Genomic DNA, 56074 nt, shown 5'->3' on the forward strand with positions numbered 1-56074 from the left:
GCACGAACTGCTGGAAATCGCCCGGCGGCAGCTGTTTCCGCTCTACGCCGCACTGGCGACTCCGGTCTGGATGCGCTTGCTGGGCGCCCGCATCGGCCGTGGCGTCGAACTGTCCACTGTGCTCAGCCTGCCGTCGCTGCTTCGGGTGCGAGACGGTGCTTTCCTCGCCGACGACGTCCTCGCCGCACCGTACGAATTGGACCGCGGCTGGGTCCGGCTGGGCGTTTCCGAAGTCGGGGAACGCGCTTTCGTGGGCAACTCCGCAGTCGTCGGCCCGGATCGGACGCTCGGCTCGGCCTCCCTGGTCGGCGTCCTGTCCGACACCCCGGCAGACGTCCCCGACGGCACGTCGTGGCTTGGCCGACCCGCGTTGGAGCTGCGCCGGACCGCCGACACCGTCGACCCCGCCCGCACCTTCGCGCCGCCGCGCCGGTTGAAGCTTGCCCGGGCGTTGGTCGAGTCGTGCCGGATCGCGCCGCTGCTGATCGCGGGCCTGCTCGCACTCGCCGTGAGCGCGGTATTGACCGGAGTGGACATCGCGGACGGCTTCTGGATCGCCGCCGCCCTCGCGCCCGCGGTGTTCGTCTCGGCTGGTCTCTTCGCCGCGTTGCTGACGACGCTGATGAAATGGACGCTGGTCGGCCGATTCCGCCCCGGGCGGCATCCACTGTGGAGCGCGTTCGTGTGGCGGAACGAGCTTTACGACACCTTCGTCGAGACGCTCGCGGTGCCGTGGTTCGCCGGTTCGTTCCTCGGCACGCCGGTGCTGAACTGGTGGCTGCGCACCCTCGGCGCCCGCATCGGCCGCGGCGTTTGGTGCGAGAGCTACTGGCTGCCGGAAACGGACCTCGTCCACCTCGGCGACGACGCTGTGGTGAACCGCGGCTGCGTGCTGCAAACGCACCTGTTCCACGACCGCGTCATGCGGCTGGACCCGGTCCGCCTCGGCTCCGGCGCGACCCTCGGGCCGCGCGCGTTCCAGCTGCCGGGCAGCGGGATTTCCGACGGCGCGACGGTGGGGTCGGGGTCGCTGGTGATGGCGGGGGAGACGGTCCCGCCGCGCACTCGGTGGCGGGGCACGCCGGTCCGGCCCTGGCGGTGAGCGGTCGTGAGTGTTTATCCCGGTTCTAACCGGGATAAACACTCACGAGCCACCTACGCGCGCCCGCCATATGCCACCCCCTTCGCCAGCGCCCTCTCCACCTCCTCGCGCGACAACCCCGCCGCCGCCAGCACTTCCCGGGTATCCGCCCCCGGCGGCCGAGGCGATTCCGCCGCACAACCGGGTGTGCGCCCCAGCTTCACCGGCACCCCGACCCCGCGATACCCGTCCCGTTCGACGACCATTCCCCGGTGCCGCACCTGCGGAGCGTTCATCGCCTCCGCGATATCGTGCACCGGAGACGCCGGAACTCCCTTAGCCAGCAACAACTCAGCCAATGAGTCCCGCTTGTACTGTCCGATCAGAACACTCAGCTCAGCCCGCAGCTCACCCACATTGCTGACCCGGTCGGCATTGGAGGCAAACCGCGGATCGGAAGCCAGCCCGGGCGCGCCGAGCACGTCGACCAGCGCCGCGAACTGCCGGTTGTTCCCCGCTCCGACAAAGAAAGGCCCGTCCGCCGTCGAAAAGGTCTCATACGGCGCGATCGACGGATGCGCCGAACCAGTTCGCCGCGGCACCGCACCATCGGCGAGCCAAGCCGCGGAATGCGGATGCAGCAAGCTGATCACGGTGTCCAGCAACGAACAATCCACCAGCTGCCCGAGCCCGGACCGCGCCCGCTCGTGCAGCGCCAGCAGGATCCCGGAGAACCCGAGCACCCCGGTCACCACGTCGACCACTGGCACGCCGATCCGCAGCGGCGGCCCGTCAGCCTCGCCGTTCACGCTCATCAGCCCGCCGTACGCCTGCAACACCGCGTCGTACCCGGGCAGCCCGCCGAGCGGTCCGTCGGCGCCGAACCCGGTGATGCGGCAATGGATCAGCGCCGGATACTCCGCCCGGATCGTCTCGTCCGGCCAGCCCCAGCGCGCGAGCGTGCCCGCCTTGAAGTTCTCCACCACGACGTCCGCGCCCGCGAGCAGGGTGCCGAGCAGGCAACGACCGTCCGGACCGGACAGATCGAGCACGATGTTCTTCTTGCCCCGGTTGAGGTTCGCGTAGTACGCGCTGGTCCCTTCGGACAGGAACGGCGGACCCCAGCCCCGCGTCTCGTCCCCGGCGGGCGATTCGACCTTGATCACCTCGGCGCCGTGGTCGGCCAGCATCTGCGTGCAGTACGGCCCGGCCAGCACCCGCGACAGGTCCAGCACCCGCAGCCCGTCGAGCGCGCCCATCAGTAGGACCTCGGCAGCCCGAGCACGTGCTGGGACACGTAGTTCAGCACCATTTCCTGGCTGATCGGCGCGAGCCGCAGCAGCCGCGCCTCCCGGAAATAGCGCTCGACGTGGTACTCCCGCGCGTAGCCCATTCCGCCGTGGGTCTGGATCGCCTGGTCGGCGGCTTGGAACCCGGCGTCCGCGCACAGCCATTTCGCCATGTTCGCCTCCTTGCCCGCCGGCAGGCCGTTGTCGTAGCGCCAGGCGGCGTTGCGCGCCATCAGCTCCGCCGCGTCGAGCCGGGTCGCGGCCTCGGCCAGCGGGAACGCCAGCCCCTGGTTCTGCCCGATCGGACGGCCGAACACCTGCCGTTCCCCGGCGTAGCGGACCGCGCGGCGCAGGGCGGCCCGGCCGATGCCGAGCGCCTCGTGCGCGAGCAGGATGCGTTCCGGGTTGAGCCCGTCGAGCAGGTACCGGAAGCCCTTGCCCTCCTCGCCGACGCGCGCCGATTCCGGCACCCGCAGGCCGTCGATCAGCACCTCGTAGGACGACACCGCGTTGCGGCCGAGCTTCGGGATCGCGCGCAGCTGCACCGCGTCGGACTCGATGTCCACCACGAACAGGGACATGCCGTCGGTCGGCTTCTCCACCTCTTCGCGCGGCGTGGTGCGGGCGATCAGCACCATCTTCTGCGACTGGCCGGCCTTCGTGATCCAGACCTTCCGGCCGTGCACGACGTAGGAATCGCCGTCGCGACGCGCGAAGGTGGAGATGCGCGTGGTGTCGGTGCCCGCGTCCGGTTCGGTCACGCCGAAGCAGACGTGCAGCGAACCGTCGACCGCGCCGGGCAGGATCTCCTGGCGCATTTCTTCGCTGCCGTGCTTGACGATGGTGTTCAGCCCGAAGATCGTCAGGTGCATCGTGCTGCACCCGTTCATCCCGGCCCCGGACGCGGCCACTTCTTCCAGCAGCAGCGCGGCTTCGAGGATGCCGAGCCCGCCGCCGCCGTACTGTTCCGGGATCGCCATGCCGAGCCAGCCCGCGGTGGCGAACGCGTCGTAGAACTCGCGCGGGAACTCGGCCCGTTCGTCGCGTTCGGCCCAGTATTCGTCGGGGAACCGGGCGGCCAGCTCGCGCACGGCGCGCCGGATGTCCTCCTGGTCTTGGCTCAGCTGGAAGTCCACAGTGCTGCTCTCCATCGTGCGTATATGAGAACGCGAAGTTCGGATATACGTCCAACGTAAGGCGACGCGCGGCTCGGGTCAAGCGCCGCGGCGGGTGGTTGCCGCGATAGGGTTCGTATGTACGAACGCAGGGGAGGCTGCCATGACCGAATCGACGGCCAAGGCCCACCGGACGGTCGGCCGCGTCACGAGCATCCTCGAGTGCGTCGCGCGGCAGCCCGGGATGCGGCTGCACGAGCTGTCAGTCGCCCTCGACGCGCCGAAATCCTCGGTGTTCGGCCTGGTCAAAGGCTTGGTGTCGACCGGCTACCTGGTCGAGGCCGACGGAGCCTACCGGCTCGGCCCGGCGCTGGGGAACCTGCTCACCGGCGGCCTGCCCGGCATCGCGACCGCCGCCCGGCCCGCCCTGGAGGAGCTCCGCCGCCGGTTCGGCGAGACGGTGATGCTCGGCGCCGCGGTCGGGGATTCGCTGATCTACGTGGACGCGGTCGAGTCCGAGCAGCCGATCCGCTACTCGGCGCCGCTGCGCACCCGGCGGCCGCTGTACCCGCCGAGCGCGGGCAAGATTTTCCTCGCGTACTGGTCGGCTCGCCGGCGCGAGGCGTACCTGAAGTCGGTGCTCCCGGACGCCGAGCGCGTGCAGGCCGCGATGAACGAACTCGACACCGTCCGCGCCGAGGGTGTCGCGCTCAACCGCGGCGAAACCCTGCCCGACGTGAGCGCGGCGGCGCGGCCGATCCTGGTCGACGGAGAGGTCGTCGCGGCCATCGCGGTCGCGGGCCCGACCACGCGGATTTCCGGACGGCTGCCGGAGATCGGGGAGGCGCTGGCCGGCATCACGGCGGCGGTCGTGAAGCGGTGGGAAGCCGCGCGGCAGGGCTGAGCCGGAGTTCCTGGAGGCTCGTGTGGTTGTTGGTCGTGATCTCGGGTTCGACCGCGTGGTTTCCGAGCGTTCGTTGGTGATCGGTGACGTCGCGGCGGTGGTCGTGAGGCGCCGGGTGGCCGCACGCCGGGATTGAGCCGGAGTTCCCGCGGGCCCGTGCGGTCGCCGATCGCGGTCGCGGGCCCGGCCGCGCGGATTCCCGGACGTCCGCAGGAGATCCGGCGACTCCTCAGCTGCGTCACGGCGGCCGTCGTGAAGCGGTGGGAAGCCGCGCGGCAGGGCTGAGCCCGAATTCCCGAAGACCCTTGACCGGTGTGTTCGCGGTCTCTTAGCATCCGGATATACGCATCAAGCGTTCCCAAATACGCACGCAACGGCGCGCGCCGGCTGGCTTCCGCTCGCCTGTGCCCCAGTTCCGGAGAGCAGGACCATGCCCAGTGTTGTGGACGACAGCGTCGGAACGACCCGGAAAGCCCCGCGCGGAGTCGGGGTGGCGGTGGTCGTCGGCTCCGCGCTCGAGTGGTTCGATTTCTACCTCTACGCGTCGATGGCCGCGCTGGTGTTCGGCCACGTCTTCTTCCCGCCGGGCAACGACGCGGCCGCGACCATGGCCTCGGTCGCGACCTTCGCGGTCGGCTTCCTGGCCCGGCCGATCGGCGGCATCGTGTTCGGCGCGCTCGGCGACCGGATCGGCCGCAAGAAGGTGCTGTCGTGGACATTCGTGCTGATGGGCGTTTCCTCGGCGGGCATTGGCTTGCTGCCGAGTTACGCGAGTGCCGGGCTTCTCTCGCCGGTGCTGCTCGTGGTGCTGCGGCTGTTGCAAGGACTCGGCGCCGGGGCGGAGTTCGGCGGCGCGATCGCGGTCGCCTACGAGCACGCTGACCCGCGCAAACGCGGGCGGCAGGGTTCGTGGCCCGCGCTGGGCGTGAACGTCGGCTTGCTCGTCTCCTCGCTCGCCGTCGCCGGACTGACCACTTTGGACAAAGAGTTCCTGCACGGTTTCGGCTGGCGGATCCCGTTCCTGGCCAGCTTCCTGCTCGTCGGCGTCGGACTGTGGGTGCGCCGCCGGGTCCCGGAAACGCCGGAATTCGAGAACCTGGTGCGCAGCAGGAAAAACCGGCCGCGCGGCTGGGCGAACCGGCCGCTGGTGAAGCTGTTCCGCAGCGACTGGCGCGCGCTCGCGGTGGTCATGGTGATCACCATCGGCTACAACGGCGTCAGCTATGTGTTCAAGACGTTCTCGCTCGCTTACCTGACGAATTTCCGCGGTGTACCGGCGAATATCGGCGCGCTGGGGATCAGCATCGCGAGCGGGACGGCGATCGTGACGGTGCCGATCGCGGGCTGGATCAGCGACCGGATCGGCGCGAAGAAGGTCGTGGTCGCGGGTGCGGTCGCGACGGGATTGCTGGCCTTTCCGTTCTTCTGGCTGCTCGACACCGGCACCAGCTGGTTCATCTGGCTGGGCCTCGTGCTGGCGACCGGCATCGTGGTTCCGGCGATGCTGTCGGCGCAAGGAGCGTTCCTGGCCAAGCAGTTCCCGGCGGAGGTCCGCTCGACCGGCCTCGGCACCGGCCGCGAAGTCGGGGGAGCGGTCTCCGGCGGGCTCGCTCCGCTGGCCGCGCTGGCGATCGTGGAAGCCTCCGCGACGCACGCGACCTGGGGTGTCTCGCTGCTGTTCGTCGCGGGCGCGTTGTGCATCGGGCTCGGTGCGCTCGCCGATCAAAGCCGCAACGCGCTCAACTGAGCCGCGGCCACCGGGTGCGGGTCTTGGGCAGTTCCGGGCCGTACACGGCTTCGGCGACCGACCGTTTCAGATTCGCGCAGTGATGCAGGACGTGCGCCGGGAAACCGTTGCCGGAAGGGCGTTCCGGCGGTTTCTCGGCACCGGCGGCCACGAGTGTCCATCCGGAACCGAGTTCGATCAGGCTTCGGTGTTTCGTGGTGTAGTACTCGGGCGAAACGTCGATCGCCACCCCGGTCGCGCCCGCGGCGGCGGCGACCAGGTGCAGGTGGAAGCGGCTGGAGAGCCAGGTCTGTCCCGGCGCGAGCGGGAGACCGCGCTGCCACACGTCGCGGAACGGGTGGAATTCCGCGCCGGGCAGTTCGTGTTCCAGCAACGCGAAAACCTCGCGGTCGACGCGAGGAATCCCTTCCACCACAGCGAGTTCGCCCGGCGGCAACCGCCACGCGCGCACGAGGTCGAGCACCTGCGCGGCGAGTGCGGACGGTCGCTCGGCGCCGATGTCCGACTGCACGCACAGGACGAACTCGCGTGTCGTGGGCGTTGTCGGCGGATGCGGGTCGAGGAAGACGTCGTCGCAAGACCGCTCGACGCCTGCGACACCGTGCAGGAGTTCGGCGGACGGATCGTCGCGGACGTCGACGACGTCGAATCGCTCAGCAAGCGCGCGCAACAGTACGGCGGCGCCCGGCGGGCAGGGGACGAAGCCCTGCCCGGTCATCGCGGAGCGGGCTCCGGAACGCTGCGCGGCCGCTGCGGCCCCGGCGACCAGTCCGAGGTGCCGGGGCCACAGTGCGTTGACGTAGCCGCCGCCGATCAAATGCACGACATCGAGCCCGCCGAGCAATTCGATCCCCGCGTCCCAGCGCGGTGCACGACCGGGGTCGTGCACCGCGGATCGCACCCAGGACGCGACTTCCCACGGATCGTCCGACGGCGCTTCGCCGCACAGCCGCCACAAAGTGTCCGTACAGCGCAAACGCGGGTGCAGGTCGCCGAACAAATGCTGCGCCGGACCCGGCGAATGCGTGTCGAGCCAGACTTCTGCGTCCGGTTCGGTGCGGGCCAAGCGGCGGATCCACGCGGCGGCGATCAGCTCGTCGCCGAAGTTCGGATAGCCGCTCGGCCCGACCAGGTAATGCCGGCGGGGGGACGGGGCACGAGTCACGAAGCGACGCTGAGCTGCGTGTCCAACGCCTGGTCGCCTTGTGCCTTCTCGCTGCCGCTCGGCTCGGCCTGGATGCGGTCCTTGGCCACGCCGTCGCCCTCGAGCGCGGTCGAGATCGCCTGCGCGCGCTCCTCGGACAGCTTCTTCGCCTTGTCCGCGTCCGGGTAGCCGGCGTGGGTTTCGACCTTCAGCTTCACATCGTTGCCCTGCATGGCTTTCGCGATCGCGGCGAGGCCTTCCTTGGCCTGGCCGGTCAACTCCGCCTTCTCCGGCTCGAACTTGATCGGCGAGGCCTGCGAGGCCTGCTGGATCGCGGCGGTGACCGCCTGCGCGGCCGGGCCGCCGTTCTGCCCGGGGGCTCCGTTCTGGCCGGAAGCGCCGTTCTGCCCGGCGTCGCCGGACTGGTTGGCGCCGCTGGGCTGTGCGGCTCCGCTGGACTGGGCGGTGTTCTGCCCGGACGCTCCGGACCCGGACGAGTCGTTCGATCCGCCCGACCCGCACGCGCTGACCAGCGCGACGACGGCTGCGGCCCCGACGACCGCCTTGACGAGTGCCCTCTGCATGGGAATTGCGCTCCTTCGGCTGGGTTCGCCGGGATCTGAACACGGGGCCACAGCAGCGGCAACCGGGGCGCGCCCGGCGAACGCGCCGAGCCACCGCGCGGTTTCGCCCCGTCAGCAGGGCGGGGGCGGCGGCTCGCGGCCTCGCCCGCCGAAACTGACATCCACCCGGGTGAGGGACCCGGAAAGTCCACAAAGGACAGTAAGATCAGCGCGCGCCAGTCGCTGTATAACGTCCTATTCGCCTCACGTTAGGGCGATTTGCCCGGCTGTGCCGGCGGCGAACCGGAGGCGCGCGTCCGATCCGATCCGGCTTCGGAAGACCCCGGGGGCGGCCGCGGATTCCAGGGGTGCATCTCAGGGTGTTCCCCGATGCCGGGCCGTCACAGCCGCCAGCATGCTGATCGATGTGACCCTCATAACGCGGAAGGCCAAGGCGACAGCGCCCGCGATCGCTGCCGGCGCGTTGGCTTTTTCGCTGGTGCCGATTCTCCTGTTGCACCTGGTGGCGGCGGGCGCGATCGACCCGGTCCGCGATGTCATCAGCGACTACGTTTTCCCGCCCGGCGGGGCAGTGCTGCTGGCGGCGGCTTCGCTCGGGCTGGCCGGCGCTTCGCTCCTGGTCCGGCACGCACTGCTCGAACAGGGGTTGCCGAAACGCAGCCCGGAGTCGGTGCTGATCGCGTTGTGGGCGGCCGGATTGGTCATCGCGACGTTCTTCCCGACTGACCCGACCGGCGTGGAGACGTCGTTTTCCGGTGCGGTGCACCGGTATGCCGGCGCGGCGATGTTCGTGTGCCTGCCGCTGGCGGGCTGGTTGCTGGCGCGTCGTCAGCCGGAGGCGAAGGCGGAGGCGAAGGCGGTGCGCTGGCTTTCGCTGGCGTCCGGTGCCGCCTCGCTCGCGTTTCTGCTGGCACACGCGCCGTTGCTGGAGCAGTCCGTGCCCGAGTTCCTGGGGTTGTTCGAGCGGGTGCTGTACGCCCTGCTCTACGCGCAGCTTTTCGCGGTCGCCGCGATGGCCCGGACCGAGGCGGCCGCATGACGATCCTCGCCATCGCGCTCGCCGTGCTCGGCGCGGTTTTCTTTGCCACCGGCGCACTTCTGCAGCACGGCGTCGTCACCGCGCTGCCCGGCCGGCCGCGGATCGGCGGGCTGGTCCGGGCGCCGCGCTGGCTCGGCGGGCTGGCCCTGCTCGGTTCGGGGGCCGGCGTGCACGCGGTCGCGCTGGGGATGGCTCCGCTGACCGTCGTGCAGCCGGTCGGGGTCATCGCCGTGGCGATCACCGCGATTCTCGACCGGCGGCGGCGGGATCTGCCCGCGGTCGCGGTCACCATGCTCGGCGTCGGGACGTTCGTGACCGTCGCCGCGGGCAGCACCACGAGCACCGAGGTCGGTGCCGACGCGCAAACGCGGGCGGCATTGCTGGTGCTGGGGGGCGTGGCGCTGCTGACGCTGATCGGCGCGATCGCTTCGCGTCCGTCGGTCCGCGGATTGTGTTTCGGCGCGGCCGGCGGCGCTGCCTACGGCTTCGTTTCGGTATTGATGCGGGCGGTTTCCCTCGAAATCCGCGAGGGGACCGTCGACTTCGGCGCCGCGGTGTCCGTCGCCGCGATGGTGACGGCGCTGCTGGTCGGCGGCTGGCTCGTGCAGTTGTCCTACCGATGCGGTCCGCCGCACCTCGCCGTCGCGTGCCTCACTGTCGTGGACCCGCTGGTCGCAGTGGGTCTCGGCGCCGGGGTGCTCGGCGAAGCCACCCACCTCGACGCCGCGGCGACCGCGGTCGCGCTGACGGCGGCGGTGCTGGCGGTCGGCGGCGTCGCCGTGCTGAGCCGCGGCAGTTCTTCTTCTGTCCATTCCACCAGATCGGAGCACCCAGTGAACGACGACCGGGCATTGCGCATCGTGGTCGCCGCCGAGACCTATCCACCGGACGTCAACGGCGCGGCGCAGTTCGCGTACCGGCTGTCCACCGGTCTCGCCGGCCGCGGCCACGAGGTCCACGTGATCAGCGTCGATCCGGAAGGCCCGGCGCGCACCGAAAGAGACGGCGACGTCGTGGTGCACCGCGTCCGTTCGCACCGCACCCCGTTCCACCGCACCTTCCGGATCGGCCTGCCCTGGGAGGTGAGCAAGGACGTCGCTGCGCTGCTGGAGGAGTTGCAGCCCGACCTTGTGCACGTCCAGGCGCATTTCGTGGTCGGACGCTACGTGCTGAAGCACGCTGCCGCGATGGGCGTTCCCGGGGTGGCGACGAACCACTTCATGCCGGAAAACCTGTTCGGCCACGTGCGAGTGCCGACATGGCTGCGCGGCGCGGCTTCGCGGTGGGCCTGGCGCGACCTGACGCGCGTGTTCTCGACGGCCCGCGTGGTTACCGCGCCGACGCCGCGTGCGGTGGAATTGTTGCACGACAACGGTTTCCCGGAGCGGGCAGTCCCGGTGTCGTGCGGCATCGACATCGACCGCTACCGGCTGCGCACGGTTTCGCGGACGTCGGACGATCCGACGGTGTTGTTCGTCGGACGGCTCGACGAAGAGAAGCGCGTCGACGAGCTGTTGCGTGCGGTCGCGCTCGTGCCTCGCCTGCGTGCGGAGATCATCGGCGACGGTTCCTGCCGCGCGGACTGGGAAAAGCTGGCCGGCGAACTCGGGGTCGCCGACCGGGTGCGGTTCCGCGGGTTCGTGTCCGAAGAGGACTTGCTGGACGCCTACGCGGCCGCGGATCTCTTCTGCATGCCGGGCGTCGCCGAATTGCAGAGCCTCGCGACGATGGAGGCGATGGCGGCGGGGAAGCCGGTGGTGGTCGCGGACGCGATGGCGCTGCCTCACCTGTGCCGTCCCGGCTACAACGGCTGGCTGTTCGAGCCGGGCAACGTGGGGGAACTGGCCGAGCGGCTGCATGCGGTGGTCGCGGACCCGGCGACGCTGGCGCGAATGGGGGCGGCGAGCGGCAAGATGATCGCCGGGCACGCGCTGGAGTCCACTTTGGATGCGTTCGAGGCCTGCTACGCCGAGGCGACGGGCCGGGTCGCGGCAGTGCCCGCGGCCGCCTGAGACTTCTGGGGGAACAAGGGGGGATGGCCGGGTTCGCCGGACGAAGGGGAGGGATCCGGCGAACCCGGCCGGACTCTACGCGAGAGTGATCGCGTAGAGCTGGACTCGCGGGTCGTCCGGCAGGCTCACCGACTGGACGGTCTTGGCGCCGTCCACGGCGGAGGCGATGCCGAACAGCCGCACCGGCGGACCGTCGACCCCGCTGCCCGCCTTGATCCGGTGCGGCAGGTCGAGCACGACGGTCGTGCCGGACGGCGTCGAACCGGCCCAGTCGCCGAACGTCACCGGGAGATCAGTGCTGGATCCGTCGCTGTAGTGCACGGTCAGCGAAGTGGACACCGGGCCGTTGTGCGAGGAGCCGATCAGCTGTACCGCCTGGTGCTTTCCGGCGGGCAGCAGCAGCGATTGCCCGCGTGCTTCCACGAAGTTCGCCGCGGTGCCAGCGGGATCCGGTGCCGCGTAGGCGACTCCATTGTGGACGAAGGTTCCGGCTTGAGGCATCAGAGCGGCGTCATAACTCCAGCCGCTGCCGTCGAAGTTGCCCTCGGTCGACGCTGCGACAGTCGCGGTTCCGTCGTGGTTGCGGTCGTGGCTGAGATCGACCGCACACTGGGTGCCGGACGTCGTCGCGCACACTGTCGGTTCCCGGACCTCGATGCTGGCGGTGCGGGCGACGGTATTCGCTCCCGGACCGGATGCCTTGAGCTGCACTGAATACGTGCCGATTGGCGTGTTCGCTGGAACGGTCACCGTGACCGGTGCGGTCTTCTGCGTCGGCAGCCGGAAGGACCACAACAGCTGCGACTGGTCGGTCTGCACTCGCCACCCCGACGGTGCCGACGAGGTCACGAAGACCGGCTGCGCTCCCGGGTTCTGGCCGAGCACGTCCAGGTTCAAGTGGACAGTCTGCGCTGAAGATTGCTGGGGCAGCACTACCGAACTCGGCCGCAGCGCCGCGTCCACGTGCCGGCGCTGGTCGCCGGCCGCCTTGTTCACCGACGGCGGTTCCGTGCCCGGCTGCGTTCCCCAGCTCGACGGTGCCGCGCCGACCTGATAATCGAGCTTGCCGCCGTGCGCGACCGCGGACCAATCGAGCCAGGTCTGCCGTACGTCCCGGCCGTTGAGCGAAACGCTTTGCACGTAACGGTTCGCGTCGCTCGCCCCCGGCGCGGTGACGGTGAGCGTGCCGCCTTGCCGACCCTCGTACTGTCCGATCCGGACAGTCGCCGATTCGAACTGCGGACTGGACACTGCGAGGAAATTCGCGCCGCTCATCGTCGGGTAGAGGCCGAGCGAGGAGAAGACGTACCACGCGGACATCGTGCCGAGGTCGTCGTTGCCGGTCATGCCGTCCGGGCCGGTGGTGAACAGCGTCATCGCCGCGCGGACGACGGTCGCGGTCTTCGCAGGCGCGCCGACCCAGTTGTACAGGTACGGGGAAAGCAGATCGGGTTCGTTGTTGGGGTTGTAGGTGGCCTTGGCGTAGTAGTCGTACGGGCTGGCGATCCAGTCCTCGCGCGCGGTGCCCGCCGGGTCCTTGAGGAGGTTGCCGTAGGCGAAGAAGGAGTCGAGCCGCTTTTCGGTCGCCTGCGTGCCGCCCATCAGCTCGGCGAGCCCGGCCGGATCCTGCGGGACGAGCCATTGGTACTGGTAGGCGCCGCCTTCGTGGAACTGGTGGTCGGCGTCGACCGGGTTGTACGGCGTGAGCCAGGTTCCGTCAGTGGTGCGCGGACGGAACTGCTTGTCGGCGGCGTTCCAGACGTTGCGGTACCACTGGCCGCGATCGGCGAACATGCGCGCGTCGGCTTGGTGGCCCAAACCCTTGGCCATCAACGCGAGCGCGGCGTCGGCGGCGGAATACTCCATGGTCGCCGACGTCGGATGCTCGCAGTCGTTGTCCCCGCCCTTGGCCGCGCAGTCCTTGCCGAGGGCGAGGCCGCTCGGGATATAGCCGCGGTCGTTGTAGTAATTGACGCCGGAGCGTCCGTTGTACGGCGAATCGGCGGGTGGTGTGCTGGTCGCGTTCTTCTTGAGCAGCGCGTACGCCTCGTTTTCGTGGCCGGCCAGCAAGCCCTTCGACCAGGCCTCGACGAGGAACGGCGTCACGGGGTCGCCGGTCATGATGTTGGTTTCGCTGCCCGCCAGCGCCCATCTCGGCAGCCAGCCGCCGTCGCGGCCGATCGCCACCACCGACAGCGCGACGTCCCGGGCTACCTGCGGTTCCAGCATTTCGAGCAGCTGGTTCTGCGGGCGATAGGTGTCCCAGAGGGAGAAGTTCTGGTACGGCGTGTAGCCGGTGGCGCGGTGGACCTTGCCGTCGAAACCGGCGTAGTCGCCGCTGATGTCGCCAGCCAGGTTCGGGTGCAGCTGCGCGTGATAGAGCGAGGTGTAGAAGGCGGTTTGGCGTTCGGTGCTGCCGCCGCTGATCTTGATCGCGCCGAGCCGGTCCGCCCACTGCTTGCGCAACGCGGCGCGGGTGGCGTCGAAGTCGTAGCTGTCGCTGGTCTCCGCGGCGAGGTTCGCGCGCGCCCCAGCGAGACCGGTGTAGGAGAGCCCCACCTTGAGGACGACATCGTGGTCAGCGGCCGCGTCGAAGCTGACCCACGCGCCGTTGCCGCCGGTGCCCGCGGCGTCGCGGCTGCCCGCGGTGCGGGTGGTGCCGCGCCAGGTGCCGTAGGAGGCGAAGGGGCGGTCGAACGTGGCGGTGAAGTAGACGGTGTGCTCGTCGTGCCCGGCGCAGAAGCCGCCCGCGCGCACGCGACCCTCGAGGGTCCGGTCGCCGACGACGTGGATCTCGGAATCCTTCACCGACTGGTTCGCCTGGCCGGTGTTGAACAGGACGTTGGCCTGGCCGGTCGAGGGGAAGGTGTAGCGCTGCCAGCCGGTGCGCGGGGTGGCGGTCAGTTCGGCGTCGACGCCGTACTTCTTCAGCCCGACGCGGTAGTAGCCGGGTTCGGCCTTCTCGTCGTCGTGGCTGTACTCGGATTTGTAGGCGTTCTTGTCGACGGAATCGACGGCCCCCGTGGTCGGCATGACCGGCAGTTCGCCCATCACGCCGCAGCCGACGCCGGAGAGGTGGGTTTGGCTGAAGCCGTAGATCGAGTTCTGCTGGTAGTCGTAGCCGCCTTGACCGCCGGTGTCGGGGCTGACCTGCACCATGCCGAAGGGCGCGCTGGCACCGGGGAAGGTGTTGCCGAAGTTCTGCGTGCCGACGAACGGATTGACCAGCGACACCGGATCCGCGGCCGCTGCGCTAGCGGTCCCGGTCGTGCCGGACACCAGCCCGGCGACCGCGAAGCCCGCCGCCGCGATCGCGGTCACCCGTCTCTTCTGCGACCACATGGACGCGCTACCTCCAGGCTGACAACGTTGTCATCATGCGAGCCGGTGCGGAGACGACCGGCTGGTGAGCAGCTTGTCATCCCGCCGCGGCTTTGAGAAGACCGACAACCGGACAGCTTCCGTCCGGCTCTCGGCAGCCGCTGTGCGGCCGCCCGGCCCCGCCGGTGTCCGTGCGGGGAACCCTGACGGAATCAGATTCCCGGAGGGGTCCCCGCACGGACCTTCGCCGAGCCATCACGCGCTGCCCGGTCCGGCCGTCTCCGGCAGCCGCAGCACCGCCCGTGCCCCGCCGTCCGGGAGGTTCGCGAATTCCAGCTCCGCTCCCAGCACCCGCGCCTGCGCGACGGCGATCGTCAACCCCAGCCCGTGCCCGCCGCCCCGCGAGTCCGCGCCGGTCCGGAACCGCGCGGGCCCCTCCCGGAGCAGCACCTCCGGATACCCGGGCCCGCGATCGCTGACCACCACGCACGGGCCGTCCACCTCGACCGTCACCGGCGGGGCCCCGTGCTTGGCCGCGTTCGACAGCAGGTTCGCCAGGATCCGTTCCAGCCGCCGGGGATCGGTCCGCACCCGGACCGCGACCGGGGCCGCCGCGTCCGGCACCCGCCGCCGGACGAACTCCGCCAGATCGAGGTCCGCCAGATCCGCCCGCTCGGCGGCGGTGTCCAAGCGAGCCACCTCCAGCACGTCCTCCACCAGCGACCGCAGCGCGGCGACCCGGTCGCGGACCAGCTCCGCCGGACGTCCGGGCGGCAGCAGCTCAGCCGCGGTGACCAAACCGGTCACCGGAGTCCGCAGCTCGTGCGCGATGTCCGCGGTGACCCGTTGCTCGGCGGCCAATCGCGCCTGCAACGCGTCCGCCATCGCGTCCACCGCCTGCGCGAGGTCGGCCGCTTCGTCGCGCGGGCGCGGGCCGATCGCGTCGCGTACCCGGGCCCGAGTGCCGTTCGCGACGTCGCGGGCAGCGTCAGCGGCCCGCCGCAGCCGACGTGCCATCCCCGCACCGAGCACGACGCCCAGCAATGCCCCGGCGACGGTCACGACAGCGGAACCCGCCAGCAGCTCCCGGTCCAAAGTGGCCAGTGCCTGCGTTTGCGCCGCGTAACTGACCCGCACCGAGACGACGTGCCCGCCGGTTTCGGCGGCTGCCCACAAGACTGGTCCGTCCAAATAGGTCGCCCGGTTCCCGCCGCGCACAGCGTCGCGCAGCGGAGCGGGCAGCGTCGGATCGTCGAACTGGCCGTCGACCCCGGGGTTGCGCAGCAGCAGCTGGATCCACTCGTCCTGCGCGTGCCGCGCTTGGTCGGCCTGCGTGCGCGCGAATTGCTGGTGCACCAGCAAACTCAGCGTCAGAGCGACGGCGGCGGACACGAGGGTCACCGCCGCGGTCAGCCGCCACCGGAGGGTGGCCGGGAAGAGTTTCACGGCTCGGCGCGGAGCTTGTATCCGAAGCCGCGCACGGTCTGCAGCCGTTCCTGACCGATCTTCACGCGCAGCCGCTGCACGTGGACGTCGACCACTCGCGTATCGCCGCCCCACGCGTAATCCCAGACGCTGGCCAGCAGCGTGTCCCGGCTGAGCACGGTGCCGGGCGATTCGGCGAAGCGCAGCAGCAGCCGCAGTTCGGTGGGGGTCAGGTCCACCGGCTGGCCTGCCCGGCGCACGTCCAGTCCGGCGCGGTCGATTTCGAGGTCGCCGAAGCGGACGAACGCGTCCTCCTCGGGCCCGGACCAGCCGCTTCGCCGCAGCACCGCCTGGATCCGCGCGATCAGCACCGAGGTGTCGAACGGTTTGGTGACGTAGTCGTCGGCGCCGGCTTCGAGCCCGAGCACGACGTCGACCGAATCGTCCCGCGCGGAGACCATCAGCACCGGCACCCGGCTTTCCTCGCGGATCCGGCGGCACAGGCTGACGCCGTTGAGCCCGGGCAGCATCACGTCGAGCAACGCCACGTCCGGCGGCTGCGCCCGGAACCGGTCGAGCCCGGCGAGCCCGTCCGCGGCCGTCGACACCCGGAATCCGGCGCGTTCGAGGGCGAGCTGCGTAGCCTCCCGGATCACGTCGTCGTCCTCGACGAGCAGTACCTGCGTCATGTCCCCTCTCACTCCGGCGAGAAACCGTTGCCGGTCCAGCGGTAGCGGGCGACCCCGTTGTTCGGCCCGGTCGCCGACATGGTGGCCAGCTGCCCGTCGAGCACGGTCAGCAGCGCACCGGAGTTCTCCAGCCTGAACAGCTGTTTCCCGTTGACGGTGTAGACGTAGCCGCCGAGATACGCGCTGACCGGCACTCCGGTCGCGCCGCTGCTGCCGGTGCCGGGAGCGCCGACCGCGGCGCACGGATACACGTTCACCACGACGTCGACCTCGCCGGTCAGCTCGTGGTAGGCGGTGCTGACCGGATACGACCCGGCGATCGGACCGTACGGACACGGTCTCAGCGCCGCCTTCGTCCTCGCGCTGACCGTGGGGTCCGCACGCAGCAGAGCGACCGCGTCGACACTCGGGCCGCGCGGGTTGTTCGCCGGTGCCGGGGCGGCCGCCGCCGGGGGAGCGGGGCCGGCGACGCGCACACCGTCCACATCGGAGCAAGCGGTAAGCGACAGCATCGCGACCGCCGCGACCACTGTCCTCCGCATGCTTTGCACATTAGCCATTTTGCCGTCCGCGCGCCGCTCGGGGAGCGCTGTTACAAAACCGACGGGTTTCCTCCGGGCCGCCGCGACGCGATTCCCGGCGGCCGGTGATCCGCCGTTCCTACCTTGGCGGGGAATCGACCAGGGAGGAGTCCGATGAGGACGGAAACGGTGCGGGACCCGGCGGAAACCCGGGTGCCGAAGGGACGGCTGCTGGGCGTGGACGCGGTCCGGGCGCTGGCGATCGTCGGGGTGTTCATCGAGCACTTCTTCGCGAGCGGCTGGCTGCACGGCGGCCCGCCGGACGCGGCCCCGGGGTTCCTGACGTGGCTGAACGTGCAGACGTCCTCCCGCGCGATGAGCCTGTTCGTGCTGCTGTTCGGGCTGTCCGCGGCCTTGATGACCGGCGGCGCGACCCCGTGCGCCGGGCACGAGCGGTGGCGCGCCCGCGGCAGGCTCGCGGTCCGGGCAGCGGTGTTGTTCCTGCTCAGCCTGGCGATCGACGAGTACGGCATGTCAGTGATCGAGTACTACTCGGTGATCCTGCTGCTTCTGCTGCCGCTTACCCGGCTGCGCGCGCGGACGTTGTTCATTCTTTCCGGAATCGCCGTGCCCGCGATGACGTTTTACGCGTTCTGGGTGTTCAACGCCCATTCCGACTGGATGATGTCCGGGTCCGAAACAGCGAGCGGGCTCGCGATCTTCGGGCATCCCGGACAATGGGGCGAGTTCTTCAAGGGGATGGTGCTGTTCGGCGGCGGTTTCCAGGTCGCGTACGGGCTGCCCCTGGCATTGGCGGGAATGGCGATCGGCCGTCTCGACCTTCGCGCGCACCAGGTCCGGATTCGGTTGCTGTACACCGGTTTCGTGCTCGCCGCCGCGTCGATCCTTGGTTCGTGGATCGCGACTTATCCGCTGGGCGGAGCCGAAGCGATCGCGACGACCCCGCCGCCTGGAATGCCGTGGCAGGTGCTGCTGGCGATGCCGCCGGACGGATCGCTGTACGCGACCAGTCCGCTCGGCATCGTGCTCATGATCGGCGTGGCGATGGTGCTGCTCGGCGGACTGCTGATCGCCTTGGACCAGCCGCTCGGCCGTCGTGCGCTGTGGCCGCTCGCCGCTGCTGGCGGACTGGCTTTCACCTGGTACGCAGCACATTTCGCGGTCCTGAAGCTGGTGCCGAAGCCGTACTCCTTCGTGTTCCTGGCGACGGTGGTCGCGGTGATGCTGGCCGCGTCGGTGGCGTGGCGGCATTGGCGGCGGCGCGGTCCGCTGGAATGGCTGGTGCACCGGGCGACGCTGCTCGTGCCGTGAGGTTCAGCGTGCGCGGGGTCCGGCGGTTTCGCGGATCCCGCGCAGCACCGTCACGAGGGTGATGACGGCGGCGAGCATGATGTAGAACGCCGGGGAGAGCTTGTAGCCGGTGGCGGCGACGAGCCAGGTCGCGATGTAGGGTGCGGTGCCGCCGAAGAGCGAAACCGCGATGTTGTACGGGATCGCGATCGCGCCGGAGCGGATGCGCGGCGGGAACAGTTCGGCCATCGCCGCGCCCGCGGCGCCGTCGTAAGCGGCGATCAGCAGGCCCAGCACCACCATCCCGACGACGGCGAGCACCGGATTTCCCAGCGACATCAGCACAAGCGCGGGCCAGGTCAGCACGATGAACCCGGCGGTGCTCGCGATGAGCAGCGGTTTGCGGCCGACCCGGTCGGAGAGCGCACCGGCGACCGGGACCGCCGCGGCCACGACAGCCAGGCACACGGTCGCGGCGACGAACGATTCGACCTTCGTGAAGTGCAGCGTTTTCTGCAGGTAGCTGGGCATGAACGTTTGCAGTGTCCAGTGCGCGACGCCCTTGACCACGACCAGCCCGGCGAGCACCAGCATCGCCCGGCCGCCGGTGCGGAAGGAGTCGCGCAGCGGGCTTTCGGCGACCTGGCCAGTGCGTTCGAGGTCGTGGAACTCCGGCGTGTCGGTGAGCCGCGTCCGCAGATACAGCCCGGCGAGGCCGAGCGGAAGGGCCAGGAGGAACGGCAGTCGCCAGCCCCACGAGGACATCGTCGCGTCGCCGAGCGTCGCGGTGAGCAGCAGCGCGAGTCCGGAGCCGACGACGAAGGCGGCGAAGCCGAAAGTGTTGGAGAAACTGGTGTAATAACCGCGACGGTTCGGTGGCGCGAACTCGTAGAGGACGGTGACCGCGCTGGACGTCTCGCCGCCCGCCGCGAAGCCTTGCACCAGCCGGGCGAGCACGAGCAGCAGCGGCGCGAGCGTGCCGACGGCTTGGTGCGTCGGCAGCACGCCGATGGCGAACGTCGAAAGCGACGTGGCGAGCACGACGATCGCGAGCACTCGCTGCCTGCCGATGCGGTCGGCGAGCGGGCCGAAGAACAGCCCGCCCAGCGGCCGGATGACGAACCCGGCGGCGAACACCGCGAACGTCGACAGCAGTGCGGCGGTGGCGTCTCCGTCGGCGAAGAAGTTGTCGGCGATGAAGGCCGACAGCGTGCCGTAGAGGCCGACGTCGAACCACTCCACGAAGTGGCCGGCGCCGGCGGCGAACACGACTTTGCGCGGCGAAACCTTCGCCGGAGCCGCAGTTCCCAAAGCAGTCATGACGGACCTCGTTGTCTGTCGGCGGGGACCGTTCCGTGAAGGGCTCCTTGAGGGAATCAGATTCCCTCAAGGAGCCCTTCACGGACGGGCGGGGGAGGGAGTGTGGGCGGGGCCGAGGTAGCCGAGCCCGATGCTGACCGTGTCGGCCGCCTCGACGACGAGCGCGCCGAGTTCGGCCTCGCGTTCGTCCAGCGCGATGGCGGAAAGCGCGCCGGACAGCGAAATCGCGGCGGCGATCTCGCCGGTGTGGTCGCGCACCGGGGCGGCGATGCAGGCCCGGCCCAGCGCGAGTTCTTCGATTTCGGTGGTGTAGCCGCGGGCGGCGGCCGCTGCCAGATCGGCGCCGAGCGCGTCGAGCGTCGTGTGGGTGTGCGAGGTGAAGCCGGGCAGCGGTTCGGCGCCGAGCAGTTCGGCGCGCTGCTGCGCGGTGGTGTCGAGCAGGAGGCTCTTGCCCATGCCGGTCGCGTGCAGCGGATTGAGCTGGCCCATCAGGGAAAACGACTTCTGCGCCAGCTGGCCCTCGACGTTCAGCAGGTAGAACAGCGACGCCCCGCGGCGCACCGCGACGTTCGCGCCCAGCCCGAGTTCCCACGCCAGCCGCTGGGCGACCGGGCGCGCCTGCCGGTAGATCGGGTCGTTGTTGAGCGCGATGCCCGCCATGGTCAGCACCGCCGGGCCCAGCTCGTACAGCTGGCTCACCGGATCGCGCTGCACCAGCTCGGCCGCTTCGAGCGTCGCGAGCAGCCGCGACGTGGTGGACACGCCCAGCCCGACCTCCGCCGCCACGTCGGAGACGCGCAACGCGGGACGGCCGGGGGTGAAGGCGCGGAGCACCGCCGAGGCTCGCTCGACGCTCTGATTGCCGCCAGTCTCGGAAACCATGGTCCTGATTATGGGTAGTAGTTGCATATTTCGCAAGTGGCGTGCAAAAGTTGGAGGCAAGTTCCTGAATCCTGGTGTTGGAGGGCTGCATGCGCATTGCCGACGTCACGACCTACGTGCTCAAACCCGCCGGACGGCAGGCGTACCTCGGTGCGCTGGAGGACGGCAGCGCACTGGGCGCGGACGAGGGTTACGTAGTGCGCGAGCCGTGGCGCAGCCTCTACTCCGGCCGGTTCGAGACGATGCTGGTGAAGATCACCGCGGCCGACGGCACCACCGGATGGGGCGAGGCGCTCGCTCCCGTCGGCCCTGAGGTCGTCGCGGCCGTCGTCGACCGGCTGCTGGCCGGCTGGCTGCGCGGTCGCGAGCTGACCGGGCCGCGTCCGCTCTGGCACGGGCTGCGCGACCTGATGCGGGAACGCGGCCACCTCGTCGGGCACCAGGCCGACGCCCTCGCCGCGGTCGACATCGCTCTCTGGGACCTCTACGGGAAGCTGACCGGGCAGTCGGTCGCGCGGCTGCTCGGCGGCGCGCACCGCGAGCACGTCGACGTCTACATCTCCGGTCTCGCCCGCTCCACCGACGAGGAACGCGCAGCTCTCGCCGCCGACTGGGTTCGCCAGGGTGCGAGGCGGGTAAAGCTGGCTGCCGGCAAGGGAATCGAAGCCGACCTGGCGACTTTCGACGCGGTCGCCGCGGCTGCGCCGGAGATGAAGATCGCGCTCGACGCGCACTGGGCGTACCGGATCGGCGAGGCCGTGGAGCTGGGCCGCGAACTGGACCGCCGCGGCGCGCTGTTCTTCGAGGCGCCGCTGGTGCCCGAGGACGTCGACGGACACCGCGAACTGGCTTCGCGGATCACGACGCCGGTCGCGGTCGGCGAGGCGATGCGCAACCGCTACGAATTCGCCGACTGGCTAGGCCGCCGCGCCATGCGGCTGGCGCAACCGGACGTCGCGCGGACCGGCATCACCGAGGCAATGTCCATTGTGGAGCTGACATCGGCACATCACGTTCCGGTGGTGTGCCACCATTCCGTCGGGCTGGGTGTCTCGCTGGCAGCCGGAATCCACGTGTCCGCGGCGAGCGCCGACACCCCGTATTTCGAATACCAGCCCGACACGATTCCGGTGGCGCAAAGCATCCTGCGCACCCCGTTGACCGCGGGCCCGACCGGCTTCGCGGTACCGGACGGGCCGGGCCTTGGCATCGAGGTCGATGCCGATTTGGTTGCTACGCTGGCAAAGGAGAACTGACGCTGTGCCGAATCCGCCGATCGGGCTCATCCCCATCCTGGCCACTCCGTTCGCTCCGGACGGCTCGCTCGATGCGCCGTCGCTGCGCTCGCTCGTCGAGTTCGAGCTGTCCGCGGGCGCGGACGGGGTCGCCGTTTTCGGCATGGCCAGCGAGGGTTTCGCGCTGTCCGCCGTCGAGCGGGAACTGATCCTGCGCGAGGTGCGCGCCGTGGCCGGCCCGGACGTGCCAGTCGTCGCCGGGGTCAACGGCACCGGGATCGCGCCCGCGCTGGAACAGGCGCGACTCGCCGCGGACGGCGGGGCCGACCAGATCATGGTCCTGCCGCCGTTCCTCGCGAAGCCCGGACCGGGTCAGGTCGTGGAGTTCTTCGCCGAGGTCGCCGCGGGCGCGGACCTGCCGGTGATGATCCAGGACGCTCCCGGCGTCACCGGGGTGCCGATCGATCCGGCGGCGGTCGCCGCGCTGGCCGGGGTCGAGGGGATCACGTCGATCAAGGTCGAATCGCCGCCGACGCCGGTCAAGGTCGCCGCCGTGAGCGGCTTCGGGATCGCGGTGCTGGGCGGGCAGAACGCGCAGGCGCTGATCGAGGAGTACGACAACGGCGCCGTCGGGACCATGCCCGCCTGCGAATTCGCCGATCTGCTGCGGGTGGTGCTGGACGATCTCGCCGCCGGGCGCCGGAGCGACGCGCGCGCCGGGTTCGCGCGGCTGCTCCCGTTGATTCACCTGGGGGTGCGGCCGGGGCAAGCGTGGGCCGTGCACAAGGAAATCCTGGTGCGGCGAGGGATCATCGCGTCGGCGACGGTGCGGTTGCCCGCGCGGCCGTTGGACGCGGTGACGGGGAAGGCGCTGAACGAGATTCTTGAGGAACTGGGGTGGTGAACCGGTCGGTCGTCGTCATCGGCGGCGGGTCGGACATCGGGATCGCCATCGCCGAGGCCTTCGCCGGAGATCGCGTGCTCGGCGCGGGTCTGACGGCGACGAACCACCCGGCGTACACCGATTTCGCGGTCGCCGACGCGTCCACTTCGGACGGTGCGGACGCGATTGTCCGGCAAGCCGGTTCGGTCGACGTCCTGGTCCTGGCCGCCGCGGCCCAGCCGGTCGCGGCGGCCCTCGACACCACCGACGCCCAATGGCACTCGGCGATCTCCAACACCCTGGACGCGGCCTTCTACCCGGCTCGCGCGGCGTTGCGGGTGCTGCCGCCTGGCGGGTCGATCGTCGCGGTGACTTCGGTGAACGGATTCCTGGCCGCGCCCGGACTGCCCGGGTACGCGGCGGCGAAGTCCGGAGTGGACGGTCTGGTCCGGCAGCTGGCGCTCGAGTACGGACCGCGCGGCATCCGGGTGAACGCGGTCGCGCCGGGGATGATCGGCGCGACCGGCCGGCCGGGGGTGGCCGAGGGGTATCCGCTGGGCCGCACCGGGACTCCTCGCGAGGTGGCGGACGCGGTCGAATTCCTGGCGTCGGAACGGGCGTCGTTCGTGACCGGCGTGGTGTTGCCGGTGGACGGCGGGTTGTCGATCGCTTCTCCGGCAGCGTTTTTGCGACCGGATCTGCGGGCGCGGTTTCTGCCGGGTTAACGAGCCGTCGACAGCTCCTGACGGCGGGTCGCCAGCAGAGTGCAGCCGACCGCTGCCGCGTAGCCGAGGGCGACCACTGTCATCGGGACAGCCAGCGACATCGTCGAGCCCGCGGTGAGCAGCGTGCCGAGCACCGCAGTTCCCAAGGCGCCCCCCGCCTGCCGGGCCGTGTTCAAGACCCCGCTGGCCAGCCCTGTGTGCTCCTCGGGAGGCGTCGACATCGCGACCGACGTCATCGCGGGCATCGCGATCGAGCAGCAGCACAGCACCACGCCGCCCGCCAGGACCAGTGGCAGGGAATCGGCCGCGACCAGCACGAGCGCGCCGAATCCGGCGAGGCTGAACCCGGTCAGCATCGGGACGCGGGCGCCGAAGCGGGCGGTGAGCCGTCCGCTCGCGGTGGCTCCGACGCCGATCGCGACGGTGAGCGGGAGCGTCAGCATGCCGGTCGCGAACGCGGACTGGCGCAGCGGGCCCTGGAGGTACAGCGACAGGCAGAGCAGGGTGCCGTAGAAGCAGAAATTGAAGAGCAGCCCGGCGGCGCTCGCCGCGGAGAACGGACGGGACGAGAAGATCGCCAGCGGCAGCATCGGATCGCGCCGGCTCCGCTCGGCCAGGACGAACACGAGCCCGGTCAGCGCCCCGGCGGCGATCAGCGGAAGCGCCCAGCCGGAACGGCCGACCTGGATCAGCCCGCCGGCGAGCGCGGACAGGGCGACGGTGCCGAGGACGAGCCCGTACGGATCGAGGCGGCGCTCCCTCGGCGGCGATTCGACCACGTACTGGCAGGTCAGCACGAGGGCGAGGGCGGCGAACGGGACGTTGACCCAGAAGATCGCGCGCCAGTCGGCCAACGCGATCAAGACGCCGCCCGCCACCGGCCCGGTCGCGAGTCCGATCGCCGCGATGCCGCCCCACAGGCCGAGCGCATGCGCCCTCGCCCGCGGTTCCGGGAATTGGCGGACGATCAGCGCGAGCGAACACGGCAGCAACGCGGCCGCGCCGACACCCTGCAGCGTCCGCGCGACGATCAGCACCGGAAGGGCCGGGGCGAGCGAACACAGTGCGGAACCCACGCCGAACACGACGGTCCCCAGCACGCAGATCCGTCGCGCGCCGTAACGGTCGCCGAGCGAGCCCGCGGTGAGCATGCCCGCGGCCAGCGCGATGGTGTAGCTGGCGATCACCCACTGTTCACCGCCCAGCCCGCCGCCGAGGTCGCGCCGGATCGCCTCGACGGCGACGTTCACCACGGTCGCGTCGAGCTGGACGATGAAGAAGGGGAGGCAGAGCGCGATCAGCGCGAGCCGTTGCCTGCGTGCGGAGGTCGTCGTTGCGGTCACGGGACAATCGTGGCGCGGGAACCGTTCGGTGCGGACCGAAGTTTCCGTGCCAGGTTTCGCCGCAGCTCCCGCTGATGTCCGCACTGGCGGCTCCGTCGCGCCCTGCCGCGTACCGCTGCCTCACAGGTAACGCCGCTGGTTCCGCTTCTCCGCGACATACGTCTCGTAAGCCGCCCGAGTGGAGTCCACTTCGGACACCTCGCTCACCGGCACCTCCCACCAGGCCGACCCCGGCGGATCGGGCGCGAGCGGATCCGTCTCCACGTGCACCACCGTCGTCACCGGATTCGCTTTGGCCTGCTTGATCGCCGCCCGGAACTCGTCCACGGTGGACGCTCGCAGCACAGTCGCGCCGAGGCTGGCCGCATTGGCCGCGAGGTCGACCGGCAGCACGTCGCCCTCCAGCAAGCCGTTCCCGGCGCGATACCGGTAGGACGTCCCGAACCGTTGCGAGCCCAGCGATTCCGACAGCGACCCGATCGAAGCGAACCCGTGATTCTGCACCAGCACGATGATCGCCTTGAGCCGTTCGGCGATCAGCGTGACGATTTCCTGCGCCATCATCAGGTACGAGCCGTCGCCGACCAGCACGACCACCTCGCGCTCCGGTGCGGCCAGCTTCACCCCGACGCCCGCGGCGACCTCATATCCCATGCACGAGTACGCGTATTCCACGTGGTACGCCTTGGGATCTCTTGCCCGCCACAGCATTTGCAGGTCACCGGGCATGGAACCGGCGGCGTTGATCACGACGTCGCTGTCGTCCAGCGAACGGTTCAGCGCTCCGAGGATCTCGGTTTGCGCGGGAAGGGGAGCGTGCCCGAGGTCGAAGCAGGCGTCGGCAGCACGGTTCCATTCATCGGCGAGCTGCCGGGTCCGCGCGCGGTAGGAGTCGGAGACCTGCCAGCCGGACAGCGCGGTCGACAAAGCCTCCAATCCGCGTCGGGCGTCGGCCACCACCATCTCGGCGGAATGCTTGGCGGCGTCGAACCGGGCGACGTTGAGGTTCACGAACCGCACGTCCGGGTTGCCGAAGACGGTGTGCGAAGCGGTGGTGAAATCGCTGTACCGGGTGCCAATGCCCAGCACCACATCGGCGTCCGCGGCCAGTGCGTTCGCGGCGGAAGCGCCGGTGGAGCCGAGCCCGCCGACCGCGCACGGGTGGTCCCACGGCACCGCGCCCTTGCCCGCGTGCGTGTCCGCGACGGGAATCCCGGTCGCGGTAGCGAAAGCACGAAGTTCCGGCCAAGCCTCGGAGTACACGACGCCCCCGCCCGCGACGATCAGCGGCGCCTTGGCCGAGCGCAGCAGTTCCGCGGCTCGGCTTATGGCTTCCGGAGCGGGCACCGCGCGGTCGACATGCCAGACGCGGCGGCGGAAGAAGTCCTCGGGCCAGTCGCAGGCTTCGGCCTGGACGTCTTGCGGCAGCGCGAGCGTGACGGCGCCGGTCTCCACCGGATCGGTCAGCACCCGCATCGCCGCGAGCGCGGCCGGGATCAGCTGCTCAGGCCGGGTGATCCGGTCGAAATACTTCGACACCGGGCGGAACGCGTCGTTCACCGAGACGTCGCCACCTCGGGGATCTTCCAGTTGCTGCAGCACCGGATCCGGGCCGCGGCCGGCGAAAACGTCACTCGGCAGCAGCAGCACGGGCAGCCGGTTCGTGGTCGCCAGCGCGGCTCCGGTGATCATGTTCGTGGACCCGGGGCCGATGGACGCGGTGCAGGCGAACGCCTGGAGCCGGTTGCGCATTTTCGCGAACGCGGTCGCCGCGTGCACCTGGCCTTGTTCGTTGCGCGCGAGGTAGTAGGGAAAAGTCCCGGCGGGCGCGGCCTGCAGCAGCGCTTGGCCGAGCCCGGCGACGTTGCCGTGCCCGAAAATCCCGAAACAGCCCGGAATCAGCCGCTGTTCGACGCCGTCGCGTTCGGAGTACTGGTTGGCCAGGAAACGCACCAGGGCTTGCGCGGTGGTCAGCCTCATCGCGGGCCTCCGAACGGCAGTCGCGGATCGACGTCTTGCGATTCCCAAGTCTGGCGTACCCACGCGTGGGCGGGGTCGTCGCAGATCAGCCATGCCCGCTCGGGGCCGGGACCGGCCATCACGTTGAGGTAGTACAGGTCGTAGCCGGGCGCGGCCATCGACGGGCCGTGCCAGCCGTGCGGGATCAGCACGACGTCGCCGCTGCGGACCTCTTCCAGGAGGTCGATCGGCCGCTCCGGAGTGCCGTAGACACGCTGGTAGCCCATCCCGCCGCCGGCGACCTCGAAGTAGTAGATCTCCTCGAGTTCGCTTTCGCCCTCGCGCGCCTCGTCGTGCTTGTGCGGCGGGTAGGACGACCAGTTTCCGCCCGGGGTAAGGACTTCGCAGACGAGCAGCTGGTCGGCGTCGAAGGTGTGCGGCAGGCAGTAGTTGTTGACCTGGCGGCTGCAGTTGCCCGCGCCGCGCAGTTCGGTCGGCACACCGTCGGCGGGCCCGTATCGGGCGGGCAGCCGCTTCGAGGTCTTCGCCGAGGGCAGCGCGAACCTTCCCCGCCCGGTCACGACCGCTTCGGCCTCCCTTGGCAGGTAGGCGAAATCGGTGACCGCATCGAAGACACCCGTGCGACCGGCCAGCTCGAAGGTCTCGCCGTCGACCGACACCGAGCAGCTGCCGGACAGCGGCAGCACAAGTGTTTCCGCGTCGCCGGTGGAGACGGTCTCGGCGCCGTCGAGCTCCAGCACGCGCAGGCCGGAGTAGCCCCAGCCCGCCGATTCGGGAGTGATTTCGAGACTGAACTGGTTCACAGCAACCCCACCGCCGTATCGACCGCCTTGGCCACGTCGCCGTCGTGCGGATAGAGCAGCGACCGTCCGACCACCAAACCCTGCACCGTCGGCAACGCGAGCGCCTCCTGCCAGGACGCGAACGCCGCGTCCGGGTCCGTCACCTCGCCGCCGAGCAGCACGGCGGGCAGCGTCGAGGCGGCCAGCACCCGCTCCATGTCGGCGACCACCGGCAGCTTCAGCCAGGTGTAAGCCGACGACCGGCCGAGGCCGGACGCGATCGTGATGGACCGGATGACCGCCTCGGGGGAGAGGTCATTGGCGATCCGCCCGTTTTTCCAGACCGAGAGGAACGGCTCGACCATCGCGAGGAGCTTCCGTGCGGCCAGTGAGTCGACGGCCTTCGCGGTGTTCTCCAGGACGCTCGGCGTCGCCGGATCGGCCAGGCAGATCCGGGTGAGCATCTTTCCGCCGTCGAACCGCATGCGCGCGATGGTTTCCGCGTCGTAGCAGGCGAACCGGTCGTCGATCTCGAAGCTCGATCCGGCCAGTCCGGTGCGGTTCATCGAACCGAGGACCGTCTTGCCGTCCAGGACGCCGAGGAGCAGGAGATCGTCGATCACGTCCGGGGTCGCGAGCACGCCGGTGACGCCTGGCCGTTCGAGCGCGAGGCACAGCCGCTCAAGCAGTTCACCGCGGTCGGCCATCGCGAGCGGATCGGCGCCGACGGCGTTCGCGCCGCGGGCGGGGTGGTCGGCGGCGATGATCATGGCGGCGCCTTTGCCGTTGAACGGCGTCTTCGCCCGTATCCGCGTGGCCGCGGCTTCGGCGATCGCGTCCGGGTCGTGCACTCGTTTGGCGACGATCCGCTCGACGGTGTTCATTCGGTCCCTCCGAGCCTGCGCAGCACCTGGTCTTCCGTCGGCATCGCGTCCGAACAGGCGAGTTCCCCGGCGACGTGCGCGCCCGCCGCGTTCGCGAACCGCATGATCCGTTCGGTGCCCCAGCCCGCCAGCAGCCCGTGCACCAGCGCGCCGCCGAACGCGTCACCCGCGCCGAGGCCGTTGACCACCTCCACCGGCATCGGAGGCGCCTCGACCTCTCCGGTGTCGTCCACCGCGAGCACGCCCTTCGGTCCCTGCTTCACCACCGCGAGCGAGATGCCCCTGTCCCGCAACGCTTTCGCCGCTTCCCGAGGCTCGCGCAGAGCCACCGCGGTGTCGCATTCGTCGAGGTTGCCGACCGCGACCGTCGCGTGGCCCAGCGCCTTGCCGACCCATTCGCGCGCCTGCTCGCGGGATTCCCAGAACATCGGCCGGTAGTCGAGGTCGAGCACGGTGATTCCCTCGCGGCCGCGGGCCGCCAGCGCGGCGAGCGTGGCCGAGCGGCTCGGCTCCTGCGACAGCCCGGTCACCGTCGCCCAGAAGACTTTCGCGGAGCGGATCGCGTCGAAATCCAGGTCGCCGGCCGCGATGTCGAGGTCCGGCGCCTTCGGGAACCGGTAGAAGTAGAGCGGGAAATCGTCCGGCGGGAAGACCTCGCAGAACGTCACCGGCGTCGGCAGGTGCGGCGAGGTCCCGACGAACCGGTCGGCCACCCCGAATCCGGCGAGCGCGCGGCGCAGGAACCGGCCGAACGGGTCGTCTCCGGTCTTGGTGATCACCGCGCAGGCGCGGCCGTGCCGGGCGGCGGCGACGGCGACGTTGGTGGCGCTGCCGCCGAGGTACTTGCCGAACGAGGTGACGTCTTCCAGGCCGACGCCGGTCTGCAGCGGATAGAGGTCCACCCCGATCCGGCCCATCGTGACGAGGTCGAACCCCGTGGTCATCGCGTCCTCCTCGCAGGCTGTGCTCCGACCGTGCCCCGTGCCCGAGGACTTTGTCAAGACATACGGACATGCACGCGGTAGGCTGCGGCGATGAGCACCAGTCCGGCCTGGGACCCGGTCCGCGGGATCGCGGTGGACCCGGCGAGCCCCGAGCCGCTGTACTTCCAGGTCGCGCGCCAGCTGCAAGCGGCGATCGACGACGGCCGGCTGCCCGCGGGCTCGCGGCTGGCGAACGAGCTCGACCTCGCGGCGGGGCTCCGGCTCTCGAGGCCGACCGTGCGGCAGGCGATCCAGTCGCTGGTCAACCAGGGTTTGCTGGTGCGCAAACGCGGCGTGGGCACTCAGGTGGTGCGCACGAAAGTCGCCCGGCCGCTGCGGCTGAGCAGCCTGTTCGACGACCTCGCCGGGCTGGGCGAGACGCCGTCGTCGGAGGTGCTGATCAACCGGGTGGAACCGGCGGATGCCGAGCTCGCCGCGCTGCTGGAGGCCCCCGGACTGCAGCGGGTCCGCCGGTTGAAGCGGATCCGCTGCACGGGAGGCGAGCCGCTGGCGATCATGAACAACTGCCTCCCGGACGGCGTCCTCGACGTCGATGACGCCGAATTGCGCTCCCAAGGGCTCTATCAGCTGCTGCGGCAGACGGGGATCCGTCTGCATTCGGCGCAGCAGAGCATCGGCGCGCGGCTGGCGACCGAGGAAGACGCGGAGCTGCTGGACGAAACGCCCGGTGCGGCGTTGCTGACCATGCAGGGCACCACATACGACGAGACGGGCCGGGTGGTCGAGTACGGCTGGCACGTTTACCGGGCGTCGCGGTATTCCTTCAATCTCCCGCTGACGCACGGTCCGCAGTAGACAGTCTGCTCAGGACTCGTGCACCCGGGTGAAGTCCGGCTTGCGGCGTTCGCGGTGCGAGGCGAGGCCTTCGCGGACCTCGGGACCGGCGAAACCGTAGAACTCCAGTGCCAGCGAGGAATCGAAGATCGCGCCGGCGAGCTGGCGGTACCAGAGGTTGAGGCTCTGTTTGGTCCAGCGGATCGCGGTGGGCGCGCCGTTCGCCAGCTCGTGCGCGATCTCCCGCGCGGTCGGCAGCAGCCCGTCTTCTTCCTCGACGCACAGCGACACGAGCCCGATCCGCTCGGCCTCGGCGCCGGTCATCGGACGGCAGGTCATCAGGTAGTACTTCGCCTTCGCCATCCCGCACAGCAGCGGCCAGCACACCGCCGCGTGGTCGCCCGCCGCGACGCCGAGCCGCGTGTGGCCGTCGATGATCTTGGCGTTGGCGGCGGCCACCGAGATGTCCGACAGCAACCCGGCGACCAGGCCCGCTCCGACGGCCGGGCCGTGGATCGCCGAGACGGTCGGCTTCGAGCAGTCGATGACGTTGTAGACCAGGTCGCGCGCCTCGCGCATGGTGCGCGACCGGGCCTCGAAGTCGTTCGCCAGCTTCTCGACCAGGTCGAACGAGCCGCCCGCGGAGAACCCCTTGCCCTCGCCGCGCAGCAGGACGGCCTTCACCTCCGGGTCGCGGTCGAACTCGCGCCAGATGTCGGCGAGTTCGCCGTGCGCGGCTTCGCTGACCGCGTTCAGGTGCGGCGCGTCCAGGACGAGTTCGATGACGCCGTCCTCGTCCGGTCCGTCGACCCGCAGGTTCTCGAACTGCGCGTAGCGGCTCATTCAGCTTCCTTCCGTCGTCCGGAACACCTGCGCCACCATGCCATCGGTTCGGACACCGCCGCCAGATCAGATGTCTTCTTCGGCCAGTTCGACGGCGAGACTGGTGCTCGGACCGGACGGGCCGAGCAGGTCGAGCGCGACCGAACGGGCGCCGGGGCTGGCCCGCAGCTGGGCGGGCTGCCCGCAGAACAGCGGCGCCTGGTTTCGGTGGCTGATCCGGCGCACCCGCGAGGCGGGGGAGTCGAGGCGCAGCACTTCGGCGAGCGCCAGCGACATCAACGGGCCGTGCACGACCAGGCCGGGATAGCCCTCCACCCGGGTCGCGTACGGCCAGTCGTAGTGGATGCGGTGCGCGTTCGCGGTGGCCGCGGAAAACCGCATCAGCAGCGTCGGATCGGTGACGAACTCCCAGGTTTGCCCGTCGGTGCGGCGGAACGGCGATCCCGCCGGTTCCAATGCGGCCGCGATTTCCGGGACCGCGGGCGCGGAGGGCGGCCCGGCCTCGCGGTAGAGCATGTTCTGGCGCTCCTCGACGTACGGCGTTCCGTCCATTCCGGACAGTTCCGTGCGCACCTGGACGACCGCCAATTTCCCGGACCGGCCGGATTTCTCGGTAATCGAGTCCACAATGGAGCGTCGCTGCACCGTCTCGCCGACCTTCGGCGCACGGTGGACCACGACCTCGCCGCCGGCGAACATCCGCCGCGGCAGGTCCACCGGCGGCAGGAAATCGCCGCGCACCGGATGACCGTCGAGGCCGAGCCGCGACGACACCGGCCAGTGCGGGGTCGCGACCCAATGCCACAGCGGCGGCAGCTCGTCGCCTTCGCGCGGTGCGGGGAGCCCGTCGTCGAACAGCGCGGCCAACGCGGCGACCGGACCGGGTTCGAGCACTTCTTCGCTGGTGAGGGCGTACGGTTCCCAGGCTTCCGATTCGGACATGGGTTCCTCAGATCCTGTCTGGGGCGAGGCCGTCGGCTGAGTACGTTATCAGGAATGCGCCGGGCAAATCGCTCGAGCAGCAGGGATGAGCAGGCGTCGAGCGGAACGGCTCATGCGATACTTTGTCGGCGAGATGTTCGCCGGAGGGGGAGGCTGAGGCGATGCCCGACAGCACGGGCGCGGGACCGCGCCGCGGCGGTCCGGCGAACCTGAAAGCGCTGGCCGCGCACGAGATCCGGCGACGGGTCTTCTCCGGCCAGCTGCGCGCCGGGGAGAAGATCGACCAGGAGGCGCTGGCCGACGAGCTCGGCATCAGCAAGCTGCCGATCCGGGAAGCGCTGATCACGCTCGACCACGAGGGCGTGGTGGAGCACATCGCCCGCCGCGGCGCGTTCGTGGCGCGGATGACGCGCGACGACATCCGGGACCACTACCGCGTGTTCGGCCTCGTGTCCGGTCTGGCGGCGGAGCGGGCGGCGAAAAACCTGTCGCCGGAAAGCTTGCAGGCGTTGCACGATCTCGCGGACCGGATGGAGTCCGGAGCGGACCGTGCCGAACAGGAACGGCTGAACTTCGAGTTCCACCGCAGGATCAACTACGCCGCCGATTCCCGCCGCCTGGTCTCGATCCTGGGCATCCTGGCGAAAACGGTGTCGCACGGGTTCTACGAGGCACACGAGGACTGGCCCGGCAAAGCGCACGAAGACCACCGGAAGATCCTGAACGCGCTCAGCGCCCGCTCGGCTGCGCGGGCACGGTCCATTGTGGAGAAACACTTCTCGGACGGCGGCGAGCGCGCGGTCGCCTTGCTGGAACGCCAAGGATTCTGGGACAGCTGACTCCGTGCTTCAGCGTCGCTTCAGCAACTGTGCCAAGTGGACACCGCGGACGCCGGCCAGTTGATCGGCTTGGGTGCGGCAGGAGAAACCGTCGGCGAGGAACACCGCGTCCGGGTTTGCGCGTAGCGCCGGAAGCAGTGCATTCTCCGCCACGGCGACGGAAACGTCGTAGTGGCCGCGTTCCATGCCGAAGTTTCCGGCCAGGCCGCAGCATCCGGCGAGAGTGTGCAGTTCCGCGCCGGTCGCCGCGAGCAGGGCTCGGTCGGCCTCGAAACCCATCACTGAGTGATGGTGGCAATGCGGCTGCGCGACCACCGTGGTGCCGGACAGGTCAGGGGCTTGCCAGCCCTCTGTCTTCGCGAGGAGTTCGGCGAGCGTAGTGACCGCGCCGGAAACCGTTGCGGCGTCTGGATCGCCCGGGAACAGGTCCAGTAGGTCCGACCGCAGAACGGCAGTGCACGACGGTTCGACGCCGACGATCGGCAGCCCGGCCTGCGCGTAGGGGCGCAGGGTGTGCACGAGGTCGCGGAGCTTTCGGCGGGCCGTGTCGAGCTGGCCGGTGGTGATCCAGGTGAGCCCGCAGCACGGACGACGCGGCGGGACGAGCACGCGGTATCCGGCGTCATTGAGCACCGCTGCGACGGATTCGGCGACGTCGGTGTCCATGCCGTCCGAAAAGGAATCCGCCCACAGCACCACTTCCGGTCCCTGCTCGCGGATCCCGCGCCGGGACCGGGTGAACGAGCGGCGGGCGAATCGTGGTGCGCGCCGCCGAGTGTCTGCTCCGGACAGTGCTAACAGGACCTTCTCGATCGGCCGGACCGACATCAGCGCGTTGACGACGAGCGGGCCGAGCACCGGGATTCGGTGCAGCAGGCGGATCCAGTCCGGCAACCGGCCCAGCGTGTAATGCGAGACCGGACGGATTCGGTGCCGGTATTTCCGGTGCAGTGCTTCGGATTTGTACTGCGCCAGATCCACCCCGGCCGGGCAGTCGCTGCTGCATGCCTTGCACGACAAGCAAAGATCGAGCGATTCGTGGACCGCGGCGTCCGGCCATCCCGAAACCAGCGAGCCGTTCGCGACCTCCTGCAAGACCCGGGCGCGGCCGCGCGTGCTGTCCTTTTCGTCGCGAGTGGCGAGATAGGACGGGCACATGAAACCACCGGCCGCACGATTGTCGGCGCGGCATTTCCCGACTCCCACGCAGCGGTGCACGGCGCGGGCGAAGTCGCCGCCGTCGTGCGAGAAGGAGAATCCGCCCGCGACGACGGGGAGCGGATGTGCTTGCGGGCGGCGGAGATCGACGTCGAGCGGATGGGGCTGGACGACGACGCCCGGGTTGAGCAGATCGCCGGGATCGAAGAGATTCTTGACCGCGCCGAACAGTTCGATCGTTTCGGCCGAATACATCTGCGGCAGCAGTTCGCCGCGCGCCCGGCCGTCGCCGTGCTCACCGGAGAACGAGCCGCCGTAGCCGACGACCAGCTTCGCGGCGGCGGTCATGAACGCGCGGAACACTGAGGCGTCGCGTTCGAGCGGCAGGCCGAGCCGGACGTGCACGCAGCCGTCGCCGAAGTGGCCGTAGGGAAGTCCTTCGAGACCGAATTCGTCCAGGAGAGCGTCGAAATCCCGCAAATACGCGCCGAGCCGTCCGGGCGGGACCGCGGCGTCCTCCCAGCCGGGCCACGCCTGCTCGCCGGTCGGAGTGCGGCCCGCGAGCCCGGCGCCGTCCTCGCGGATCCGCCACATCGCGGCGGCCTCGGCGCCTTGCGCCAGCACGACGTGGTCGAGCGCCTGGGAGTCTTTGACGAGCCGTTCGGCGTTGTGCCGGGCCTCGGCTTCCGTCTCGCCGCCGACCTCGATCATCAGCCAGCCGCCGCCGTCCGGGAGCGCGGGCACGGCGCCGCGGTGGTGGCGCACCAGGTCGACCAGCCGGGCGTCGAGCCCTTCGACCGCCAGCGGCCGGTGCGGGAGCAGCCCGGGCACGACGTCGCCGGCGGTCGCCATGTCCGGATAGCCGAGCACGACCAGCAACCGGGCGGGGGAGACGTCGACGAGATCGACGGTCGCTTCGAGCGTGACCGCCAGGGTGCCTTCGGTGCCGACCAGCGCGCGGGCGAGCGACCGGCCGTTCTCCGGCAGCAAGTGTTCGAGCGAGTAGCCGGACACCTGACGGCTGAACCGGCCGAATTCGGTGCGCAGCAGGCTGAGCCGGGTGCCGATCAGTTCGGTGAGGCCCGGCACCGCGTCCGACGGACCGGCAGTGAACTGGCGTCCGGTGCCGTCGACCACGCTGAGTTCGCGAACGTTGTCCGCGGTCCGGCCGTACGCGATCGCGTGCGGGCCGCAGGCGTTGTTGCCGATCATGCCGCCGAGCGTCGCGCGGGCGTGGGTGGACGGGTCGGGTCCGAAGCGCAGGCCGTGCGGCGCGGCGGCGCGCTGGAGGTCCGCGAGGACGACGCCAGGCTGGACGACCGCGGTCCGCGCTTTGGGGTCCAAGTCGACAATGCGGTTGAGATGCCGCGAAAAGTCGATCACCACCCCCGGCCCGATCGCGTTGCCCGCGACCGACGTGCCGCCGCCGCGGCTGGTCAGCGGAACGCCGTGGCGGCGGGCGATTTCGAGGGCCGCGAGAACGTCGCCGGTCTCCCACGGCAGGACGACCACCTGCGGGACGACGCGGTAATTGGACGCGTCGGTGGAGTACTCCGCGCGACGGCGGACGTCAGCGTGCACCTCGCCGCGCACGTTCGCGCGGAGGTCGGCGAGCAGATCGGTTTCGGTGGGCATCCCAGGTCCGAATTTAGGTGTTTGAAACAGTATCGTCAATCCGTACGCTGACCCGATGACCTCGGGACGGAGGGGACCGCCGCCGGAGCTGGCCCGGGTGCGGCGGGTGAGCGTGGTGGACTCGCTGGTCGAAGAGATGACCCGGAAGATCCTCGGCGGCGAATGGCCTCCCGGGACCGCGCTGCCGTCGCTGCGGCAGTTCGCGGCCTCGGCCGGGGTGTCGATGCTGACCGTCCGGGAAGCAGTCCGGACGCTGCAGGCGCGCGGCTGGGTCGAGACGCGCCAGGGGGTCGGCACGTTCGTGCTGGAACCCGAGGCCAGCAGCTTCGTGCCGTGGCAGCTGGGCGCGTCGGACGTCGCCGAGTACCGTGAACTGGTCGAGGCCCGGGAGGCGATCGAATCGACCGTCATCGCTTTGGCCGCCCGCCGCCGAACCCCCGCTGAGCTGGTGGTTCTGGCCGATCTGGTCGATCGGATGGCGGCGGCGTTGACCGACCGGGACCGTTTCCTGGAAGCGGACGCCGAGTTCCACGTCGCGCTGGCGGAAGCCGCGCACAACCGGATCCTGCTGCGCAGCATGCTCGCGATCCGCCTCCCGATGCGCCGTCTGATGGCCGACCGGCTCCGCGAAGAACTCGCCGAACACGGCGACCTCACCCGGTCGTGGGAGGACCACCGGGTGATCGCGGAAGGCATCCGGGCCGGCACCGCGGAGCCAGGACATGCCGCACTGGCACGGATCGCCGCGCGCGCTCGGTCCTATGTGGACTCGACGCTGCCGGGTTTGCCCGCGCGCCGTCCGGGTAACCGGACTCCCGACGCCGGGAGGTGATCGATGATGGCCACGCACGTGGACGAAGAACTGTGGACGGAATTCCACCGGGTGGTGAACATGACCTCACGGGAGCTGGCCGACTGGCTGCGCACCCGGGAAGCCGGCCCGGAAACCGAGCCCCTGCCCGACCGCGCGGGCCCCGCGACCGGCCGGAAGGTGCTGTCGATCCTGGGCAAACGTAAGTCGGACGTGAACGAGAACGACGTCGAGGTGATGCGCGACGTGGTGGACCGCGTGCACGCCTCGCGCCGAGACGATCTGGAACCCGTGGCGGGGGACGCGGGGTGGCGCCAAGGGCTGATGTCGCTGGGACATGACCCGGTGAAGCCGGTGCGGGACTGATCCGGCCGGATCGCTGGGTTCTGCCGGGGACGGAGTGAGCCGGGCGGTTTCTGCTGTGGATGTGGTGGACCGCCGGGTTACGCCGCGGACGGAATGGATCGCAGGTGGCGGTGGGGGCGTGAGATGCGCTCAAGACGGCATGGGTTTTCTCCGCAGCTCCCGTGTGCGGTCTCGTCACGGCGGTGCGTGGCATCGGCCGGGCCGCGTGGCTCTCCCCTCACGTATGGGCCCAACGTACGGGCACACCGGGCAGATCCTGGAGCCATCGGCCAAGGACGACTTCGCGCACGGTCCCGCGAAGGCCGCTCTGGTGCCGGAAATTCGCCGAGACCGGCCAGGCAGATCAAGCCCCGGGCCTCGGTGCGCCCCCGGGACGCACCGAGGCCCGGGGTTCTTCCCCTCGGCCGGTGGTTCTTGGTCAGCCGCCTGCCATGGCTCCGATGATGAGGAACGGTTCGGCTCCGGAAAGGACCGGGGCGGGCAGGGCGGTGTCCGGGGCGGTGTTCGACAGGTCTTCCTCGCAGGCGAAGAACCGGACGAACGCCCGGCGTTTGCCGGTGGTCGTGTCGCGGACTGTGCCGCGCAGTTGCGGGTAGGCGCGTTCCAGCGCGTCCAGCAGGGCGTCCCGCGTCGGCGGGTCCGCTACCGGCAGCTGGATTTCTCCCTCGACCTTCGCCAGGCGGCGCAGGTGTGTGGGCAGCTTGACGCGCACGACGGTGGTCATCGCAGGGTTTGCACCTCTACCGAGCACACCGCGGGCAGGTCGCGCACGATCGGGGCCCAGCTGTCGCCCGCGTCGTTCGAGGCGTAGACCTGGCCGCCGGTGGTGCCGAAGTAGATGCCCGCCTCGTCGCAGGAGTCGACGGCCATCGCGTCGCGCAGGATGTTCACGTAGCAGTTCTCTTGCGGCAGGCCGTTGGTGAGCGGCTCCCATTCGTTGCCGCCGGTGCGGCTGCGGTACACGCGCAGCTTGCCCTCCGGCGGGTAGTGCTCGGAATCGCTGTGGATCGGGACCACGTACACCGTTTCCGGTTCGTGCGGGTGCACCGCGATCGGGAAACCGAAGTCGCTCGGCAGGTTGCCGCTGATCTCCCGCCAGTGGTCGCCCGCGTCGTCCGAGCGCATGACGTCCCAGTGCTTCTGCATGAACAGCACGTCCGGCCTCGACGGGTGCAGGGCGATCCGGTGCACGCAGTGCCCGACCTCGGCGTCCGGGTCCGGGATGCCGTCGGAATGCAGGCCGCGGTTGATCGGCTGCCAGGTTTCGCCGCTGTCGTCGCTGCGGAACGCGCCCGCGGCGGAGATCGCGGCGAACATCCGCTTCGAGTTCTGCGGGTCGAGAATGATCGTGTGCAGGCACAGTCCGCCCGCGCCCGGCTGCCAGCCCGGTCCGGACGTGTGCTTGCGCAGCCCGGTGAGCTCCCGCCAGCTCTTCCCGCCGTCGGTGCTGCGGTACAGCGCGGCGTCCTGCGCGCCCGCGTACACCGTGTCCGGGTCGGTCAGCGACGGCTCCAGGTGCCAGATCCGCGTGAACTCCCACGGTTTCAGCGTTCCGTCGTACCAGAGATGGTCGCCGGCCCCGCCCTCGTAGGCGAAGTCGTGGTCGACCTGGTTCCAGGTCTTCCCGCCGTCGTCGGAACGCTGGATCAGCTGACCGAACCACGACGTGGACTGCGACGCGTACAGCCGGTCGGGGTCCGCGGGCGAGCCGGCGAGGTGGTAGACCTCCCAGCCGCCGAAGTGCGGCCCCGCGACCTCCCAGCGCGTGCGGCCCTCGTCCGAGGTGAGGATGAACGCGCCCTTGCGCGTGCCGACCAATACTCGAACTCCAGGCATGCTTTCTCCCTGACAACGGCCCTGTGACCTGGTTCAACCTAACCTCGCCAGCCGCGCGCCGCCTCTCCATTCTTGCGCTCCCGCCGACGCCAGCGGGGGCAGCGCGACCAGCACCGGAGGCGACCACGAGGGCGCGAGGTCGAGCCGGACGTCCTGGCGCAGCGGCACCGGCCCGGCCCGGATCCGCACCGGCCGGGCGGCCGAGCCGACCGCCTGCACGCTCGGCGCGAGCTGTGCGCGCGGTCCGGCGGACGAGGGCAGTGCGCAGGCCAGCAGCCGGTAGGTGCCCGCGGGCACGTCGACGAGCGTGAACTCCAGGTCCGGCCCGAGGAGCGAGCCGCTGACGGGGACGCCGCGCGCGGAGGACGCGGAGAACAGCCCGACGTACACCGCCGGGGCTCCGTCGAGCGCGGACACGGCGGCCGGGCTCAGCAGTGCGCGGCCGGTGACCGCCCCGCCCGCGCAGTCCGGACCCGCCACCCGCACCGGTTCCGGCGGGTGCTCGGCGAGGAGGCCGGGCAGCTGCCGGAACCGGTGCGGGCTCACCCCGACCGCCGCGGTGAACCGCGTGGTGAACGTGCCCGGCGCGGAGAACCCGACCTCGTGGCAGATGTCGACCACCTTCTCGCCGGTGTCCAGCAGTAATTCCTTGGCGAGCTGGAACCGTTGCGCGGCAAGGAATTTCCCCGGCGGCAGGCCGATCTCCCGCTCGAACGCGCGCGCCAGGTGGAACGGGCTGTACCGGACGTGGTCGGCCACGTCCTCGAGCGTGAGCTGCCGGGTGCGTCCGGCGGCCAGGAACCTCGCCGCCTCCAGCACGGCGTCCCGCATGTGCACACCTCCTCGGATGTTCCGCCATGGTAAATCGGGGGACCGACAATTCCGGGGCGTCCGCCGTCGCGGGGCCGAGCCGTGGGGAATTCGCCGGGAGCGAAGCAGGTGTGTCAGCCGTCCTCCGCCTCGACGACGACATCCGAACGCGGGCAGCTCACGCAAGCCAGCACGTACCCGTCCGCACGTTGCCGGGGCGTCAGGCAATTCGGCTGCTTCATCGCCACCTCCCCCGAGCGCAAGCGAACCAAGCACTCGCCGCAATTCCCGACAGTGCACGAATACGGCATCGGCAACCCCGCAGCGAGCCCGGCATCGAGCAACGTGTCACCGGGTTCGACCGTCGCCGCTCCGACGTTCTCGACGACCATTTCCCGCGGAGCACTGCTCATTGCCGGGTCGAAAGCGCCGCTGGTGTACCGCTCCTCGTGGAATCGCCCGTCCGGCACGCCCAGTTCGCCGACCACCGCCCTGGCCGCGGCCGTCACCGGTGCAGGCCCGCAGACGCAGTACTCGGCCGCCGGGGAAGCGTCGCCCAGCCAGCGGCGCAGCAGGTCCTCGTCGATGCGGCCGCGTTCGCCGGCCCAGTCGGCGTCCGGACGCGACTGCACGTGCGTGATCCGCAACCGCCGCGGATGGCGTTGCTGCAAACGGGCCAGCTGAGCGGCGAAGATGGTTTCGTCCGAAGACCGGCTCGCGTACAGCAGCGAGATCCGGCTGCGGCCCGGCCGCGCAAGCCGCGTGCGGAGGACGCTCATCATCGGCGTGATTCCGCTGCCCGCGGCGATCAGCACGAGGTCCGCGCGCGGGTCAGGGCGGAATGAACCGGACGGGCCGCGCACCCGCAGCCGGTCGCCGACTCGCAGATGGTCGTGCAGGTAGGTCGAGAAACGACCGTTGGCGACGCGTTTCACGGTCACTTCGAGCCGCTTCGTTCCGGGCCTGGACGAGGCGGAGTACGCCCGGCGCACCAACCGGCCGTCGAGATCGGCGATCAGGGTGAAAAACTGGCCGGGACGGAAGTCGAAGCTGTCACCGTCGGTCAAAACGATGGTCACTGCCTGCGGGGTTTCGCGGCGGATCTCGGAAACCCGCACGGTCCGCAGCGATCGGTCGAGTTCCGGTGCGGAATCGGCATAGCCCTCGTCGTGGAGCTGGCTGCGGTAACCGCGGTCGATGCCGAATCTGATCAGTTTCGGGAACTTCGCGAGCAGCTTGAACAGGAATCCCGTCGGCGCACCGGCCGCGGTGCTGAGCGACGCGTGCTTCACCGCCAGCGCCATCAGATCGGGCACCTCGGCACGGTCGACGTGCGCCTCCGGATGCCACAGTCGCGAGCGTTCGATCGCCTCGCTGTGCACGAGTTCGGCGTGTGTCACGTCGATCATCAGCGCGACTTGGGGAAGATTTCCGCGGAGGGCCAGGGGTTCCAGCAACGCCGGGTCGTTGGTGAGGGAGGCGGTGCCGCGCAGCTGGAGGATCTCGGTGCGGCCGGGGACGAGCGCGGCGAGGGCGAGTTCCGGGTCTTGGAGCAGGTTGTGCGCGGTGTCGGCCCGTTTGTTGCCGTTGCGGTCCGGCAGCAGAATCGTGCGGCCGTCGACGATCTGGGCGAATCCGGGTTGGTCGCCGCGCGGGCTGGTGTCGCTTCCGCCTGCCGTGTCGCCGGTGGTGAGGACCAGGAACGGGCAGCGAGCCAGGAAATCGGCGATGCCGGGCTGGGCCAGCGGACCGTCGCCGGCGGTGCTGGCCGGCGGCGAAGCGCGCACGGGCCGCGGTTGCCAGAGCTTGGAACGGAAGACGCACCGTCCACAGTGGAGGTAGACCTCCTGGACAGCCACCGTGGTTTCGCGGCCCTCGGTCGCGGTGACAGTTCCGTTGAGCCGCAGGGTTTCGCCGACGCCGGGGAGCAGGATCACGAACGAAATGCCGTGGTCGATCGCCGGTTCCGGGGCATTGGCGGGCAGCGCGAAGCAGAGCTGCGTGGGGGAGCGGACGTGCAGGAAGCCGGGTGCTCCGCCGGCGAACGTGCTGTGCCGGGCGCCGTCGGCGGTCCGGTAGCCGCAGCCGGCGAACGGCGAGTGCGCCAGGATCGTTTCGCAGCCTTCGTCGAGCCGGTCGAGTTGTTTCAGCATGATCGCCGCGCCGGGTCGGCCGATGGCGGCTTCCAGCTCCTCGACAGTGGTCGTCCGGCGGGCGAAGGTTGCCAGGTTCTCACTGGTCATGACTATATTGTGAGCTTTAGCTCGGGTATTTGGCCACTCGCTTTTCCGACCCCGCCAAACCGGTGTTCAGCGGGGCTCGGGAACAACCTTGCTCACATTCCGAGGGTCACTTCGCCGCCGCGCGGTTCGCGTTGAAGCGCGCCTTCTTCTGCCGGTTCCCGCACGTGTTCATGTCGCACCACCTGCGGGTGCGGCTCTGGCTGGTGTCGAAGAACGCGGCCTGGCAGGTCGGCGACGCGCACAAGGCCAGTTTCCCGTCCCGTTCGCCCGAGAGGATGCTGATCGCGTCGGCGGCGATCACTCCGAGGGCGTCCTCCACCGCGGTAGCCGAGTCGAGTTGCCAACGCCGTTCGCCGTCCGGCGTCAGGACCGCTGAGGCCCTGCCCTGTGCGCTGCGGGCATTGATGATCTCGACCGCAGCGGCGGGGAGCGGATCCTGGAGTGCGGCCGCGGTCGCGGCGGCGTGAATCGACTCCCGCAGTTCCCGGGCGAGTTCGAGTTGCCCGGTGGTGCAGGAGTCGACGGCGAGGCCGCTCACCGCGAGCCAATCCGCGAGCCGCTGCGGGGTCGGAATGCGCTCGACGGCCTCGCCGCGGCGCTCGGTCAGGGTCGCCGTGAAGCTGGTCGCGAGCACGGTGCCGAGGCGGAAGTCAGGGAACCCAGCAGGCATGGAACCAGCTTAGCCGGTTGCGCTTGGCGGTGGGCAGCTGCTAGAACCGTCTTAGCCGGTTCCAGTCACGCGAGGAGGACCCATGACCGCTCTGACCAGCGAAGCAGAAGCATTCGAAGCCCGGGCGACGGACGCTGAGCTCGACGATCTCCGGGCGCGGCTAGCCGCGGCGAGGCTTCCGGAAGCCGAAACGGTGCACGGTCCGCGCCGCTGGGACCAGGGCGTTCCGCTCGCCGACCTGGTCGATCTCGTGCACTACTGGCGCACCGAGCACGACTGGCGTTCGTTCGAGACGCGCCTTGGCCGGATCGGCCAGTTCCGGACCGCCATCGACGGGCTGGGAATCCACTTCCTGCACCGCCGGTCCCCGCGTGCGGACGCCACCCCGCTGATCGTGACGCACGGCTGGCCGGGCAGCGTCGCGGAGTTCGTCGACGTCGTGGACGCCTTGGCGGATCCCGAAGACCCCAGCGTGCCGGCTTTTCACGTCGTGATTCCGTCGCTGCCCGGCTTCGGATACAGCGACAAACCGGCCACGACAGGCTGGGGAACGGAAAAGATCGCGGCCGCGTGGGTGCAGTTGATGGAACGACTCGGGTATCGCGAGTTCTTGGCCCACGGCGGCGACTGGGGCGGCAATATCACCACAGTTCTCGCCGGACGGTTCCCGGAGCGGGTTCTCGGTGTCCACACGCTCTTCGCGGAAGGCCCGCCCGGGTTGCCGGCTGACGGCCTGACCGCGCAAGAGCGCCGGTGGACCGAGGAAACCCGCCATTTCTGGCGGCATCGCGCGGCGTATGCGAAACAGCAGGCGACCCGGCCGCAGACCATCGGGTACTCGCTCGTCGACTCGCCGGTCGGGCTGCTGGCCTGGATCGTGGACAAGTTCGCGGAATGGTCGGACACCGAGAACAGTCCTTTCGAGACTATTTCCCGGGACCGTGTCCTGGACGACGTCACGTTGTACTGGCTGACGCGATCCGGAGCGTCGGCGGCCAGGATTTACTACGAGAGCCACAATTCGCTGGATCCCGAACTGCGCGTGGACGTTCCGGCGGCGATCAGCATGTACCCGCGCGACACGGAGAAAACCCCGCGTCCCTGGGCGCAGGAGCGGTTCCGGCAGATCGTCCGGTGGCGCGAGCCGGAACGAGGCGGGCATTTCCCGTCGCTGGAAGTGCCGGAGTACTTCGTCCGCGACCTGCGCGAAGGGCTCGCCGCGGTGCTGCGGGGGTGACAAATGGCAGGGGTCGGGCCCGGCGTCGGCTGGTGTGGTGAATCGGCAACTCCGATCCGAGAAGGAGAGCTGAATGCGAAAGACCATGCCGATCGCGCTCGCCGCAGCGGTGCTGGCGGGGGTGGTGTCCGCGGCCCCAGCGTCGGCTGGGCCAATGCGGTGGGGCGCTTGCCCGGGTCAGCCCGGCCTGGAGTGTTCGACCGTGACCGTTCCGCTGGACTACCGGCATCCGGAGGGGCGGACGATCGACCTCGCGGTGTCCCGGCTGTCCGCGGCGAAGCCGGAGAAGCGGCGCGGGGTGCTGCTGGTCAACCCCGGCGGTCCGGGCATCGCGGGGTTGCGCGTCCCGCTGGCGCAGCCGTTTCCGCAGGCAGTGCGGGACAGCTATGACATCGTCGGCTTCGATCCGCGCGGGGTCGGCTCCAGCGCGGGGCTGACCTGCGGCCTGAACGACGCCGACAAGACGCTCGCGGCCAACCCGCCCTATCCGCACAACCCGGCGGAGGTGGCGAAGTCGGCCGAGTCGGCGCAGCGGATCGCCAGGCAGTGCACGAGTTCGGAGACCGCGGACCTGTTGCCCTTCATCACCACCGCCAACACGGCGCGGGACATGGACCGGATCCGGGAAGCCCTGGGCGAGGCGAAGATTTCCTACTACGGGGAGTCGTACGGCACCTACCTCGGCGCGGTGTACACGACGTTGTTCCCGGACCGCAGCGACCGGATCGTGCTGGACAGCAGCTTGCCGCCGGAGGGCTACGACGTCGAGGCGTTGCGGGCGCAAGGCATGGGTTTCCAGCTGCGGTTCCCCGACTTCGCCGAGTTCGCCGCGAAGCACGACCAGGACTATCACCTGGGCGCGACTCCGGCGGCGGTGACGGCGAAGTACTACGAGCTGGCGGACCGGCTGGACCGGAAACCGGAATCCGGGTTCGACGGGACGGCGTTCCGCGGCTTCACGTCCGGGGAGCTCCGGAATGACGCGAGTTTCCAGGAGCTTGCCACGTATTGGCATCTGCTCGACACGCATCAGCCGCTCCCCGGCGCGGCCGCGAAGCCGACCAGTGATCGCGGCAGCTTCCCGGTCGGCTACCTCGGGGTGATCTGCGGCGATTCGCGGTGGCCGACGTCCGTGCGGACCTATCAGCGCAACGTCGAGATCGACCGGACGCGGTACCCGATGTACGGCGCTTACGCCGCCAATATCCGGGCGTGTGCGTACTGGCCGGCGCCGGTGGAGCAGAAGGTGCGGATCACCGGCGCCGGACCGGCCGACGTGCTGATGGTGCAGAACCTCCGCGACCCGGCGACGCCGTTGCCCGGGGCCTTGCGCACGCGGTGGGCGCTCGGCTCCCGGGCCCGGATGGTCACCGCTGACCAGGGCGGGCACGTCGCTTACGGGGCGGGCGCGAACAACTGCCTGAACGACGCGGCGACGGCGTACCTGGTCGGCGGGAACTTCCCGGCGCGGGACCGTTTCTGCCCGGCCGAGCGTTCTTGACGGCTATTCGGTGCTGAAGATCGGCGCGAAGAACGCGGCCAGTCCGGCGGTTGCGGTGAGGGGAAGGACGTTCGCGACGTACTGGTCCGGCCGGACCACCACGACCGCGCCATCCGGCGAGATCCCGCGGGCGGCGAAGATGTCGTCCGCGGGATCTGCCGCGTAGACCTTCTCGTAGTCGATCAGCGAGAAGGGGCCGGTGCGGGGCAGGAAAACCTCGGGAACCTCGCCGAGATCGACCTCCTCGTACGGCTGCGGGTAGATCACCTTCACGTCGAACCAGGCGTCGATGTCCAGATTCTCCGGGGTGTGGGCCACGACCGGCGAGTCCGGGGAATTCCCGAGCCAGCAGGCGAAATCGGCCACCGGGGCGGCGGGTCCGAAAACGTAGACGCGCCAGCGGCCGTCGGCCTGGGCGTGGTGTCCTAAGTGGATCAGGTTCGCGTCGCAGACTCGCATGACGGGTGCCGACTTGAAGCGTTTGCCGATCGGGAACCCGGTCGCCAGATCTTGGTGTTCGGGCGTGGCGATGAGCACGGAAGGCTGGTAGCACGTCAGGAAACCGGACGGGAATTCGAAGGTCTTCACGTAGAACTCTTCCAGCTCCGCCGGATCGGCCAGGTCTTCGGGCCGGGCCGCCATGAGGGTCGACCATTCCTTGTCGAAGTCGATGAGGTTTTTCGCGATCAGCTGGCGTTCCGCGGAGTAGGTGGACAGCAGCGAAGCGGGACCGCGGCCGTCGAGGACGTGGCCGAGTTTCCAGCCGATGTTGAACCCGTCCTGCATCGAGACGTTCATGCCCTGTCCGGCTTTCGCGCTGTGCGTGTGGCAGGCGTCGCCGGTGATGAAGACGCGCGGCAGCCGGGTGTCGCCGGCGGGAACGTCGTCGAATTTGTCCGTGAGCCGGTGGCCGACCTCGTACACGCTGTGCCAGGCCGCATTCTTGACGTCCACAGTGTAGGGATGCATGATCGCGTTGGCGCGCGCGATGATCTGGTCGATCGTCGTCTTCCGCACCGCGCCGTGGTCGTCCTCGGAGACCTCGCCTAGATCGACATACATCCGAAACAGTGCGCCGCCCTCGCGGGGGATCAGCAGGATGTTGCCGCCGTCGTGGGACTGGATGGCGCATTTCGTGCGGATGTCCGGGAAATCGGTGACGGCGAGGACGTCCATCACGCCCCACGCGTGCAAAGCCTGATCGCCGACGAGCTGCCTGCCGATCGACTCGCGCACCGCGCTGCGGGCGCCGTCGCAGCCGACCACGTATTTCGCTCGGACAACGCGATCCTCGCCGGTGCGCGGGCCGGCGGTATGCCGCAGCGTGACGGTCACCGGATATTCGTCGCCCTCGGTAATGGTCAGCGACTGGAATTCCAGGCCGAAATCGGGCGTCATCCGGCTCGGCGAGTGGGCCATGTACTCGGCGAAATAGTCCTGCACGCGGGCCTGGTTCACGATGAGGTGCGGGAATTCGCTGATCCCGGTCGGGTCGTCGGGCACGCGCGACGAGCGGACGATGCGCTTCGGATCGGCGGGATCGGGTTTCCAGAACGACATCGTGGTGATCCGGTAGGCCTCCTCGACGATCCGGTTCGCGAACCCGAAGGCCTGGAACGTTTCGACGCTGCGCGCCTGGATCCCGTCCGCCTGCCCGACCTCGAGCCGCCCGCCCCGGCGTTCGACGATGCGCGTGGCGACGTGCGGGAACCGGGACAGCTGCGCGGCGGTGATCATGCCCGCGGGGCCGGTGCCCACGATCAGCACGTCGACCTCGTCCGGCAGTTCCGCGGGCCGGTCGATTCCGGTTCCGGCGGCGGGGAGGACGCGCGGTTCGCCGGAAACGTAGCCGTGGTGGTGGAACTGCATGGATTTCCTCACCTCACTGTGAGCACCAGGGGACCGTGTTCGATAATAGAACTCGTTGTTCAATTATTGATTACAACGATGCTAAGGTGGGCCGCTCCGGTGCACAAGACCCCGCGGGGAAGGACCGAGTCGTGACGGAAGCCAAGCAAGCGGCCGGGTCGCAGACGTTGTCGCGCGGGCTCACCGCGCTCGAAGTGCTCGCCGAGGCCGACGCGCCGCTGTCGATCGGCGAGCTGGCTTCGCGGCTCGGGCTGCACCGGTCGATCGCCTACCGCATCGTGCGCACGCTTGAGGACCACGGGCTGGTCGTGCGCGGCGCGAATGGCGAATTGGAACTGGGAGCGCGGCTGGCGGCGTTGGCGCGCAACGTTTCCCGTGATCTTCAGTCGACCGCGCTGCCCGAGTTGACCGTGCTCGCGAACGAACTCGGCATGACGGCGTTCCTGGCGACGCTCGACGGCGAGGATTCCGTGGTCACGCTGGCCAGCGTCGAACCGCGGCAGGCGACGGCGGCGGTGGCACAGCGGCCGGGCAGCCGGCATCCGATCACCGACGGCGCGCCGGGTCGCGCGATCCTGCAACAGCTGCGCGGGGAAAAAACGCCGTACGAAACCAGTCACGACGAGGTGATTCCCGGGCTGTCGTCGATCGCGGTGCCGCTCGCGGTGCCCGGGCAGCATCCGGCCGCGCTCGCGGTGGTGTATTTGACCGGTCCGGCTGATATCTCTGCGATCGGCGCGCGGCTGGCGCGGGCGGCGCAGGTGATCCGGGCCGAACTGCATCCGTGACGGACGCGGTGGACAGCGGCCGGGCCCGGGACGCACGATGGCGTCCGTGGTACAGACGACGCGCTTCGCCCGCTTCCCGCTCGGACACTTCCCGACCCCGCTCGAACCGCTGGAGCGGCTCACCGCGCGGCTGCGCGAACGGCACCGGGACGTACCGGACCTCTGGATCAAACGCGACGACTGCACCGGATTGGCGACCGGCGGCAACAAGACGCGCAAGCTGGAATTCCTCGTCGGCGACGCGCTCGCGCAGGGCACCGACACGCTGATCACCCAGGGCGCGACGCAGTCCAACCACGCCCGGCAGACCGCCGCGGCCGCCGCGCGCGCCGGGCTGTCCTGCAAACTGCTGCTGGAACAACGGCAGGTGCGCGACGAGGAGTACGAGAACTCCGGCAATGTGTTCCTCGACGAACTGCTCGGCGCGGACATCGTGGACCGTGTGCCGGCCGGAACTGATATGCCAGCGGCGATGGAGGACGTGGCCGCGAAGCTGCGCGCGGAGGGACGGCGGCCGTACGTGATCCCGGGCGGCGGGTCGAATCCGATCGGCGCGCTCGGGTACGTCCAGTGCGCGCTGGAACTGGACGCCGCGCCGGTCCCGGTCGACTGGGTAGTGCACGCGACCGGCAGCACTGGCACACAGGCCGGGCTCGTCGCCGGATTGCGCGCGGTGCACAGTCCCGCGCGAGTGCTCGGCGTCAGCGTGCGGCAGCCGGAAGCACGGCAGATCGACGCGGTGCACGGGCTCGCCGGCCGGGCGGCGGAGCTGATCGGCGCCGAGGTTTCCCGCGACGACGTGCTGGTGGACGACCGCTGGGTCGGCGAGGGCTACGGCGTGCCGACCCAGTCCATGGCGGACGCGGTGCGGCTGCTCGCCGAGACCGAAGGGATCCTGCTGGACCCGGTGTACTCCGGAAAAGGATTCGCCGGCCTGCTCGGCGGGATCGAGGACGGCCGGTTCGCCGCGGCCGACCGGGTGGTGTTCGTGCACACCGGAGGCGTCGCCGGACTGTTCGGCTACCGGTCGACGTTCCAGTGATCGCCGGCATCCTCGGCGGCATGGGTCCCGCGGCGACCGCGGAGTTCTACGCGAAGCTCATCGCGCGCACAGCTGCCGAGCGCGATCAAGACCACCTTCGCGTGGCGATCTGGGCGGACCCGACGGTGCCGGACCGGGTCGCCGCGGTTCTCGACGGGAGCACCGATCCGTACCCGGCATTGCTTGCCGGGGCGGGAAAACTGCGGGACCTCGGCGCGTCCGTGATCGCGATTCCTTGCCATACCGCGCATTTCTTCCTGCCCCGGCTGGCCGCGGACAGCGGGGCGCCGTTCGTGGACATGGTCGCGGAAACGGCGGAATTCCTTGCCGGGCGAACGGGTCCGGTCGGACTGCTCGGCACTCGCGGGACGATCGCCGCCGGGCTGTACCAACGGCGAGTACCCGAGGTCGAGTGGGTAGTGCCGTCCGAGGCGGGGCAGCGGGAAGTCGACGCAGCGGTGGCGGCGGTGAAACGCGGCGATATAGCCGGTGGTGCGGCGCATTTCGACCGGGCGCGGGTCGACGCGCCGTTGTCGGTGCTGGCGTGCACAGAACTTCCGTTGGCGGCGGGGAAGTCGGGCAAGGTGCTGGACCCGACGGATCTGCTCGCCGACGCGGTGATCCGCCGCTGCGGCGGAAAACCGGTCGACGTCCGGCCGCCCGCCTGACAGAGTCCGGCCATGACTGATCTGCTGACCGCCGCGGATGTGCTGCTCATGCAGGATCTCGCGCAGCGGATCACCGCCGTGCGCCCGGAACTCGTCAACAGCGACGCCTCCTACGGCGAGCTGGCCTGGAACTGGGGCAAAGGCCATGCCGCACAAGGCGCGAGCTGGGTCCGCCGGCTGTGGTTCGCGGGCGACGGCCTGGCCGCGTGGGGCTGGGCGCAACTGCCCCGGAGCGTGCGGCTCAATGACGGCTCCGCCAAGGATGTCACCGGTGCTTATCTGGCATATCAGGTGCATCCCGACCACGCCGGGCTGGCCGACGACGTGATCGAATGGTTCGACGCCGCCGCGGACGGCCTCGAACGCACCGTGCTTCCCGGAGCGGCCGACAAGTTCGGCCTGGAACGCTGGGCAGCGCACGGCTACAGGCCCGATCCGGACGGCCTCGGCGACACCGGATCCTGGACGCAGCTGAACGAACGCGACCTCGAGGTGCTCGAAACGCCGGTGCTGCCGTCCGGATTCCGCTTCCGTACCGCCGCCGACGCGGGACCGGAGGCGGCTGTCCAGGCGCATGCGGACGCTTGGGGCGTGACCGCGTACACGCTGGACGGCTACGAGGGCGTGCGCGCGACTCCGGCTTATCGCGGTGACCTGCATGTCCTGGTCGAAGCGCCGGACGGGACGATGGCGGCGTCGACGATCATGTGGTTGGACGAGGTGAACAAGACCGTCGAGTTCGAGCCGGTGGGCACGCATCCGGGCTATCGGCGGTTGGGGTTGGGGCGGGCGATGTTGCTGCACGGGATGGATCGTGCGCGCGCGGCCGGGGCTGCCCACGCGACGGTTGCTTGTCTTGGTGCGCCCGGGCATCCGTCGGCGCGGGGGTTGTACTACGGCGTTGGATTCCGCGAGGTGTGCCGGGACGTGCCGATGCTCAAGCCCGCGTGAGCGGCGGCTGTCCCATCCGCATCGCGCCGAACTTCGCGGACATTCGGACCGCGTCGAAGCCGTAGTCGATCATCGCCGTTTCGTACTCGCGCAGCGCCGGGAGGACATCGGTCTCGGTGAGCTTCGCGGCGAGCAGTTCGGCGTCGCGCAGGGCGATGTTCGCGCCGACGCCCACCGCTGGGCTCATCGCGTGGATCGCGTCTCCGAGCAGGGTCACCGGCGTTGTCGGCCACGGCTCGATCGGCACGCTCGTGCGCATGAAGATCGGGAACAGCGTCTCGGGATCGGCGAGGGCCAGCAGCTCGCTCGCTTTCGGATTCCACTTGCGCGCCAAGGAAACTGTCATGTTCCGCAGCTCAAGGCCGGAGGCGGCGCGGAGTTCGTCGTCGGAGTACGGCAGCAGTTCGGTGCGCGCGGCGAGCAGGCACATCACGTAGTCGCTGGTGTCGGTGAGGCCCGGCAACGACACCGGACGCCGGGAGTGGACCGGGGCGATGCCGATGTGCTGGTTGTCCGGGCCGAACAGCCCGCGGTAGATGCCGAACCATTCGTCGGGGATCAGTTCGGCGGTCTCGCGGGAGAGCGGGAAGCGGCCGTACATGATGCGCACGCCGGTGTCCACGACGCGAGCGTGCGGCAGATATTGCCGTCGTAGCACGGAATTCACGCCGTCGGCGGCGACCAAGACGTCCGCGGAAGCGGTGGATCCGTCGGCGAACGTCGCGGTGACGGTGTCGTCCAGGCGGTAGCCGGTGCACTCGCGGCCGAACTCGACGACGTCGTCCAGTCCGTGGAGGAGGATCTCGCGCAGGGTGAGGCGGTTGATCGAGACATAGCGTTCGACGGGTTCCTCCGGCGGCGTCCGGTTGAGGTAGCTGGTACGCGACGGCGTCGAACTGGCATCCCAGATCGCCTGGCTGAGATGCGCAGGAAGCAGCCGCTCGAGCGCGTCGAGGCCGTGCGGGTCGAGCCGCAGGCGATACCCCTGCAACCGGTCGGCGGCTGAGATATCGCGTTCGCGGACTGTGACGTCCACACCGGCGCGGTGCAATCCCTGGGCGAGCGCGAGACCGCCGACGCCGGCTCCGATGATCAGGACGCGAAGTTTTCCGGGCACAGCGAATTCCCCTTCCGGATACGGGCCGAGGGGACGTGCTGGACGCACCGGAAAGGTGCGGGTACGAGCGCGCTGCGCCGCCCGGACTACCCACCGGGCTGTGGCTTTCGACGTCCTGGGCCAGCCTAGCTTTTTCCGGATCCGGATTGTCAAGGACCGATTTCGGCCTAGGCTGGAGTCATGTGCGCACCGGGGCCGGAGATCCGCGGGACACGGGTGGAACTGCTGACCGCACCGGACTGCCCGAACGCCGAGGCGGCCCGGTCTTTGGTGGCCGAGTGTCTCGCCGAGAGCGGCCTCGACACGACGGTCGTCGAACGCGTCGGCCGCTACCGCTCGCCGACGGTCCTGGTCGACGGGGCCGACGTGATGGGCCCGGCCGGGTCGGTCGCGGGGGAGGCCTGCCGTCTCGACGTGCCGACCCGGGAGCGGGTGCTCACGGCGTTGGCGGCCGTGAAGGCCTGACCGGAAGCCCTTGCAGCTCGCGAGTTGTCTTCGGGGCACCCGTCGCTCTGGTTCACATTACAAATGTAATGTAGCGTAGGCCCGACGGCGGCCGAGGAGGTGCGGATGAGCCGGTCCGGAACCGCGGACGACCCCGCCGGGACGAAGCTCGCCCTGCGCCGGGCGGCGGTCGGCGTGGTCGCTTCCGACGGGCTGCGCGGCCTCACCTACCGGGCGGTCGCGCGGGCGGCGGGCTGCACCACCGGCGCGGTCCAGCATCATTTCTCTTCCATCGACGACCTCCTCCAGTCCTCTTTGGACCTGGTGCTGGAGGAAAGCGCGGAAAACGGCCTGATCGGCGCCCGCACCGGCGTCTACGCGGACGGTCCCGAGGTGCGCCAGCGGTTCCGGGACAGCGCGGACCTGCAAGTGTTCCAGTACCAGCTGGTCGTGGAGGCGGCTCGGCGGCCCGAATTGCGGCCGGTTGTGCGGCGGCTCTACGACGGCTATCTCGCCGCGGTCGGCAAGGAACTGTCGGCCGACGGCGGGCTGGCCCAGCTCGTGTTCTACGCCCTCGACGGAATGTTCCTGCACCAGGCGGCGGACCCGGACGTCGATCCGGGCCCGGCGCTCGAAGCCCTGCGCGGCCTGCTCACGGCCGCACGGTAACCGAACTCGAGTCCTCACCCCGGCCGCGCACGACGCAGCCGGGGTCGAAGTGTTGCCGGATACCGTTGCACCGCAAGAACTTCCCACTGTCCTTTCCGGAATTTCGCCGCCGCTCAGGTGTTGACTTAATCAACACCTAGGGGTCAGACTCGGCGCATCCCGAACCCGCCGACCCGAAAGGCGTACCGATGCCCGACACCGCCGCCGCGACCTTGCTGATCGACGGCCGCTGGCAGTCCGCCCCGGCGACGTTCGACGTCGTCGACCCCGCGAGCCTCGCCGTCGTCGGCCAGGCCGCCGACGCGGGGCCCGAGCGGGCGCGAGACGCACTGGCCGCGGCCGCGCGCGCCGCCCGCGGCTGGGCGGGCGCCGATCCGGAGACCCGCAGCGGCCACCTGCGCGCCGCGGCCGCCGGAATCCGTGCCCGGCAAGGCGAACTGGCCGCGCTGCTGAGCCGCGAGAACGGGAAACCGCTCGCCGAGGCGAACGGCGAACTGGCCGGGGCCGCCCGGATGCTGGAGTGGGCCGCCGAGGAGGGCCGCCGCGCGTACGGGCGGGTCACCCCGGCGAACGCGGCCGGTCCCGGCCTCGTGCTGCGCGCCCCGGTCGGCCCGGTGCTCGCGATCACGCCGTGGAACTTCCCGGCCAGCATGCTGATCCGCAAGGTCGGGCTCGCGCTCGCGGCGGGCTGTCCGGTCATCGCGAAACCGGCCGAGCAGACCCCGCTGATCGCCACCGCGCTGCTGGAGATCGTGCAGGACACCGGACTGCCCGGCGGCGTGCTGCAGTCGCTGACCACCGCGCGGCCGGCCGAACTCGTCGGCGCGCTGCTGGCCGACCGGCGGCTGCGCAAGGTCAGCTTCACCGGGTCAACCGAGGTCGGGCTCGGCCTGCTGCGCCAGACCGGCGACATCCTCCGCCGCACGTCGCTCGAAATGGGCGGGCACTCACCGGCGATCGTGTTCGACGACGCCGATCTCGAAGCCGCCGCGGCGGGCGTCGTCACCGGGAAGTTCTTCAACGCCGGGCAAAGCTGCACCGCGGTGAACCGGCTCTACGTCCACGAAAGCGTCCGCGACGATCTGCTTTCCTTGATCGGAAAGAAAACCGCCGCGCTGAAGGTCGGCCGGGGCGACGCCGAGGGCACCGACGTCGGGCCGCTCATCGACGAGGCCGGGCTGGCGAAGGTCGAGAACCAGGTCGCGGACGCGGTCGGCAAGGGCGCGCGCGTGCTCGTCGGCGGCAACCGGTGGACGGATTCCGCGCTGCCGGGCCATTTCTTCGAGCCCACCGTGCTGGACGGCGTCACGCCGGACATGCTCATCAGCCGCGAGGAAACGTTCGGCCCGGTGCTCGCGGTGTCGGCCTTCCGCACCGACGACGAGGCCGTCGAACTGGCCAACTCCACCGATTACGGCCTCGCCGCCTACGTGTTCGGCACCGATCTGCGCCGCGTCTGGCGCACGCTCGACCGGCTCGACTTCGGCGTGCTCGGCGTCAACGACCCGGCTCCGGTGCGCCCGGAACTTCCCTTCGGCGGCCAGAAGAACTCCGGCCAGGAACGCGAAGGCGGGGCCGAAGGCATCGAGGCCTACACCGAGACCAAAGCCGTCGCTCTGCGGTTCTGAACCGCTCCCCGAAAGGAATCCGCATTGACTGACCTCGCCTCCCTCGATCAGCGCACCCTCATCCATCCGCACACCGTCATCGGCGATCCGGCCGAACCGCTCGTCCTCGACCGCGGCGAAGGCGCGCTGCTGTGGGACACCGACGGCAACCAGTACCTCGACGGCACCTGCGGCCTGTGGCAGTGCCCGGTCGGCCACGGCCGTGCCGAACTCGCCGACGTCGCTGCCGCGCAGATCCGCAAACTGGAGTTCTACTCGTCCTTCGGCGACTACTCCAACGCCCCGTCGATCCGGCTCGCCGAACGCCTGCTGTCGCTCGCCCCGGCGGGTCTGGAGCGGGTTTTCCTCACCAACGGCGGTTCGGAGGGCAACGAAACCGCGATCAAACTCGCCCGCCTCGCCTTCCATCACGCCGGTTCGCCGGAGCGCACGGTGGTGCTGGCACGGCACGGCGGCTACCACGGCATGGGCGGCGCCTCGCTGGCCGCGACCGGCATCGAGGGCCTGCGCGCCGGGTACGGCCCGCTGCTGCCGGACGTCGAATGGCTCGGCAAACCGCACGGTATCGAGCACGGTCCCGACGCGACAGACATTCTGGTGGCAGAGCTGGAACAGCGCATCGAGGAGATCGGTCCACATCGGATCGCCGCGTTCATCGGGGAGCCTGTGCTCGGTGTCGGCGGAATGGTGCCGCCGCCGGAGGACTACTGGCCGCGCGTGCAGGAAGTGTTGCGCCGAAACGGGATTCTGCTGATCGTGGACGAGATCGTCACCGCGTTCGGTCGTACCGGGCACTGGTTCGGCAGCGAGCGTTTCGGCGTCGAACCGGACATGATCGTGACCGCGAAAGGGCTCACCAGCGGGTACATTCCGATGGGTGCGGTCCTCATTGGACGAAGGGTGCTCGAACTCGCCGAAGGCGCGACGTTCCTGCACGGTTTCACCTACAACGGCCACCCGGTCGGCGCGGCGGTCGCGCTGGCGAACCTCGACCTCATCGAAAAGGAGAACCTGCTCGAACGCGCCACCGTCCTCGGCGCCCGGCTGCGTGCGCGGCTCGACCCGCTCGCCGAACTGCCGCACGTGCGCGAGGTCCGCGGCGTCGGCCTGATGCTCGGCATCGAGTTCGCGGACCGGCCGACCGCGCCGGTGCAGGCGGGCTGCCGCGCGGACGGCGTGGTGGTCCGCGCGTCCGGGACCAGCATCGTGCTGTCGCCGCCGCTGGTGATCACCGAGGACCAGATCGACACGCTGGCCGACGTGCTGTGCAAGCACGTCGCGGCCGCGGCGAGCTGAACGGAGGAGCCATGAGACGCCGGATACCGACGCTGCTGTCCGCCGCGCTTCTGCTCACCACCGCCGGCTGCGCGATTTCCGAAGGCGGGCCGAACTCGCTCGTGTTCGTGTCCTACGGCCAAGGCGCTTACCAGGCGGGCCAGCGCGCCGCGTGGCTGGATCCGTACGAGAAGCAGACCGGGACCACGGTCACCCTCGACGGCCCGTCGAGCAACGCCAAGCTCAAGGCGATGGTCGAGGCGGGGAAGGTGACCTGGGACGTCGTCGACACCGACGCGTCCGCCGCCGCCGCGGTGTGCGGGAGCCTGCTCGAACCCGTCGACATGGGCGCGCAGGCCGCCGGGTTCCCGGAGGGCTCGCTCACCGATTGCGGGGTGCCGGACGCCTTCTTCGGCATGATGCTGATGTACAACTCCAAGGTCTACGGCCAGCATCCGCCGGCGAAACTCGCGGATTTCTTCGACCCGAAGCAGTTCCCCGGCCGCCGCATCATCTACGGCGGCGACCCGAGCGTCGGCACCATCGAAGCCGCGCTGCTGGCCGACGGCGTGCCGCGGGACAAGCTCTACCCGCTCGACATGCGCCGCGCGCTGCGGATGTACGACCGGATCCGGCCGCAGCTGGCCATCAGCAGCACCTACGGCGACCAGCAGCAGCGCATGGCGGGCGGACAGGCGGACCTGGCGCTGATCGTCAGCGCACGGGCGTTCTCGCTGC

The 56074-nt window shown here is 70.1% G+C and carries 49 protein-coding genes (2 of these 49 only partly in view); 24 read left to right on the forward strand and 25 right to left on the reverse strand.

Annotation, left to right across the window (positions count from 1 at the left end):
- Positions 1 to 1102: the end of a Pls/PosA family non-ribosomal peptide synthetase gene (locus L3Q65_RS06725; protein WP_237599080.1), read on the forward strand. It extends 2783 nt beyond the left edge of the window; 1102 of the gene's 3885 nt are visible here — the last part of the coding sequence; its start codon lies beyond the left edge, outside the window; it ends in the stop codon at positions 1100 to 1102.
- Between the two features lie 53 nt (positions 1103 to 1155).
- Here L3Q65_RS06725 and L3Q65_RS06730 read toward each other — a convergent pair whose 3' ends face one another.
- Both L3Q65_RS06730 and L3Q65_RS06735 read right to left on the reverse strand, forming a co-directional pair.
- Positions 1156 to 2340 carry a CaiB/BaiF CoA-transferase family protein gene (locus tag L3Q65_RS06730; RefSeq protein ID WP_237599081.1) on the reverse strand — a complete coding sequence of 395 codons (1185 nt, stop codon included), beginning with the start codon at positions 2338 to 2340 and terminating at the stop codon, positions 1156 to 1158.
- On the reverse strand, positions 2340 to 3521 hold the full coding sequence (locus tag L3Q65_RS06735) for an acyl-CoA dehydrogenase family protein (RefSeq protein WP_220507309.1): 1182 nt from the start codon (positions 3519 to 3521) through the stop codon (positions 2340 to 2342). The genes L3Q65_RS06730 and L3Q65_RS06735 overlap by 1 nt, the downstream gene beginning before the upstream one ends.
- 127 nt (positions 3522 to 3648) lie before the next feature.
- Here L3Q65_RS06735 and L3Q65_RS06740 point away from each other — a divergent pair, with 127 nt between their 5' ends.
- A complete protein-coding gene (locus tag L3Q65_RS06740; RefSeq protein WP_182891837.1) occupies positions 3649 to 4389 on the forward strand; it encodes an IclR family transcriptional regulator in 741 nt (246 codons plus the stop codon).
- Positions 4390 to 4819: 430 nt separating this feature from the next.
- A complete protein-coding gene (locus L3Q65_RS06745) occupies positions 4820 to 6136 on the forward strand; it encodes an MFS transporter (RefSeq protein ID WP_237599082.1) in 1317 nt (438 codons plus the stop codon).
- Here L3Q65_RS06745 and L3Q65_RS06750 read toward each other — a convergent pair.
- Positions 6129 to 7301, reverse strand: a complete 1173-nt coding sequence (locus L3Q65_RS06750; RefSeq protein WP_182891835.1) for a polysaccharide pyruvyl transferase family protein — start codon at positions 7299 to 7301, stop codon at positions 6129 to 6131. The two genes, L3Q65_RS06745 and L3Q65_RS06750, sit on opposite strands and share 8 nt — an antisense overlap.
- Positions 7298 to 7864: an OmpA family protein gene (locus L3Q65_RS06755; protein WP_182891834.1), complete on the reverse strand. Its 567-nt coding sequence runs from the start codon at positions 7862 to 7864 to the stop codon at positions 7298 to 7300. The genes L3Q65_RS06750 and L3Q65_RS06755 overlap by 4 nt, the downstream gene beginning before the upstream one ends.
- Before the next feature lie 406 nt (positions 7865 to 8270).
- Here L3Q65_RS06755 and L3Q65_RS06760 point away from each other — a divergent pair, with 406 nt between their 5' ends.
- Complete coding sequence (locus L3Q65_RS06760) at positions 8271 to 8903, forward strand: DUF998 domain-containing protein (RefSeq protein ID WP_237599083.1); 633 nt, start codon at positions 8271 to 8273, stop codon at positions 8901 to 8903.
- The gene (locus L3Q65_RS06765) at positions 8900 to 10915 is read left to right on the forward strand and encodes a glycosyltransferase (protein WP_237599085.1); all 2016 of its coding nucleotides are present in this window, start codon (positions 8900 to 8902) and stop codon (positions 10913 to 10915) included. Before L3Q65_RS06760 ends, L3Q65_RS06765 begins: the two co-directional genes overlap by 4 nt.
- A 75-nt stretch (positions 10916 to 10990) precedes the next feature.
- Here L3Q65_RS06765 and L3Q65_RS06770 read toward each other — a convergent pair whose 3' ends face one another.
- The 4 genes from L3Q65_RS06770 to L3Q65_RS06785 form a co-directional block, all read right to left on the reverse strand.
- Positions 10991 to 14257, reverse strand: coding sequence for a GH92 family glycosyl hydrolase (locus L3Q65_RS06770; protein WP_237599086.1), 3267 nt, complete (start codon positions 14255 to 14257; stop codon positions 10991 to 10993).
- Positions 14258 to 14491: 234 nt separating this feature from the next.
- Positions 14492 to 15682, reverse strand: coding sequence for a sensor histidine kinase KdpD (locus L3Q65_RS06775; RefSeq protein ID WP_182891830.1), 1191 nt, complete (start codon positions 15680 to 15682; stop codon positions 14492 to 14494).
- Positions 15679 to 16350 carry a two-component system response regulator CseB gene (gene cseB / locus L3Q65_RS06780; protein ID WP_182891829.1) on the reverse strand — a complete coding sequence of 224 codons (672 nt, stop codon included), beginning with the start codon at positions 16348 to 16350 and terminating at the stop codon, positions 15679 to 15681. Before cseB ends, L3Q65_RS06775 begins: the two co-directional genes overlap by 4 nt.
- A gap of 8 nt (positions 16351 to 16358) precedes the next feature.
- Positions 16359 to 16892 carry a hypothetical protein gene (locus L3Q65_RS06785; protein WP_182891828.1) on the reverse strand — a complete coding sequence of 178 codons (534 nt, stop codon included), beginning with the start codon at positions 16890 to 16892 and terminating at the stop codon, positions 16359 to 16361.
- A 153-nt stretch (positions 16893 to 17045) separates the two neighbouring features.
- Between L3Q65_RS06785 and L3Q65_RS06790 the strand changes: the two genes are divergently transcribed.
- Positions 17046 to 18203 carry a DUF418 domain-containing protein gene (locus L3Q65_RS06790; RefSeq protein WP_182891827.1) on the forward strand — a complete coding sequence of 386 codons (1158 nt, stop codon included), beginning with the start codon at positions 17046 to 17048 and terminating at the stop codon, positions 18201 to 18203.
- Between the two features lie 3 nt (positions 18204 to 18206).
- On the opposite strand, the gene L3Q65_RS06795 is transcribed toward L3Q65_RS06790, so the two are convergent.
- Both L3Q65_RS06795 and L3Q65_RS06800 read right to left on the reverse strand, forming a co-directional pair.
- On the reverse strand, positions 18207 to 19502 hold the full coding sequence (locus tag L3Q65_RS06795; protein ID WP_182891826.1) for an MFS transporter: 1296 nt from the start codon (positions 19500 to 19502) through the stop codon (positions 18207 to 18209).
- A gap of 78 nt (positions 19503 to 19580) precedes the next feature.
- On the reverse strand, positions 19581 to 20384 hold the full coding sequence (locus L3Q65_RS06800) for an IclR family transcriptional regulator (RefSeq protein ID WP_182891825.1): 804 nt from the start codon (positions 20382 to 20384) through the stop codon (positions 19581 to 19583).
- Between the two features lie 89 nt (positions 20385 to 20473).
- On the opposite strand from L3Q65_RS06800, the gene L3Q65_RS06805 reads away from it, so the two are divergent.
- From L3Q65_RS06805 to L3Q65_RS06815, 3 genes are read left to right on the forward strand one after another with little or no spacing between them, the layout of a single operon-like run.
- Positions 20474 to 21640: a mandelate racemase/muconate lactonizing enzyme family protein gene (locus L3Q65_RS06805; protein WP_237599088.1), complete on the forward strand. Its 1167-nt coding sequence runs from the start codon at positions 20474 to 20476 to the stop codon at positions 21638 to 21640.
- Between the two features lie 4 nt (positions 21641 to 21644).
- Positions 21645 to 22523 carry a dihydrodipicolinate synthase family protein gene (locus L3Q65_RS06810; RefSeq protein ID WP_182891823.1) on the forward strand — a complete coding sequence of 293 codons (879 nt, stop codon included), beginning with the start codon at positions 21645 to 21647 and terminating at the stop codon, positions 22521 to 22523.
- Positions 22517 to 23227 (forward strand): SDR family NAD(P)-dependent oxidoreductase, encoded by a 711-nt coding sequence (locus tag L3Q65_RS06815; protein ID WP_237599090.1) that lies wholly within the window; start codon positions 22517 to 22519, stop codon positions 23225 to 23227. Before L3Q65_RS06810 ends, L3Q65_RS06815 begins: the two co-directional genes overlap by 7 nt.
- Here the strand turns inward: L3Q65_RS06815 and L3Q65_RS06820 are convergent.
- From L3Q65_RS06820 to iolC, 5 genes are all read right to left on the reverse strand, one after another.
- Entirely contained in the window at positions 23224 to 24570 is a 1347-nt protein-coding gene (locus tag L3Q65_RS06820; RefSeq protein WP_237599091.1) for an MFS transporter, read from the reverse strand. The two genes, L3Q65_RS06815 and L3Q65_RS06820, sit on opposite strands and share 4 nt — an antisense overlap.
- Before the next feature lie 120 nt (positions 24571 to 24690).
- Positions 24691 to 26550, reverse strand: coding sequence for a 3D-(3,5/4)-trihydroxycyclohexane-1,2-dione acylhydrolase (decyclizing) (gene iolD, locus L3Q65_RS06825; protein WP_182891820.1), 1860 nt, complete (start codon positions 26548 to 26550; stop codon positions 24691 to 24693).
- Positions 26547 to 27353 (reverse strand): 5-deoxy-glucuronate isomerase, encoded by an 807-nt coding sequence (gene iolB / locus L3Q65_RS06830; protein WP_237599092.1) that lies wholly within the window; start codon positions 27351 to 27353, stop codon positions 26547 to 26549. The genes iolD and iolB overlap by 4 nt, the downstream gene beginning before the upstream one ends.
- Positions 27350 to 28216 carry an aldolase gene (locus L3Q65_RS06835; RefSeq protein WP_182891818.1) on the reverse strand — a complete coding sequence of 289 codons (867 nt, stop codon included), beginning with the start codon at positions 28214 to 28216 and terminating at the stop codon, positions 27350 to 27352. The genes iolB and L3Q65_RS06835 overlap by 4 nt, the downstream gene beginning before the upstream one ends.
- Entirely contained in the window at positions 28213 to 29160 is a 948-nt protein-coding gene (gene iolC, locus L3Q65_RS06840) for a 5-dehydro-2-deoxygluconokinase (protein WP_182891817.1), read from the reverse strand. Before iolC ends, L3Q65_RS06835 begins: the two co-directional genes overlap by 4 nt.
- 90 nt (positions 29161 to 29250) lie before the next feature.
- Here iolC and L3Q65_RS06845 point away from each other — a divergent pair, with 90 nt between their 5' ends.
- A complete protein-coding gene (locus L3Q65_RS06845) occupies positions 29251 to 30015 on the forward strand; it encodes a GntR family transcriptional regulator (protein WP_237599093.1) in 765 nt (254 codons plus the stop codon).
- Positions 30016 to 30024: 9 nt separating this feature from the next.
- Here L3Q65_RS06845 and L3Q65_RS06850 read toward each other — a convergent pair whose 3' ends face one another.
- Positions 30025 to 30837: an enoyl-CoA hydratase/isomerase family protein gene (locus L3Q65_RS06850; protein WP_237599094.1), complete on the reverse strand. Its 813-nt coding sequence runs from the start codon at positions 30835 to 30837 to the stop codon at positions 30025 to 30027.
- A 66-nt stretch (positions 30838 to 30903) separates the two neighbouring features.
- On the reverse strand, positions 30904 to 31779 hold the full coding sequence (locus L3Q65_RS06855; RefSeq protein ID WP_237599095.1) for a MaoC family dehydratase N-terminal domain-containing protein: 876 nt from the start codon (positions 31777 to 31779) through the stop codon (positions 30904 to 30906).
- A gap of 161 nt (positions 31780 to 31940) precedes the next feature.
- Between L3Q65_RS06855 and L3Q65_RS06860 the strand changes: the two genes are divergently transcribed.
- Complete coding sequence (locus tag L3Q65_RS06860) at positions 31941 to 32618, forward strand: GntR family transcriptional regulator (protein WP_237599096.1); 678 nt, start codon at positions 31941 to 31943, stop codon at positions 32616 to 32618.
- 9 nt (positions 32619 to 32627) lie between these two features.
- Here L3Q65_RS06860 and L3Q65_RS06865 read toward each other — a convergent pair whose 3' ends face one another.
- Positions 32628 to 35411, reverse strand: coding sequence for an FAD-binding and (Fe-S)-binding domain-containing protein (locus L3Q65_RS06865; RefSeq protein WP_237599097.1), 2784 nt, complete (start codon positions 35409 to 35411; stop codon positions 32628 to 32630).
- A gap of 55 nt (positions 35412 to 35466) precedes the next feature.
- Between L3Q65_RS06865 and L3Q65_RS06870 the strand changes: the two genes are divergently transcribed.
- Positions 35467 to 36243 (forward strand): FadR/GntR family transcriptional regulator, encoded by a 777-nt coding sequence (locus tag L3Q65_RS06870; protein ID WP_182891811.1) that lies wholly within the window; start codon positions 35467 to 35469, stop codon positions 36241 to 36243.
- Positions 36244 to 36249: 6 nt separating this feature from the next.
- Positions 36250 to 36588: a DUF3140 domain-containing protein gene (locus L3Q65_RS06875; protein ID WP_182891810.1), complete on the forward strand. Its 339-nt coding sequence runs from the start codon at positions 36250 to 36252 to the stop codon at positions 36586 to 36588.
- Between the two features lie 418 nt (positions 36589 to 37006).
- Here the strand turns inward: L3Q65_RS06875 and L3Q65_RS06880 are convergent, their stop codons facing one another.
- From L3Q65_RS06880 to L3Q65_RS06900, 5 genes are all read right to left on the reverse strand, one after another.
- Positions 37007 to 37312 (reverse strand): MoaD/ThiS family protein, encoded by a 306-nt coding sequence (locus L3Q65_RS06880; RefSeq protein WP_182891809.1) that lies wholly within the window; start codon positions 37310 to 37312, stop codon positions 37007 to 37009.
- A complete protein-coding gene (locus tag L3Q65_RS06885) occupies positions 37309 to 38424 on the reverse strand; it encodes a sialidase family protein (protein ID WP_182891808.1) in 1116 nt (371 codons plus the stop codon). Before L3Q65_RS06885 ends, L3Q65_RS06880 begins: the two co-directional genes overlap by 4 nt.
- A gap of 33 nt (positions 38425 to 38457) precedes the next feature.
- A complete protein-coding gene (locus L3Q65_RS06890) occupies positions 38458 to 39255 on the reverse strand; it encodes a helix-turn-helix transcriptional regulator (protein WP_182891807.1) in 798 nt (265 codons plus the stop codon).
- Positions 39256 to 39368: 113 nt separating this feature from the next.
- Positions 39369 to 41477 carry a 2Fe-2S iron-sulfur cluster-binding protein gene (locus L3Q65_RS06895; RefSeq protein ID WP_237599098.1) on the reverse strand — a complete coding sequence of 703 codons (2109 nt, stop codon included), beginning with the start codon at positions 41475 to 41477 and terminating at the stop codon, positions 39369 to 39371.
- Positions 41478 to 41583: 106 nt separating this feature from the next.
- Positions 41584 to 42147, reverse strand: a complete 564-nt coding sequence (locus L3Q65_RS06900) for an ABATE domain-containing protein (RefSeq protein WP_237599099.1) — start codon at positions 42145 to 42147, stop codon at positions 41584 to 41586.
- A gap of 82 nt (positions 42148 to 42229) precedes the next feature.
- On the opposite strand from L3Q65_RS06900, the gene L3Q65_RS06905 reads away from it, so the two are divergent.
- Both L3Q65_RS06905 and L3Q65_RS06910 read left to right on the forward strand, forming a co-directional pair.
- On the forward strand, positions 42230 to 43384 hold the full coding sequence (locus L3Q65_RS06905; protein ID WP_237599100.1) for an epoxide hydrolase family protein: 1155 nt from the start codon (positions 42230 to 42232) through the stop codon (positions 43382 to 43384).
- Between the two features lie 73 nt (positions 43385 to 43457).
- Entirely contained in the window at positions 43458 to 44885 is a 1428-nt protein-coding gene (locus L3Q65_RS06910; RefSeq protein WP_237599102.1) for an alpha/beta hydrolase, read from the forward strand.
- Between the two features lie 3 nt (positions 44886 to 44888).
- On the opposite strand, the gene L3Q65_RS06915 is transcribed toward L3Q65_RS06910, so the two are convergent.
- Positions 44889 to 46754, reverse strand: a complete 1866-nt coding sequence (locus L3Q65_RS06915) for an FAD-binding monooxygenase (protein ID WP_237599104.1) — start codon at positions 46752 to 46754, stop codon at positions 44889 to 44891.
- Positions 46755 to 46885: 131 nt separating this feature from the next.
- On the opposite strand from L3Q65_RS06915, the gene L3Q65_RS06920 reads away from it, so the two are divergent.
- The 4 genes from L3Q65_RS06920 to L3Q65_RS06935 are packed head-to-tail and all read left to right on the forward strand — an operon-like array spanning position 46886 to position 50203.
- Positions 46886 to 47542 (forward strand): IclR family transcriptional regulator, encoded by a 657-nt coding sequence (locus tag L3Q65_RS06920; RefSeq protein WP_182891801.1) that lies wholly within the window; start codon positions 46886 to 46888, stop codon positions 47540 to 47542.
- A gap of 37 nt (positions 47543 to 47579) precedes the next feature.
- Positions 47580 to 48584: a D-cysteine desulfhydrase gene (locus L3Q65_RS06925; protein WP_237599105.1), complete on the forward strand. Its 1005-nt coding sequence runs from the start codon at positions 47580 to 47582 to the stop codon at positions 48582 to 48584.
- Complete coding sequence (locus tag L3Q65_RS06930) at positions 48581 to 49252, forward strand: aspartate/glutamate racemase family protein (RefSeq protein ID WP_182891799.1); 672 nt, start codon at positions 48581 to 48583, stop codon at positions 49250 to 49252. Before L3Q65_RS06925 ends, L3Q65_RS06930 begins: the two co-directional genes overlap by 4 nt.
- Positions 49253 to 49264: 12 nt before the next feature.
- On the forward strand, positions 49265 to 50203 hold the full coding sequence (locus L3Q65_RS06935) for a GNAT family N-acetyltransferase (protein WP_237599107.1): 939 nt from the start codon (positions 49265 to 49267) through the stop codon (positions 50201 to 50203).
- On the opposite strand, the gene L3Q65_RS06940 is transcribed toward L3Q65_RS06935, so the two are convergent.
- Positions 50190 to 51320 carry an NAD(P)/FAD-dependent oxidoreductase gene (locus tag L3Q65_RS06940; protein ID WP_237599108.1) on the reverse strand — a complete coding sequence of 377 codons (1131 nt, stop codon included), beginning with the start codon at positions 51318 to 51320 and terminating at the stop codon, positions 50190 to 50192. The two genes, L3Q65_RS06935 and L3Q65_RS06940, sit on opposite strands and share 14 nt — an antisense overlap.
- 180 nt (positions 51321 to 51500) lie before the next feature.
- Here L3Q65_RS06940 and L3Q65_RS06945 point away from each other — a divergent pair, with 180 nt between their 5' ends.
- From L3Q65_RS06945 to L3Q65_RS06965, 5 genes are all read left to right on the forward strand, one after another.
- Positions 51501 to 51785 carry an alkylmercury lyase gene (locus L3Q65_RS06945; RefSeq protein ID WP_182891796.1) on the forward strand — a complete coding sequence of 95 codons (285 nt, stop codon included), beginning with the start codon at positions 51501 to 51503 and terminating at the stop codon, positions 51783 to 51785.
- A 105-nt stretch (positions 51786 to 51890) separates the two neighbouring features.
- Positions 51891 to 52433 (forward strand): TetR/AcrR family transcriptional regulator, encoded by a 543-nt coding sequence (locus L3Q65_RS06950; RefSeq protein ID WP_237599109.1) that lies wholly within the window; start codon positions 51891 to 51893, stop codon positions 52431 to 52433.
- 188 nt (positions 52434 to 52621) lie between these two features.
- The gene (locus L3Q65_RS06955) at positions 52622 to 54061 is read left to right on the forward strand and encodes an aldehyde dehydrogenase family protein (RefSeq protein WP_237599111.1); all 1440 of its coding nucleotides are present in this window, start codon (positions 52622 to 52624) and stop codon (positions 54059 to 54061) included.
- Positions 54062 to 54085: 24 nt separating this feature from the next.
- Positions 54086 to 55357 (forward strand): aspartate aminotransferase family protein, encoded by a 1272-nt coding sequence (locus L3Q65_RS06960; RefSeq protein WP_237599112.1) that lies wholly within the window; start codon positions 54086 to 54088, stop codon positions 55355 to 55357.
- Between the two features lie 11 nt (positions 55358 to 55368).
- A protein-coding gene (locus tag L3Q65_RS06965) for an extracellular solute-binding protein (RefSeq protein ID WP_182891792.1) crosses the window boundary here: on the forward strand, positions 55369 to 56074 show its 5' portion. The gene runs 335 nt beyond the window's last position; 706 of the gene's 1041 nt are visible here — the first part of the coding sequence; the start codon lies at positions 55369 to 55371; its stop codon lies off the right edge, out of view.

Source organism: Amycolatopsis sp. FU40 (assembly GCF_021903635.1).
GTDB classification, from domain to species: Bacteria; Actinomycetota; Actinomycetes; order Mycobacteriales; family Pseudonocardiaceae; genus Amycolatopsis; species Amycolatopsis dendrobii.

What these genes read in the sequence shown, in the direction of transcription:
- L3Q65_RS06805 (WP_237599088.1), top strand. Translation starts at nt 20,474, where the DNA reads ATGCGCATTGCCGACGTCACGACCTACGTGCTCAAACCCGCCGGACGG.
- L3Q65_RS06860 (WP_237599096.1), top strand. Translation starts at nt 31,941, where the DNA reads ATGCCCGACAGCACGGGCGCGGGACCGCGCCGCGGCGGTCCGGCGAAC.
- L3Q65_RS06740 (WP_182891837.1), top strand. Translation starts at nt 3,649, where the DNA reads ATGACCGAATCGACGGCCAAGGCCCACCGGACGGTCGGCCGCGTCACG.
- L3Q65_RS06880 (WP_182891809.1), bottom strand. Translation starts at nt 37,312, where the DNA reads ATGACCACCGTCGTGCGCGTCAAGCTGCCCACACACCTGCGCCGCCTG.
- L3Q65_RS06800 (WP_182891825.1), bottom strand. Translation starts at nt 20,384, where the DNA reads ATGGTTTCCGAGACTGGCGGCAATCAGAGCGTCGAGCGAGCCTCGGCG.
- L3Q65_RS06875 (WP_182891810.1), top strand. Translation starts at nt 36,250, where the DNA reads ATGGCCACGCACGTGGACGAAGAACTGTGGACGGAATTCCACCGGGTG.
- L3Q65_RS06845 (WP_237599093.1), top strand. Translation starts at nt 29,251, where the DNA reads ATGAGCACCAGTCCGGCCTGGGACCCGGTCCGCGGGATCGCGGTGGAC.
- L3Q65_RS06905 (WP_237599100.1), top strand. Translation starts at nt 42,230, where the DNA reads ATGACCGCTCTGACCAGCGAAGCAGAAGCATTCGAAGCCCGGGCGACG.
- L3Q65_RS06785 (WP_182891828.1), bottom strand. Translation starts at nt 16,892, where the DNA reads ATGCGGAGGACAGTGGTCGCGGCGGTCGCGATGCTGTCGCTTACCGCT.
- L3Q65_RS06770 (WP_237599086.1), bottom strand. Translation starts at nt 14,257, where the DNA reads ATGTGGTCGCAGAAGAGACGGGTGACCGCGATCGCGGCGGCGGGCTTC.
- L3Q65_RS06765 (WP_237599085.1), top strand. Translation starts at nt 8,900, where the DNA reads ATGACGATCCTCGCCATCGCGCTCGCCGTGCTCGGCGCGGTTTTCTTT.
- L3Q65_RS06885 (WP_182891808.1), bottom strand. Translation starts at nt 38,424, where the DNA reads ATGCCTGGAGTTCGAGTATTGGTCGGCACGCGCAAGGGCGCGTTCATC.
- L3Q65_RS06955 (WP_237599111.1), top strand. Translation starts at nt 52,622, where the DNA reads ATGCCCGACACCGCCGCCGCGACCTTGCTGATCGACGGCCGCTGGCAG.
- L3Q65_RS06910 (WP_237599102.1), top strand. Translation starts at nt 43,458, where the DNA reads ATGCGAAAGACCATGCCGATCGCGCTCGCCGCAGCGGTGCTGGCGGGG.
- L3Q65_RS06950 (WP_237599109.1), top strand. Translation starts at nt 51,891, where the DNA reads ATGAGCCGGTCCGGAACCGCGGACGACCCCGCCGGGACGAAGCTCGCC.
- L3Q65_RS06945 (WP_182891796.1), top strand. Translation starts at nt 51,501, where the DNA reads ATGTGCGCACCGGGGCCGGAGATCCGCGGGACACGGGTGGAACTGCTG.
- iolC (WP_182891817.1), bottom strand. Translation starts at nt 29,160, where the DNA reads ATGACCACGGGGTTCGACCTCGTCACGATGGGCCGGATCGGGGTGGAC.
- cseB (WP_182891829.1), bottom strand. Translation starts at nt 16,350, where the DNA reads ATGACGCAGGTACTGCTCGTCGAGGACGACGACGTGATCCGGGAGGCT.
- L3Q65_RS06935 (WP_237599107.1), top strand. Translation starts at nt 49,265, where the DNA reads ATGACTGATCTGCTGACCGCCGCGGATGTGCTGCTCATGCAGGATCTC.
- L3Q65_RS06850 (WP_237599094.1), bottom strand. Translation starts at nt 30,837, where the DNA reads ATGAGCCGCTACGCGCAGTTCGAGAACCTGCGGGTCGACGGACCGGAC.
- L3Q65_RS06900 (WP_237599099.1), bottom strand. Translation starts at nt 42,147, where the DNA reads ATGCCTGCTGGGTTCCCTGACTTCCGCCTCGGCACCGTGCTCGCGACC.
- L3Q65_RS06795 (WP_182891826.1), bottom strand. Translation starts at nt 19,502, where the DNA reads ATGACTGCTTTGGGAACTGCGGCTCCGGCGAAGGTTTCGCCGCGCAAA.
- L3Q65_RS06870 (WP_182891811.1), top strand. Translation starts at nt 35,467, where the DNA reads ATGACCTCGGGACGGAGGGGACCGCCGCCGGAGCTGGCCCGGGTGCGG.
- L3Q65_RS06925 (WP_237599105.1), top strand. Translation starts at nt 47,580, where the DNA reads ATGGCGTCCGTGGTACAGACGACGCGCTTCGCCCGCTTCCCGCTCGGA.
- L3Q65_RS06745 (WP_237599082.1), top strand. Translation starts at nt 4,820, where the DNA reads ATGCCCAGTGTTGTGGACGACAGCGTCGGAACGACCCGGAAAGCCCCG.
- L3Q65_RS06855 (WP_237599095.1), bottom strand. Translation starts at nt 31,779, where the DNA reads ATGTCCGAATCGGAAGCCTGGGAACCGTACGCCCTCACCAGCGAAGAA.
- L3Q65_RS06915 (WP_237599104.1), bottom strand. Translation starts at nt 46,754, where the DNA reads ATGCAGTTCCACCACCACGGCTACGTTTCCGGCGAACCGCGCGTCCTC.
- L3Q65_RS06755 (WP_182891834.1), bottom strand. Translation starts at nt 7,864, where the DNA reads ATGCAGAGGGCACTCGTCAAGGCGGTCGTCGGGGCCGCAGCCGTCGTC.
- L3Q65_RS06865 (WP_237599097.1), bottom strand. Translation starts at nt 35,411, where the DNA reads ATGCCCACCGAAACCGATCTGCTCGCCGACCTCCGCGCGAACGTGCGC.
- L3Q65_RS06835 (WP_182891818.1), bottom strand. Translation starts at nt 28,216, where the DNA reads ATGAACACCGTCGAGCGGATCGTCGCCAAACGAGTGCACGACCCGGAC.
- L3Q65_RS06790 (WP_182891827.1), top strand. Translation starts at nt 17,046, where the DNA reads ATGAGGACGGAAACGGTGCGGGACCCGGCGGAAACCCGGGTGCCGAAG.
- L3Q65_RS06730 (WP_237599081.1), bottom strand. Translation starts at nt 2,340, where the DNA reads ATGGGCGCGCTCGACGGGCTGCGGGTGCTGGACCTGTCGCGGGTGCTG.
- iolD (WP_182891820.1), bottom strand. Translation starts at nt 26,550, where the DNA reads ATGAGGCTGACCACCGCGCAAGCCCTGGTGCGTTTCCTGGCCAACCAG.
- L3Q65_RS06890 (WP_182891807.1), bottom strand. Translation starts at nt 39,255, where the DNA reads ATGCGGGACGCCGTGCTGGAGGCGGCGAGGTTCCTGGCCGCCGGACGC.
- L3Q65_RS06895 (WP_237599098.1), bottom strand. Translation starts at nt 41,477, where the DNA reads ATGACCAGTGAGAACCTGGCAACCTTCGCCCGCCGGACGACCACTGTC.
- L3Q65_RS06735 (WP_220507309.1), bottom strand. Translation starts at nt 3,521, where the DNA reads ATGGAGAGCAGCACTGTGGACTTCCAGCTGAGCCAAGACCAGGAGGAC.